Annotated in this window: 51 protein-coding genes (2 of these 51 only partly in view); 39 read left to right on the top strand and 12 right to left on the bottom strand. The window is 70.8% G+C overall.

Features of this window, described 5'->3' with window-relative positions; all coding sequences use genetic code 11:
* From thrC to rho, 3 genes are all read left to right on the top strand, one after another.
* Nucleotides 1-266 carry the 3' end of a threonine synthase gene (gene thrC, locus BH708_RS05735; RefSeq protein ID WP_076807310.1) on the top strand. Its footprint begins 793 nt before the window's first position, so 266 of the gene's 1059 nt are visible here — the last part of the coding sequence; its start codon lies beyond the left edge, outside the window; it ends in the stop codon at nucleotides 264-266.
* On the top strand, nucleotides 263-1177 hold the full coding sequence (thrB, locus tag BH708_RS05730; protein ID WP_076807309.1) for a homoserine kinase: 915 nt from the start codon (nucleotides 263-265) through the stop codon (nucleotides 1175-1177). The genes thrC and thrB overlap by 4 nt, the downstream gene beginning before the upstream one ends.
* Before the next feature lie 316 nt (nucleotides 1178-1493).
* Complete coding sequence (rho, locus tag BH708_RS05725; protein WP_076807307.1) at nucleotides 1494-3656, top strand: transcription termination factor Rho; 2163 nt, start codon at nucleotides 1494-1496, stop codon at nucleotides 3654-3656.
* Between the two features lie 231 nt (nucleotides 3657-3887).
* On the opposite strand, the gene BH708_RS05720 is transcribed toward rho, so the two are convergent.
* Nucleotides 3888-4739, bottom strand: coding sequence for a phytanoyl-CoA dioxygenase family protein (locus tag BH708_RS05720; protein ID WP_076807306.1), 852 nt, complete (start codon nucleotides 4737-4739; stop codon nucleotides 3888-3890).
* A 76-nt stretch (nucleotides 4740-4815) separates the two neighbouring features.
* On the opposite strand from BH708_RS05720, the gene BH708_RS05715 reads away from it, so the two are divergent.
* Nucleotides 4816-5688 (top strand): AraC family transcriptional regulator, encoded by an 873-nt coding sequence (locus tag BH708_RS05715; protein WP_172805744.1) that lies wholly within the window; start codon nucleotides 4816-4818, stop codon nucleotides 5686-5688.
* Between the two features lie 41 nt (nucleotides 5689-5729).
* Here the strand turns inward: BH708_RS05715 and BH708_RS05710 are convergent, their stop codons facing one another.
* From BH708_RS05710 to BH708_RS05700, 3 genes are read right to left on the bottom strand one after another with little or no spacing between them, the layout of a single operon-like run.
* Entirely contained in the window at nucleotides 5730-6626 is an 897-nt protein-coding gene (locus tag BH708_RS05710; protein ID WP_083713315.1) for a carbohydrate ABC transporter permease, read from the bottom strand.
* Complete coding sequence (locus BH708_RS05705; RefSeq protein WP_076807302.1) at nucleotides 6623-7600, bottom strand: carbohydrate ABC transporter permease; 978 nt, start codon at nucleotides 7598-7600, stop codon at nucleotides 6623-6625. Before BH708_RS05705 ends, BH708_RS05710 begins: the two co-directional genes overlap by 4 nt.
* Nucleotides 7597-8847: an ABC transporter substrate-binding protein gene (locus BH708_RS05700; protein ID WP_076807300.1), complete on the bottom strand. Its 1251-nt coding sequence runs from the start codon at nucleotides 8845-8847 to the stop codon at nucleotides 7597-7599. The genes BH708_RS05705 and BH708_RS05700 overlap by 4 nt, the downstream gene beginning before the upstream one ends.
* Nucleotides 8848-9136: 289 nt before the next feature.
* Between BH708_RS05700 and BH708_RS05695 the strand changes: the two genes are divergently transcribed.
* From BH708_RS05695 to BH708_RS05615, 17 genes are all read left to right on the top strand, one after another.
* Nucleotides 9137-11149, top strand: coding sequence for an aldo/keto reductase (locus BH708_RS05695; RefSeq protein WP_076807298.1), 2013 nt, complete (start codon nucleotides 9137-9139; stop codon nucleotides 11147-11149).
* The gene (locus BH708_RS05690) at nucleotides 11146-12129 is read left to right on the top strand and encodes a LacI family DNA-binding transcriptional regulator (RefSeq protein WP_076807296.1); all 984 of its coding nucleotides are present in this window, start codon (nucleotides 11146-11148) and stop codon (nucleotides 12127-12129) included. Before BH708_RS05695 ends, BH708_RS05690 begins: the two co-directional genes overlap by 4 nt.
* A 129-nt stretch (nucleotides 12130-12258) precedes the next feature.
* Nucleotides 12259-12471: a 50S ribosomal protein L31 gene (gene rpmE, locus BH708_RS05685; RefSeq protein ID WP_076807294.1), complete on the top strand. Its 213-nt coding sequence runs from the start codon at nucleotides 12259-12261 to the stop codon at nucleotides 12469-12471.
* A gap of 197 nt (nucleotides 12472-12668) precedes the next feature.
* A complete protein-coding gene (gene prfA, locus BH708_RS05680; RefSeq protein ID WP_076807292.1) occupies nucleotides 12669-13802 on the top strand; it encodes a peptide chain release factor 1 in 1134 nt (377 codons plus the stop codon).
* Nucleotides 13799-14719 (top strand): peptide chain release factor N(5)-glutamine methyltransferase, encoded by a 921-nt coding sequence (prmC, locus tag BH708_RS05675; protein ID WP_076807291.1) that lies wholly within the window; start codon nucleotides 13799-13801, stop codon nucleotides 14717-14719. The genes prfA and prmC overlap by 4 nt, the downstream gene beginning before the upstream one ends.
* On the top strand, nucleotides 14716-15807 hold the full coding sequence (locus BH708_RS05670) for an L-threonylcarbamoyladenylate synthase (RefSeq protein ID WP_076807289.1): 1092 nt from the start codon (nucleotides 14716-14718) through the stop codon (nucleotides 15805-15807). Before prmC ends, BH708_RS05670 begins: the two co-directional genes overlap by 4 nt.
* The gene (locus BH708_RS05665) at nucleotides 15804-16928 is read left to right on the top strand and encodes a glycosyltransferase family 4 protein (protein WP_076807287.1); all 1125 of its coding nucleotides are present in this window, start codon (nucleotides 15804-15806) and stop codon (nucleotides 16926-16928) included. Before BH708_RS05670 ends, BH708_RS05665 begins: the two co-directional genes overlap by 4 nt.
* Complete coding sequence (locus BH708_RS05660; protein ID WP_076807285.1) at nucleotides 16912-17403, top strand: hypothetical protein; 492 nt, start codon at nucleotides 16912-16914, stop codon at nucleotides 17401-17403. Before BH708_RS05665 ends, BH708_RS05660 begins: the two co-directional genes overlap by 17 nt.
* Nucleotides 17404-17631: 228 nt before the next feature.
* Complete coding sequence (atpB, locus tag BH708_RS05655; protein ID WP_371330007.1) at nucleotides 17632-18414, top strand: F0F1 ATP synthase subunit A; 783 nt, start codon at nucleotides 17632-17634, stop codon at nucleotides 18412-18414.
* Between the two features lie 71 nt (nucleotides 18415-18485).
* Nucleotides 18486-18725, top strand: a complete 240-nt coding sequence (gene atpE / locus BH708_RS05650; RefSeq protein WP_076807282.1) for an ATP synthase F0 subunit C — start codon at nucleotides 18486-18488, stop codon at nucleotides 18723-18725.
* Between the two features lie 10 nt (nucleotides 18726-18735).
* Nucleotides 18736-19275: a F0F1 ATP synthase subunit B gene (locus BH708_RS05645; protein ID WP_076807281.1), complete on the top strand. Its 540-nt coding sequence runs from the start codon at nucleotides 18736-18738 to the stop codon at nucleotides 19273-19275.
* Nucleotides 19276-19284: 9 nt separating this feature from the next.
* Complete coding sequence (locus BH708_RS05640; RefSeq protein WP_076807279.1) at nucleotides 19285-20100, top strand: F0F1 ATP synthase subunit delta; 816 nt, start codon at nucleotides 19285-19287, stop codon at nucleotides 20098-20100.
* A gap of 83 nt (nucleotides 20101-20183) precedes the next feature.
* A complete protein-coding gene (gene atpA / locus BH708_RS05635; protein ID WP_076807277.1) occupies nucleotides 20184-21806 on the top strand; it encodes a F0F1 ATP synthase subunit alpha in 1623 nt (540 codons plus the stop codon).
* A 72-nt stretch (nucleotides 21807-21878) separates the two neighbouring features.
* A complete protein-coding gene (locus tag BH708_RS05630; protein WP_076807275.1) occupies nucleotides 21879-22790 on the top strand; it encodes a F0F1 ATP synthase subunit gamma in 912 nt (303 codons plus the stop codon).
* A 52-nt stretch (nucleotides 22791-22842) separates the two neighbouring features.
* On the top strand, nucleotides 22843-24297 hold the full coding sequence (atpD, locus tag BH708_RS05625) for a F0F1 ATP synthase subunit beta (RefSeq protein WP_076807273.1): 1455 nt from the start codon (nucleotides 22843-22845) through the stop codon (nucleotides 24295-24297).
* Nucleotides 24294-24566, top strand: a complete 273-nt coding sequence (locus BH708_RS05620; RefSeq protein WP_076807272.1) for a F0F1 ATP synthase subunit epsilon — start codon at nucleotides 24294-24296, stop codon at nucleotides 24564-24566. Before atpD ends, BH708_RS05620 begins: the two co-directional genes overlap by 4 nt.
* A gap of 18 nt (nucleotides 24567-24584) precedes the next feature.
* A complete protein-coding gene (locus BH708_RS05615) occupies nucleotides 24585-25025 on the top strand; it encodes a DUF2550 domain-containing protein (protein ID WP_076807270.1) in 441 nt (146 codons plus the stop codon).
* Between the two features lie 21 nt (nucleotides 25026-25046).
* Here BH708_RS05615 and BH708_RS05610 read toward each other — a convergent pair whose 3' ends face one another.
* Nucleotides 25047-26282, bottom strand: coding sequence for an N-acetylglucosamine-6-phosphate deacetylase (locus tag BH708_RS05610; RefSeq protein WP_076807269.1), 1236 nt, complete (start codon nucleotides 26280-26282; stop codon nucleotides 25047-25049).
* 20 nt (nucleotides 26283-26302) lie between these two features.
* Entirely contained in the window at nucleotides 26303-27010 is a 708-nt protein-coding gene (gene nucS / locus BH708_RS05605; RefSeq protein ID WP_076807267.1) for an endonuclease NucS, read from the bottom strand.
* A gap of 174 nt (nucleotides 27011-27184) precedes the next feature.
* On the opposite strand from nucS, the gene BH708_RS20105 reads away from it, so the two are divergent.
* The 3 genes from BH708_RS20105 (at nucleotide 27185) to BH708_RS05590 (ending at nucleotide 30402) form a co-directional block, all read left to right on the top strand.
* Entirely contained in the window at nucleotides 27185-28315 is a 1131-nt protein-coding gene (locus tag BH708_RS20105; protein WP_076807265.1) for a hypothetical protein, read from the top strand.
* Nucleotides 28312-29400, top strand: coding sequence for a hypothetical protein (locus BH708_RS05595; protein ID WP_076807264.1), 1089 nt, complete (start codon nucleotides 28312-28314; stop codon nucleotides 29398-29400). Before BH708_RS20105 ends, BH708_RS05595 begins: the two co-directional genes overlap by 4 nt.
* Nucleotides 29401-29496: 96 nt before the next feature.
* Nucleotides 29497-30402, top strand: a complete 906-nt coding sequence (locus BH708_RS05590; protein ID WP_076807262.1) for a co-chaperone YbbN — start codon at nucleotides 29497-29499, stop codon at nucleotides 30400-30402.
* Nucleotides 30403-30495: 93 nt separating this feature from the next.
* Here BH708_RS05590 and glgB read toward each other — a convergent pair whose 3' ends face one another.
* The 3 genes from glgB to glgX form a co-directional block, all read right to left on the bottom strand.
* Entirely contained in the window at nucleotides 30496-32664 is a 2169-nt protein-coding gene (gene glgB, locus BH708_RS05585; RefSeq protein ID WP_076810854.1) for a 1,4-alpha-glucan branching protein GlgB, read from the bottom strand.
* Nucleotides 32665-32803: 139 nt separating this feature from the next.
* Nucleotides 32804-34843 (bottom strand): alpha-1,4-glucan--maltose-1-phosphate maltosyltransferase, encoded by a 2040-nt coding sequence (locus BH708_RS05580; RefSeq protein ID WP_076807260.1) that lies wholly within the window; start codon nucleotides 34841-34843, stop codon nucleotides 32804-32806.
* Nucleotides 34844-34894: 51 nt separating this feature from the next.
* Nucleotides 34895-37138 (bottom strand): glycogen debranching protein GlgX, encoded by a 2244-nt coding sequence (glgX, locus tag BH708_RS05575; protein ID WP_076807258.1) that lies wholly within the window; start codon nucleotides 37136-37138, stop codon nucleotides 34895-34897.
* Nucleotides 37139-37391: 253 nt separating this feature from the next.
* On the opposite strand from glgX, the gene BH708_RS05570 reads away from it, so the two are divergent.
* The 11 genes from BH708_RS05570 (at nucleotide 37392) to BH708_RS05520 (ending at nucleotide 50860) form a co-directional block, all read left to right on the top strand.
* Nucleotides 37392-38567: an AAA family ATPase gene (locus BH708_RS05570; RefSeq protein WP_076807256.1), complete on the top strand. Its 1176-nt coding sequence runs from the start codon at nucleotides 37392-37394 to the stop codon at nucleotides 38565-38567.
* Between the two features lie 26 nt (nucleotides 38568-38593).
* Nucleotides 38594-39490, top strand: coding sequence for a DUF58 domain-containing protein (locus BH708_RS05565; RefSeq protein WP_076807254.1), 897 nt, complete (start codon nucleotides 38594-38596; stop codon nucleotides 39488-39490).
* Nucleotides 39477-39986, top strand: coding sequence for a hypothetical protein (locus tag BH708_RS05560; protein ID WP_076807253.1), 510 nt, complete (start codon nucleotides 39477-39479; stop codon nucleotides 39984-39986). The genes BH708_RS05565 and BH708_RS05560 overlap by 14 nt, the downstream gene beginning before the upstream one ends.
* The gene (locus BH708_RS05555; protein WP_253705484.1) at nucleotides 39983-40999 is read left to right on the top strand and encodes a VWA domain-containing protein; all 1017 of its coding nucleotides are present in this window, start codon (nucleotides 39983-39985) and stop codon (nucleotides 40997-40999) included. The genes BH708_RS05560 and BH708_RS05555 overlap by 4 nt, the downstream gene beginning before the upstream one ends.
* Nucleotides 40999-41994 (top strand): VWA domain-containing protein, encoded by a 996-nt coding sequence (locus BH708_RS05550; RefSeq protein WP_076807250.1) that lies wholly within the window; start codon nucleotides 40999-41001, stop codon nucleotides 41992-41994. Before BH708_RS05555 ends, BH708_RS05550 begins: the two co-directional genes overlap by 1 nt.
* Nucleotides 41991-42926 (top strand): hypothetical protein, encoded by a 936-nt coding sequence (locus tag BH708_RS05545; RefSeq protein WP_076807248.1) that lies wholly within the window; start codon nucleotides 41991-41993, stop codon nucleotides 42924-42926. Before BH708_RS05550 ends, BH708_RS05545 begins: the two co-directional genes overlap by 4 nt.
* Nucleotides 42927-42945: 19 nt before the next feature.
* Nucleotides 42946-44235, top strand: a complete 1290-nt coding sequence (locus BH708_RS05540; RefSeq protein WP_253705483.1) for a cysteine desulfurase family protein — start codon at nucleotides 42946-42948, stop codon at nucleotides 44233-44235.
* Nucleotides 44236-44292: 57 nt separating this feature from the next.
* Nucleotides 44293-45483, top strand: a complete 1191-nt coding sequence (gene mnmA / locus BH708_RS05535) for a tRNA 2-thiouridine(34) synthase MnmA (protein WP_076807246.1) — start codon at nucleotides 44293-44295, stop codon at nucleotides 45481-45483.
* Nucleotides 45480-46604 (top strand): hypothetical protein, encoded by a 1125-nt coding sequence (locus BH708_RS05530; protein WP_076807245.1) that lies wholly within the window; start codon nucleotides 45480-45482, stop codon nucleotides 46602-46604. Before mnmA ends, BH708_RS05530 begins: the two co-directional genes overlap by 4 nt.
* A 240-nt stretch (nucleotides 46605-46844) precedes the next feature.
* Nucleotides 46845-49502: a helix-hairpin-helix domain-containing protein gene (locus BH708_RS05525; RefSeq protein WP_157235768.1), complete on the top strand. Its 2658-nt coding sequence runs from the start codon at nucleotides 46845-46847 to the stop codon at nucleotides 49500-49502.
* Between the two features lie 122 nt (nucleotides 49503-49624).
* On the top strand, nucleotides 49625-50860 hold the full coding sequence (locus BH708_RS05520) for a hypothetical protein (protein WP_216639503.1): 1236 nt from the start codon (nucleotides 49625-49627) through the stop codon (nucleotides 50858-50860).
* On the opposite strand, the gene BH708_RS05515 is transcribed toward BH708_RS05520, so the two are convergent.
* The gene (locus BH708_RS05515; protein WP_083713311.1) at nucleotides 50861-53122 is read right to left on the bottom strand and encodes an ATP-dependent DNA helicase RecQ; all 2262 of its coding nucleotides are present in this window, start codon (nucleotides 53120-53122) and stop codon (nucleotides 50861-50863) included.
* A gap of 91 nt (nucleotides 53123-53213) precedes the next feature.
* Complete coding sequence (locus tag BH708_RS05510) at nucleotides 53214-53426, bottom strand: hypothetical protein (RefSeq protein ID WP_076807243.1); 213 nt, start codon at nucleotides 53424-53426, stop codon at nucleotides 53214-53216.
* A gap of 74 nt (nucleotides 53427-53500) precedes the next feature.
* Between BH708_RS05510 and BH708_RS05505 the strand changes: the two genes are divergently transcribed.
* On the top strand, nucleotides 53501-54358 hold the full coding sequence (locus BH708_RS05505; protein ID WP_076807242.1) for a GNAT family N-acetyltransferase: 858 nt from the start codon (nucleotides 53501-53503) through the stop codon (nucleotides 54356-54358).
* Here BH708_RS05505 and BH708_RS19540 read toward each other — a convergent pair.
* A complete protein-coding gene (locus BH708_RS19540; protein ID WP_172805743.1) occupies nucleotides 54336-54950 on the bottom strand; it encodes a cob(I)yrinic acid a,c-diamide adenosyltransferase in 615 nt (204 codons plus the stop codon). The genes BH708_RS05505 and BH708_RS19540 overlap by 23 nt on opposite strands.
* A gap of 130 nt (nucleotides 54951-55080) precedes the next feature.
* Here BH708_RS19540 and BH708_RS05495 point away from each other — a divergent pair, with 130 nt between their 5' ends.
* From BH708_RS05495 to gatA, 3 genes are all read left to right on the top strand, one after another.
* Complete coding sequence (locus BH708_RS05495; RefSeq protein WP_076807240.1) at nucleotides 55081-56802, top strand: BCCT family transporter; 1722 nt, start codon at nucleotides 55081-55083, stop codon at nucleotides 56800-56802.
* Between the two features lie 159 nt (nucleotides 56803-56961).
* Nucleotides 56962-57258 (top strand): Asp-tRNA(Asn)/Glu-tRNA(Gln) amidotransferase subunit GatC, encoded by a 297-nt coding sequence (gene gatC, locus BH708_RS05490; RefSeq protein ID WP_076807238.1) that lies wholly within the window; start codon nucleotides 56962-56964, stop codon nucleotides 57256-57258.
* Between the two features lie 5 nt (nucleotides 57259-57263).
* Nucleotides 57264-57671: the beginning of an Asp-tRNA(Asn)/Glu-tRNA(Gln) amidotransferase subunit GatA gene (gene gatA / locus BH708_RS05485; protein WP_076807236.1), read on the top strand. 1119 nt of this gene lie beyond the right edge of the window; the window shows 408 of its 1527 coding nt (coding positions 1-408); the start codon lies at nucleotides 57264-57266; the stop codon falls past the right edge of the window.

The raw sequence follows: 57671 nt of genomic DNA, 5'->3' as shown, positions 1-57671 counted from the left end.
ACGCGGTCACCGATCAGCAGATCCTCGACGCACAGCAGCTGCTGGCCGCCGAGGTCGGGATCTTCGTCGAGCCCGCCTCGGCCGCCGGGGTGGCCGGGCTGCTCCAGCAGTCCGAGCGCGGCGAGGTCCCGGCCGGGGCCACGATCGCGATCACCGTCACCGGGAACGGCCTCAAGGACATCGACACCGCCCTGTCCCAGCGCGATCTCACCCCCACGGTGATCCCGGTCGACATCGCCGCGGCCGCAGAGGCCATCGGCCTGTGAGGATCCAGCACACGCGAGTCTCCGTGCGCGTCCCGGCGACCTCGGCGAACCTCGGCCCCGGCTACGACACGCTCGGACTCGCCCTCGAACTGTGCGACGACCTGGAGCTCGAGGCCACCACCGGCGGCATCGAGGTGCGCGCCGAGGGCGAAGGCGCCGCGTCGGTCCCGACGGGGGAGGAGCACCTGGTGGTGCGAGCCCTGCGCCGAGGCCTCGACCACGCCGGGGCGCCGCAGGTCGGGGTGCGCCTGCGCGCGGTGAACCGGATCCCGCACGGCCGCGGGCTCGGCTCCAGCGCTGCCGCGACCGTCGCCGGCCTGCTGCTGGCCCGGGGGCTGCTCTCCGAACCGGGGGCGCTCGACGACGCCGATGTGCTGCAGTTGGCCTGCGAGTTCGAGGGCCATCCCGACAATGCGGCCCCCGCGCTGCTGGGCGGCGTCGCGCTGTCCTGGATGAGCGCGGGCCAGGCGCATGCCGTTCCGCTCTCCCACGCCCCGGCGTCGCTCGACCCGCTGGTGCTGCTGCCGGCGACCACCCTGTCCACGGAGCGCGCGCGAGACCTGCTGCCCGACGAGGTCCCGCACGCGGATGCCGTGTTCAACGCGTCCCGTGCCGCGCTGCTCGTGCATGCGCTGGCCTCGGACCCCGAGCTGTTGATGGAGGCGACCGAGGACCGCCTGCATCAGGAGCAGCGTGCCGCGGGCATGCCGCAGAGCGTGGAGCTGCTGCGGGTGCTGCGCCAGGAGGGCCACCCCGCGGTGATCTCGGGGGCCGGTCCCTCGGTGCTCGTGCTGGCCGGTCGGCGAGCCGAGATCGCGCCCCTGGTGCGTCGCGTGGTCGCCGATCCCGCGACGTGGCGGATCGCGCAGGTGCCGCTGCGAGAGACCAGCAGTGCCCCTGTGGTAGGTTGAGAGCGCGTCCAGGCGGCATCGTCCGATGGCGAGCACTGCGGCAGTTCGTGTGTGCAGCGCTCCGTGTCCCGATGCATCTCCCTGATCAGCGTCTCGCATGACCCTGCGCTCCGCGCACGCCGTGCCGAGCAGGCCCGTGCAGCGACGCCGACGCACCCCGAAGCACACCAGCAGGTCGACCACCGGTGCCCTGCACCGTGACGACACCTCTGCTCGGATGAGCCGTTGCTGCACCCGGACCCTGTCCCCTTGCCCGGCAGCGGCACCCAGACCAGAACAGAACCGGCTCGGACCGGTTCGACAGGAAGGAACCCGGGTGAACGACACCACCTCCGGCGCGGATCTCGCGGCCAAGAAGCTCCCCGAGCTGCAGGCCATTGCGGCCGGGCTCGGCATCAAGGGCGCCCGTCGTCTGCGCAAGGGCGAGCTGATCGAGGCGATCCGCGGGGGCGGGACGCCGTCGGCGGCCGCGTCCGGCGCCGCGCAGAAGAACACAGCCCCGAGGCAGAGCAGCGCCCCGGCGTCCTCCGGCTCGACGCAGCAGAACACGTCCCCGACCTTGAGCAGCGCCCCGGCTGTCGACCCCGCTCCGCAGCAGGACCCGGCGCAGTCCGCGCCGACGTCGGCGACCGCGGATTCCGCCCTGCGGTCCGATGCCGAGGGGAGCTCCCCCGGGGGACGCTCCCGCTCGCGCCGTGACCAGGGCAGCCGTGACCAAGGCAGCCGTGACCAGGGCGGGGACAACGCCCCGGAGCTCGGCCTCGAGCTGCCCGACCGCAGCGGCGGTCGCCGTGAGGACCAGAATCGCGCGCGGAACGCCCGCGGAGAGTCGAATCGTGACGATCTCCGACGAGATGACTCCCGTCGGGACGATTCCGGCCGGGACGACTCGCGCCAGGAGGATTCCCGCCGCGACGATTCCGATCGCCAGGACGACGACCGCAACGACCGCCGCGGCGATCAGCAGGGCGGCAACCAGCGGGGCGGCAGCCAGCGGGGTGGCAACCAGCGCCGCCGCCTGGAGGACATCGAACTGCCCGACCGTTCGGGCGAGAACGACGACGACAACGACCGCTCGGGCGACCGCGACGACGACCGTCGGGGCCGCAATCGCAACCGCAACCGGTCCCGCGACCGCAAGCGCCGTGGACGCGGCGGCCAGAACGACCAGGGGGGCAATCAGGGCGGCAACCAGGGCGGCAACCAGGGTGGCAACCAAGGCAATCGGAGCGACCAGCAGGACGATTCCGAGCTGCGCGAGGGCGACGAGCTGATGGCGATCGCCGGCATCCTGGACATCCGTGACAACAGCGCGTATGTCCGCACCACCGGTTACCTGCCCGGCGCCAGCGACGTCTTCGTGACCATGAACCAGGTCAAGCGCCACGGCCTACGCAAGGGCGACGCCATCACCGGTCAGGTCAAGGCGCCCCGCGAGGGCGAGGAGCATCGCGTCGAGCAGCCGCAGCACCACGGCGGCGGTCGCAACCGCCGCGGCAAGGGTGGCGGAGGCAACCAGGGCAAGTACGCCGCACTGGTGCAGGTCGACTCCGTCAACGGCCTGCCCGTGGATCGGGCCCGCTCGCGCGTCGACTTCGGCAAGCTCACCCCGCTGTACCCCGACGAGCGCCTGCGCCTGGAGACCGCTCCGAACGCCGTCGCCCCCCGGGTGATCGACCTCGTCTCCCCGATCGGCAAGGGCCAGCGCGGACTGATCGTCTCGCCCCCGAAGGCCGGCAAGACGATCATCATGCAGCAGATCGCCAATGCGATCACCACGAACAACCCCGAGGTCCACCTCATGGTGGTGCTGGTCGATGAGCGTCCCGAAGAGGTCACCGACATGCAGCGCACGGTCAAGGGCGAGGTCATCGCCTCGACCTTCGACCGCCCGGCCTCCGATCACACGATCGTCGCCGAGCTCGCGATCGAGCGCGCCAAGCGCCTGGTGGAGATGGGGCGCGACGTGGTCGTGCTGCTGGACTCCCTGACCCGCCTCTCGCGCGCCTACAACCTCGCCGCACCGGCCTCCGGCCGCATCCTCTCCGGTGGTGTGGACGCCTCGGCGCTGTACCCGCCCAAGCGGTTCTTCGGCGCCGCCCGGAACATCGAGCACGGCGGCTCGCTGACCATCCTCGCCTCCGCCCTGGTCGAGACCGGCTCGAAGATGGACGAGGTCATCTTCGAGGAGTTCAAGGGCACCGGCAACATGGAGCTGCGGCTGGCGCGCAGCCTCGCGGAGAAGCGCATCTTCCCGGCCGTGGACGTCAACGCCTCGAGCACCCGCCGCGAGGAGGAGCTCATGGGCAAGGACGAGCTGGCGATCATGTGGAAGCTCCGTCGTGTGCTCGGCTCGCTCGAGCAGCAGCAGGCGCTCGAGCTCCTGCTGGAGCGCACCAAGAAGAGCCAGTCGAACTCCGAGTTCCTGATGACGGTCCTGAAGAACGCCCCGAGCGTGGGCGGTCGCAGCAGCGACTGACGCGGGCGTCCCGGAACCGGCATGGGGCGCTCCCACCGCGGTGGGAGCGCCCCAGCGGGTCCGCGACGTCGAACCACGACGCGGGGTCGGGGAATCCGGTCCTTCACCCGGTCCCGCTGCGTCGGTGGCGACGTCCTGCCTCGAGGTGCTCGGGACCTCCGGTCCGACCTCTCGATCACCATGTCCTTCCGGGGCCGCCGTGGACTCCGGGGCTCGCCACGTCAGATCAGCTCAGAGGCCGTCCGAGTCCGTCCAATGGTCCTGCCAGCGCCAGTCGATGGGATCGGTGCTGCGCTGGTAACGGATATCTGTCGACAGGCGCATGACGCCGTTCGGGTCGACGTTGTCCAAGGCGGCATGGACGATGTGTGCCGAGTGCACGACGACGTCGCCGGCGCGGTAGTCGGTGATGAGCCATCGGGCATCGTGGTCGTCGGCGAGGCCCGGGAGATCCGCGGTGATGGAGCGTGCGGGGCGGGGGAGGCGGTCTCGTGCTTCATCGGCGAGCACCTGGTGGTGGCTTCCTTCGAGGTATGCCAGTCCACCTCGCGAGATCGGGCAGTCGCCGAGCGGGATCCAGATCGACAGCACGCGATCCGTTCCTTCGCGGAGGTAGACGAGATCGTAGTGCGCCTGGGTGGCGGTGCCGATCCCGAACTCCCCCGGGCGGGTGTGTCGGATGATCTTCCGGCGGTGGAGGTGCACCTCGTCGCCGAGCAGCCAGGAGAAGAACCCCCGGATCTCGGGCTGGGCGCAGAATCTCCGATATTCGTCCGAGGGGACGATCTGCGAGAACAACTGATGTCGCAGCATCGCGCGGTCGACGTCCCCCGCGCCCTGGAGGCCCTCGACGGGATCGGAGCCGGGGCGGACCAGACCGGTGCTGGACATCTGGGCGAAGTAATAACGGCGGAAGGCGAGCACGTGGTCCGGGGAGAGCTGCCGGGGGAGGAAGAGGTAGCCGTCCCGTCGAAGGCGCTCCCACAGGGCGTCACGGTCGCGGCGCTGGGCATCCGGCACGGGCTCGAGACCGCCCAGCCGTCGAGAGGTCTCATCGAGAACGTACCCGTTCGAGGTCACCATGGGCCCAGTCTCTCGGCCGTCGTCGGCGGATCGCTCGGACTTCCCGGAGCTGATCGTTAGGATTATCGTGCATGGCATGTCTGCGACCAGACCACCGGAATGGGCGCATTATGTGCCGCCGGCGCATGCCCTGCGTGACTCCGGGCTGTGCTGCGTGGGTGCCGGAGAGCAGTCGGGGCAGCTGCCCGCCGTCAGACGCCGAGGACTGTCGCAGCATGCGCTGGTCCTGATCACCTCGGGGTCCGGGAGGTACGTCGATGCGTATGGAGCGCGTGAGGTCTCGGCACCCGCCTGGATCTGGCTGACCGCCGGTCAGTGGCATGAATACGGCCCTGGTCGCGACGGATGGACCGAGCACTGGGTCCTGTTCGACGGCATCGGCACGCGGGCGTATCGGTCGCATCTGCCGCGGGCGCGAGGTGGCGTCCAGCACCTCTCCCAGGACTCACCGCTCGAGGTGGACCCGATCTTCGACGCGCTGCACGAGGCGACCTCCACCGCGGGACGACGCGGACAGCTCATGGCAGCCTGTCTGGTCCACCGGCTCATCGGTGTCGTCGTCGGCGCGACGGCCCCCGTCGCTGAGGACCAGACCGTGATGGACGCCGTGAGTGCCAGCGCGACGGAGAACCTCACGGTCCCTGAACGAGCGGCCCGTGCCGGACTCACGCTCGCCCAGCTGAGGACCCACGTGCGGCGATCGACCGGGCTCACCCCGCACGAACTCGTCCTGTCCGTCCGGCTCTCGCGCGCTCAGCATCTGCTCGCACGAACTGATCTGTCGATCAGCCGCATCGCCACGGACGTCGGATTCGATGACCCGTCCTACTTCACGAGGCTGTTCGTGCGCCGCGTCGGTGTCGCCCCGAGCACCTTCCGCGTCCAGCAGCAGCGCCGCACAGCGGGAGCGAGCGATCTCGGCACGTCGGCCGGGGACGTCGAGCCGTAGGTGATCAGGAGCCGGACCAGCTCGGCACCGGTGCCGAGCGCTCATCCCTTGATCGCCCCCGCGGCGATGTTGGAGATGAAGTGCCGAGCACCGATGATGAAGACGCCGATCAGCGGCACCACGCTGATCAGGGCTCCGGCCATCACCATCCCGTAGTCGGTCAGGTAGATCGAGTTGAGGTTCTGCAGCGCGGTCTGGAGGGTCTGGCGCTCGGGATCGACCAGGACGATCAGCGGCCAGATGTAGTCGTTCCATGCGGTGATAAACGTGAAGATGCCGAGGAAGGCGAGCCCACCGCGCAGCAGGGGCACGCCCACCCGCCAGTAGGTGGTGAAGAAACCGGCGCCGTCGATCCGCGCGGAGTCGATCAGCTCGTCGGGGATCGAGCCCGCCGCCATCTGCCGCAGCAGGAAGATGCCGAAGGCATTGGCCGCGCCGGGGACGATCAGCGCTTGCAGCGTCCCGACCCAGCCCAGGGCGGACATCAGGATGAAGCTCGGCACCAGGGAGAGGCTCCCGGGGACCAGCATCGTGGCGATCAACAGGATGAACAGCCCCTTCTTACCGGGGAAGTCGAATTTTGCGAACGCGAAGGCCGCCAGCGAGTCGAAGAACATCACCAACACTGCGCAGGCGGTGGAGACGATGATCGTGTTCAGCAGTGATTGCATCAGATCGACGCTCTGGATCACATGACGGACGTTCTCGACGAAGTTGTCACCGATGGTGAGCTTGGGCGGGTAACCGAAGATCTCCGCCGTGGTCGAGGTCGACATCACGACGAGCCAGTAGAACGGGAAGACCGACAGCAGCACGCCCACGATGACGCACAGATGGGTGACCAGCCGTGCTACCCGGCCGCGGGCGACGTGGCGTCGGTCGCCCCGGACGGCGGGATCGTCGGCGGTGGTGCGGGGGACAGGGGTGAGGGTGCTCATCGGCGGGCCTCCTTGGCCGCGGTGCGTCGACGCGGGGTGCGCTCGCTGCGCCCGGAGACCAGACGCCAGTTGATGACCGCGAAGACCGCCGCGATGAGGAACAGCGCCCAGGCGATCGCCGACCCGTACCCGAAGTCGAACTCGGTGAAGGCCTGGTTGTACTGGTAGAGCACGATCGTCATCCCGGCTTCGCCGACTCCGCCGCTGTCGCCGAGCAGCACCTGTGGTTCGGTGAACAGGCTCAGGCCGCCGATGGTCGACATGATGACGGTGAACAGGATGATGGGCCGAAGCATCGGCACCGTGATCCGGAAGAACACCTGGACGATGTTGGCGCCGTCCACCTTCGCGGCGTCGTACAGGTCGGTGGGGATCGACTGCAGACCGGCGAGGTAGATGATCGCGTTGTACCCGGTGAAGCGCCAGATCACCATCACGGCGATGGTGACCTTGATGCCCCAGCTGCTCGAGAGCCAGGGGACCGTGTCGAGCCCCAGCGCGGTCAGCGCCGAGTTGATCAGCCCGAAGGTGTCGGAGAAGACGGAGCCGAAGACGATCGCCATCGCGACCATGGAGGTGACGTTGGGCAGGAAGAACGCCACGCGATAGAAGCCGGTGAAGCGGATGTTCTGGTGCAGCAGGAACGCGATGACCAGAGCCAAGAAGAGCATCGGGACGGTCGAGAGGAACCAGATGATGAAGGTGTTCCCGACCGCGTTCCAGAAGCGGCTGTCCGTGAGCAGGTACTGGTACTGGGCCAGCCCCACGAAGGACATCTCCCCCATCCCGTCCCAGTCGGTGAACGACAGCACGATCGAGAACACGATGGGGAACAGGCCGAAGATCGCGAACAGCACGTAGAACGGGGAGATGGCCAGGTACAGCGGGAACGTCTCGCGCCGTCGGCGGCGACGTCTCGCCTCCGGCGCCGAGGGAGCCCGCGTGGCCGGGCGGGGCGGGGCGCTGGTGCTCATTGGTCGGCTCCTCGTTTGGCCAGGACCTTCTCGGCCTGGGTGAGAGCGTCGCGCCAGGCGAGCTCGGGATCCTTGCCGCCGGTCTCAACGTTGGTGAGCTCGCGGGAGAAGGCGCCGGAGATATAGGTCTCCAAGGTGCTGATGAAGGACGTGGGCACGGTCTCGGCCGCTGTGGAGAAGAACTCCAGGGGGTCCTGCCCCCCGTAGAAGTCCCCCTCGTAGGTGAGCAGCTCGAAGGAACCGGGTGTGGAGGGGAACAGCTGCACGTCCTCGTACGCGACGGCCTGGTTCTTCGCGGAGGAGATCCAGGTGGTGAACCTCATCGCGGCCTCGGGGTCCTTGCAGGTGTGCGGCAGGGCGATGAAGGAGCCGCCGTTGTTGCCGGCGCGCACCGGCTGCGCGGCGATCCGCCAGCTGCCCGCGGTCTCCGGCGCGGATTCCTCGAGGATCTGGGTCCACCAGGCCGCTCCGATGTTCCCGGCGGTGAGGCCGCTGGACCACGCGGCATTGCGGTCGGTCTCCCGGTCCGCAGGGATGCGCGCGGTGATCCCCTGCTCGATCGCCGCGACCGCGAGGTTCCAGGCGTGGCGCACGGTGCTGTCGGGCCGGAGGTAGAGCGGGACGTCGTTCTCGTCGAAGTAGCGCTCGGGGCTGGAGTCCAGCACGGCGGTGTAGATGTTGTCGGCGTCATTGACCAGGAAGGATTCGGCGGAGCTCTTGAGCTCCGCGCCGAGCGCGATCCAGTCCTCCCAGGTGCTGGTCGCGGTGGCCACGTCCTCGGGGGAGCTCGGCAGCCCGGCCTGTTCGAAGATGTCGTGGCGGTAGAAGAAGCCGGTCGGCCCTATGTCCACCGGGAAGAAGCAGAATCGACCCTTCGGCGTCATACCGAGATCCCATTTCCACGGGTAGTAATCAGATCTCACGCTGTCCGCGCCGAGCTCGGAGAGATCCAGGAAGAGGTCCTCGTTGGTGAAGTAGAGGGCGTTGTTGGAGTTGATGTAGGTGATGTCGGGTATGTAGGCGTTGCCTGCCAGGGAGGTGCGTAGCTTCGTGTCGAAGCTCGTGCCGATGACGTCTGCTCGAAGGTGCTTGTCGGTCCCGGGGATCTGCTGGTTCGCCCGCTCGAGGAGCTGGGGCGCCGCCGAACGATTCCAGTACCACATGACCAGCTCCTCCGGGTCCTCGGAGATGGTGGGGTCGGCGCCGCATCCGGCGAGGGCCAGGGGCAGCGCTCCGGCGATGGCCATCAGGGACCGGCGTGACGGACGTGCTCGCGGTGGAGCAGGTCGTGTCGATCGGTGGAGAACCTCGATGCTCATTCGCACCCTCCTCGTCGAGTGGTGATAGCGTTCGTGAACGTTCACGGGTGACGCAGATCATAACAGCGGGACCGTGTGACGCCAATGGCCACCCTCCATGGACGTCGAGCCGGATTGCTCGGCGAGGCGCTTGTGGGGTGCGGCCGATCGGGATACCGTGGTGCCCCCGTGAACGTTCACGGCCCTGACTCGCACGATCTCGAAGGACGTCGTCTCCATGAGCACCACCGCCTCCCCGTTCCGCTGGGCAGTCCTCGGCCCCGGCTCCATCGCGCGCCGCTTCGCCACCCAGCTGCCGGACTCCCAGCACGGCGTCCTCGTCGCCGTCGGCAGCTCCTCGGCCGAACGGGCGCGGGCCTTCGCCGATCAGTTCCCCCTCGCACAGCCGGCGCTGCTGGGCTCCTACAAGGAGGTCCTCGCCTCGGACGAGGTCGACGCGGTCTACGTCTCCACCGTCCACACCGGCCACGCGCGGTTGGCCGCGGCCGCTCTCGAGGCCGGCAAGCACGTGCTGTGCGAGAAGCCGCTGACGCCGAACGCCGGCACCACGATGGCGCTGACGGACCTCGCCGCCCGCAGCGGGAGCGTGCTGCTCGAGGCCTACATGTACCGCTTCCACCCGCAGACCGTGACCGTGCTCGACCTGGTCGCCGAGGGAGCGATCGGCGAGGTCACCCATGTCGACGCCTCCTTCGCCTTCGACACCGGGTCTCGCGAGGGGCGCCTGTTCGACCCCGCCACCGCCGGGGGCGGGATCCTCGACGTCGGCTGCTACCCGATGTCCTTCGCACGCTTCGTCGCCGGGGCAGCTCGGGGTGAGGCCTTCGCGGAGCCGACCTCCCTGCACGGCAGCGGGACGATCGGGGAGACCGGCGTCGACGAATGGGCGAGCGCCGAGCTCGACCTGCCCGGGAACATCACCGCGACCCTGCGCACCGGCGTGCGTCTGGCGGATCCCCAGAGCGCCACGATCACCGGATCGCGCGGCGTGATCCGTCTGTCCGACCCCTGGGGCCTGTCCGACGAGCAGCTCATCGAGCTCGACGTGGTCGGCGAGCGGCCGCAGCGGATCGAGATCCCCGCCGCCTCGCCCTACGCCCTGGAGGCCGACGCCCTCGCTCGCGCCGCCCGCGGAAGCGGGGTCGTCCCAGAGCTGACCGGTGAGAACTCGCTCGGGCAGGCCCGCGCCCTGGACCTCTGGCGCGAGCAGATCGGCCTGAGGTTCCCCTTCGAGCGCGATGACGCCGGCATCCCCACCCTCACCGGTCGCCCGCTCGCCGCCGGCAGCGTGCAGTCCGGCCCGGCCATGGCGTACGGGACCCTCGCGGGCCTGGACAAGAAGGTCTCGCGCCTGGTGATGGGCTGCGACAACCAGATGAACCTGGCTCATGCCTCGGCCATGTTCGACGCCTTCTACGAGATCGGCGGCACCACCTTCGACACCGCATACATCTACGGCGGCGGGTACACCGAGAAGCTGTTCGGGCAGTGGGTGCGCAATCGCGGAGTGCGCGAGGACGTCGTCGTGATCACCAAGGGCGCGCACACCCCCCACTGCGACCCCGAGTCGATCACCCGTCAGCTCGAGGAGTCCCTCGAGCGGCAGGGGACCGACTACGCGGACCTGTACATGATGCACCGCGACAACCCCGAGATCCCGGTCGGCGAGTTCGTCGACGTCATGGACGAGCATCTGCGCGCCGGTCGGATCCGCGCCTACGGCGGTTCGAACTGGACGCCCCAGCGCGTGGACGAGGCCAACGCCTACGCCCGCGCGAACGGCCGCACGGGCTTCACCATCCTGTCCAACCACTTCGGCCTGGCCGAAGCGCTGGACGTGCCCTGGGCCGGCTGCGTCCACGCCACCGATCCCGAGTCCAAGGCCTGGCTCGAGGAACGCGGCATCGCGCTGCTTCCCTGGTCCTCGCAGGCCCGCGGCTTCTTCACCGGCCGTGCGCACCCCGAAGACCGCTCGGATGCGGAGCTCGTGCGCTGCTACTACAGCGAGGAGAACTTCGAGCGGCTCGAACGCGCCCGCACCCTGGGAGCGGAGCGCGGGGTCCCCGCCACGGCGATCGCCCTGGCCTTCGTCCTGGCCCAGAAGTTCCCGACCTTCGCCCTGTTCGGCCCCCGCAGCATCGCCGAGATGCGCTCGTCCACCCTGGGGCTGGGCGTCGACCTCACCGAGAGCGATCTGGCCTGGCTCGACCTGCGCAGCGAGACGCGATGAGCGTGCCCGGGCGGCGGCCGACGATCATCGACGTCGCCGAGCGCGCCGGAGTCTCCCGGCAGACGGTCTCCCGCGCGCTGAACGACATGTCGGGCATCAGCGCCTCCACCCGAGAGGCCGTGCTGGCCGCGGTCGAGGAGCTGAACTACCGCCCCTCCCGTTTCGGGCGCGGACTCGTCGAGCAGGGGCCGATCACCCTCGGCCTGGTCGTCATGGACCTGTCCAACTCGTACTTCGCGGAGCTCGGGGCGGCCGTGGTGCGTGCCTGTGCGCCCTACGGCTGGAACGTGGTGCTCGCCGAGGCGGACAATGCTCCGCGTCCCGATCGGGTCACCGAGGAGCTCGCGCGCCGGGTCGATGCGCTCGTCGGATATGACGTACTGACCGGGGGCATCCGGGGCGGGGCCGGGATGCCGGTGGTCCAACTGGGAGATCTCCCGAGCTCGGGCGAGAAGATCGGGATCGTGGAGCTGTCCACCTCGACGGCGATCGCGGACCTCACCGCCCACCTGCGCGCCGTCGGCGTCACCCGGCCCGCCGTCGTGGATCTGGTCGGTGCCGTTCCCAGCTCGCGGGCCCGGGCCCTGACCGCGGCGCTCGCCCCGCTCACGGCCGACGGCGAGGTGCCCATCCAGCAGGTGGATGTGCACGAGGGGCACCGCGCCGCGCTCGAGAGCGTTCTCGCCACCGGCGCCGATGCGCTGGTGGCCTTCAACGACGAGCTCGCCGTGCGGCTGCTGCGGATGCTGCGCGCCCTGGACGTCGCCGTGCCCGAGCAGGTGCGCCTGGTCGGTGTCGACGGTCTGGAGATCGGCTCCCTGGTCACCCCGGAGTTGACCACGCTCAGCATCGACATCGAGGAGGTCGCCCGGCAGACCGTGGAGATGGTGGCCGGGATGCTGGACGGCTCCGTCCCCCTCACCGGACCCTCGGCGCATCGCGTGGTGCACTACGAGCTCGAGGTGCGCGCCTCGACCTGAGCGGGGTGACGGTGCGCACGACGTCCGCCGAGATCTCGCGGGGCGGGGCCGGACGTGGCAGACTATGACGTCGGTTCTGGTTCACGGCGCTCGCCGGGCGCCGACCCAGCGACCCCGAGAAGGAGAGACATGAAGGCTGAGATCCACCCCCAGTACGTCGAGACCCAGGTGTCCTGCACCTGTGGCAACTCGTTCACCACTCGCAGCACGAAGGGCGACGGCGTCATCCGCGCCGAGGTCTGCTCCGCGTGCCACCCGTTCTACACCGGCAAGCAGAAGATCCTCGACACCGGCGGTCGCGTGGCCCGCTTCGAGGCCCGCTACGGCAAGAAGAAGGCCTGATCGACGTGCTCCCGGGGTAGGGAGCACGAGCGGTAGGAGACCAGGAAGAACGGACAAGGCCTGAGCCTGACCGTCCAGAGCTGGTGATCGGGTCGCGAGGCCCTGGCCCGATCGACCCAGGCTCCGACGCCGGTGCGCGCCCCAGGGCGTGCACCGGCGTCGTCTCGTGCGGGGCCGGAGTCGAGCGGAGGACCGGGATGGAAGCACGCGGCGAGGATCGTCTCGCACCGCTGCGGCGCGAGCATGCCCGTCTGCAGGACTCGATGGCCGATCCCGCGCTCCATGACGACCCCGCGCGGGCCCGCCGCGTCGGTCGGCGGTACGCCGAGCTCGACACCGTGCTCGCCGCCGCAGCGCGGGTCGAGGCCACCCGCGCCGATCTCGAGACCGCCCGCGAGCTCGCCGAGCTGGGGGAGGGGGACGCGGAGCTCGCCGCCGAGGCCGAGCTGCTCTCCGAGCGCTGGGAGGCCGAGCATCACCATCTCGAGGACCTCCTGGCCCCGCGCGATCCCGACGACGCCCGTGATGTGATCCTCGAGATCAAGGCCGGCGCCGGCGGTGAGGAGTCCGCCCTGTTCGCCGACGAGATGCTGCGCATGTACCGCTCCTACGCGGAGCACAGGGGATGGCGGGTCGAGGTGCTCACCTCCGCCGAGACCGAGCTGGGCGGCCTCAAGGACGTCACCGTCGCCATCAGCGGCAGCCCCTCCGCGGCCCCGGCCGACGGCGTCTACGCCCATCTCAAGCACGAGGCCGGGGTGCACCGCGTCCAGCGGGTGCCGGTCACCGAGTCCGCGGGCCGCATCCACACCTCCGCCGTCGGCGTCCTCGTGCTGCCCGAGGCCGATGAGGCCGACGAGGGTGAGCTGCTGGCCGAGGCGATGGCCCCCGCGAACCTGCGCATCGACGTGTTCCGCTCCAGCGGCCCAGGCGGCCAGAGCGTGAACACCACCGACTCCGCGGTGCGCATCACCCATCTTCCCACCGGGGTCGTCGTCTCCTGTCAGGACCAGAAGAGCCAGCTGCAGAACCGGGAGCAGGCCCTGCGGATCCTGCGCACGCGCCTGCTGGACGCCCGGCGCCTCGAACAGGAGCAGGCCTCCTCCGCGACCCGCCGCTCGCAGGTGCGCACGGTCGACCGCAGCGAGCGCATCCGCACCTACAACTTCCCCGAATCCCGTGTGGCGGACCACCGCACCGGCTACAAGGCCGGAAACCTCTCCCAGGTCCTGGCCGGGGACCTCGAGGGCCTCATCGCCTCCGCCCGGGACGCCGAGCGGGCCGCCCGCCTGGCAGAGGCCCAGCAGGCCGTCTCGGAGGACACCCCGTGAGCGGCGCCGCGACCCGCGTGGCCCTGCGGGAGGCCCTCGCCGAGACGACCCAGCGTCTCGGCCGAGCCGGCGTGGCCTCGCCCAGCGTCGATGCCAGGGCGCTGATCGCCGAGGCCGCCGGCACCGAACGCCCGCTGGTCCTGCTCGATGACCTCCCGGCGGGCTTCGCGGCGCAGCTCGAGCAGCTCACTGCGCGTCGTGAGCGCCGCGAACCCCTCCAGCTCATCCTCGGCCGTGCGCCCTTCCGCCGCCTGATGCTGCGGGTGCGCGAGGGCGTGTTCATCCCTCGGCCGGAGACCGAACTGGCCGTGGATCTGATGCAGGCACATGCCTCGGGTCCGCTGGAGAACCTCGTGGACCTGTGCACGGGCGGCGGCGCCCTCGCTGCCTCCGCCCTCGACGAGATCCCCACGGCCCGGGTGCTCGCCGTCGAGATCGATCCTCGCGCCGCGGAACTCGCCGCGGAGAACCTCGAGGCGGCCGGTCCCGGCCGAGGCCGCGTCCTGCGCGCCGACCTCACCGGCGATCCCGGCAGCCCCGAGCTGGCCGAGCTCGCCGCGACGGCCCCGGTCGACGCGATCCTGTCCAACCCGCCCTACATCCCGCCCGAGGCCGTGCCCCGGGACGCCGAGGTGCTCGAGCACGACCCCCATCACGCCCTGTTCGGCGGTGGCGAGGACGGGCTCGAGGTGCCGCGCGCCGTGATCGACTGGGCCGCCCGCCTGCTGCGGCCCGGGGGCGTGCTGATCATGGAGCACGCCGACGTCCAGGGCCCTGCGGCCCAGGACGCCGCCACCCGCGCAGGTGGATTCGACACTGTGCGCACCGCCGGTGATCTGACCGGCCGTGACCGCTTCCTGGTGGCCCGTCGCGCCGCCGGGGACCCGACCCCTGGAAGTGAGAGACTGACCCGGTGAGCGTCCACGACACCCAGAACCCCGAATCCCGCGAGGCCGCCCTCACGGCGGCGACGCAGGCCGTCCGCGACGGCAAGCTCATCGTGCTGCCGACCGACACCGTCTACGGAATCGGGGCCGACGCCTTCACGTCGGACGCGGTCGCGGACCTGCTCGAGGCCAAGGGGCGCGGCCGCGACGTCCCGCCGCCCGTGCTGATCGGCGACCACGCCGTGCTGCTCGCGCTCGCTCTGGACGTCCCCGAGTACGTCGAGCGTCTCGCCGAGGAGTTCTGGCCCGGTCCGCTGACCCTGATCCTGAACGCCCAGCCGTCCCTGACCTGGGACCTGGGGGAGACCCGCGGCACCGTCGCTCTGCGCATGCCCGATGACGAGATCGCCCTGGACCTGCTGCGCCGCACAGGGCCCCTCGCCGTCTCCAGCGCGAACCGGCACGGGAAGTCCGCCGCGCTGACGGTGCTCGACGCCGCCACCCAGCTCGGCGACGCGGTCGAGGAATACCTCGACGGCGGCACCGCCCGCCTCGGCACCAGCTCCACCATCATCGACACCACCGTCGAGCCCGCGGAGATCGTCCGCGAAGGTTCGCTGAGCGCGGAGGACATCGTCGCGGTCGTCGGCGACATCTTCACCGCCCCGGAGCCCGAGGAGCACGAGGAGACGAAGGACGCCGGGGGGACCGGCGGGGACGCGACGTCCGACGGAGCCGAGGAGCCCGAGGTCGACGGAGCGCGGCCCGAGGGGGATGCCGGGGCCGTCCAGGATGCGGGGGAGCCCGACGAGGGCACCACACCCGAGGGCGGGACCATCGCACCGTCCGGCGACACCGCGGGGACGTCCGAGGACACCACGGAGGTGCTCGGCGGGACCCCGGCAGCCGCCCCCGACGCCGCTCACGGGGACGGCGCGGCGAGGACCGACCCCACCGCATCGGCCGCGGATGCTCCTGAGGCGCACCCCGGCGTGCTGGACCTCCCGTCCGAGCCGGATCTCGTCGAGCTCTCCACCACCCCCACCGAGGACGTCACCCCTGACCCCGCTCCGTCCACGGAGGAGGACGAGCCCGGACGGGGGAGCACCGCCGGGTGAGGATCTATCTCTTCATCCTCCTGGTCGCCGCGGCCGTGACGTACCTGATCACTCCCGCGGTGCGCTTGCTGGCCCGGCGCGCCGGAGCGATGACCGCCGTGCGGGAGCGCGACGTGCACGATGCGGTGACCCCGCGCCTGGGCGGTCTGGCCATGCTCGCCGGGGTGGTCGTGGCGATGCTGATCGCGAGCAACGTGCCGTTCCTCGAGGGGCTCTTCCGCGACACCCGCCAGCCCTGGGCGATCCTCGTGGCCGCAGCGCTGGTGTGCCTGCTCGGGGCGGCCGACGACAAGTGGGATCTGGACTGGTGGGCCAAGCTCGCCGGGCAGGTGCTGGCCGCCATGCTGCTCGCGTGGCAAGGGGTCAGCCTGGTCTCGCTGCCGATCGGCGGCGTCACGATCCTCTCGGAGCGCTCCGCGCTGATCCTCACCGTGCTGGTGGTGGTCGTCAGCATGAACGCCGTGAACTTCGTCGACGGGCTCGACGGGCTCGCCGCCGGGGTGATGGCCATCGGCGGGTCCGCCTTCTTCCTGTACGCCTACATGCTCACCCGCACCGTCTCCACGACCGACTACTCCTCTCTGGCCGCCCTGCTGACAGCGGTGCTGATCGGTGCGTGCGTGGGGTTCCTGCCGCACAACATGACGCGCGCCCGGATCTTCATGGGCGATTCCGGGTCGATGCTGCTGGGTCTGCTGCTCGCCGCCTCCACCATCGCGGTCACCGGCCAGGTCGACCCCGCCCGCCTCTCGGGCGCGGACATCTTCGGCCAGTTCCTGCCGATCCTGCTGCCCATCGGCGTGATGGTGATCCCCTTCCTCGACTTCGCACTCGCCGTGGTGCGGCGGATCGGCTCGGGCAAGTCGCCCTTCCACGCCGACAAGGCCCATCTCCACCACCGCCTGCTCCGACTGGGCCATTCCAAGCGCACCGCGGTGCTGATCATGTACACCTGGACCGTCGTGGTCTCCGTGGGGCTGCTGCTGCCGATCATGGTGAGCACCCGCGCCGTCGTGATCTTCTGGGTGTGCGGGCTCCTGTTCGCCCTCCTGCTGACCTTCGACCCGCTGAGATGGCGCCCCGGTCGCCATCGGAAGGACTCCGATGTCCCCTCGACCTGAACGTGCCGCCCCGCAGAGCCCGGAGCGGCCGCGGCGCCGCCCCGTCGGCGACCGAGCGATGCAGCGGGCCACGCTGATGGCCCTCGGCGTCGGGATCGTGCTCGACGTCCTCGTGATCGTGCTCGCGGCGCTGATCGGGGAGCCCCCGGCGCTCGGCGGCGCGCTGATCGGCGGTGGTCTCACCCTCGTGATCGTGCTGCCGACGGTCGCCGTCGCCTTCGCCGGCAAGCACCTGAGCCCGGTGTCGATGGCGGCGACGGTGCTGGGCAGCTGGGCCGTCAAGATGCTCATTGTGATCCTCGTCCTGATCGCGGTGCGGGACCTGGAGGCGGTGTCGACCCGATGGATCGGCCTCGCATTGCTGGTGGGCGCGGTCTCGGCCGTGTTGGTGGAGGCCGTGCTGCTGGCGCGGTCCCGTCAGCCCCTCGAGGTGGAGCCCCCTGAGGACCCCTCGGAGCACCCGTCGGGATCATGACTCTCTGTTATGCTTTCCCAGGTGCTCGACCGCTGATCACGGTGCAATACCGCAGGGGATACGACCACTGATCGACCACCCGGAACGCCCTGGCGTCGTCCATCGCCGTACGCACGGTGGCCGCCCCGGCAATGGTCGCGATCGAGTTGACGGCTACGGTCGGCGCTGCTGCGCTCGGCCACACGACCACGGGAGATCGAGCTGAACACCGCAGACCTCAGCCCCACGCTGCACGCCGAGGGCGAATCGCTCTTCCACATCCCGACGCTGGCGGAGTTCTTCCCGCCCCCGATCCTGTTCGCCGGCACGCCGTTCGAGTTCAACCGCGTCCAGCTGGTCCGTCTCGTCGTCCTCGCCGTCGTGCTGATCGTGATGTGCGTGATCGCCTCCCGCGCCAAGCTCGTGCCCGGCAAGGCGCAGAGCATCGTCGAGATGATCATCGAGTTCGTGCACACCACGATCATCCAGAACACCCTCGGCATCCGCGAGGGCCGGCGCTTCGCCCCCTTCCTGGTCACCTTGTTCTTCCTCATCCTCACGATGAATCTCGCGGGAGTGGTCCCCGGCCTCAACCTCGCCGGCACCTCCGTCATCGGGCTCCCGCTGCTGGCGGCCCTGTGGACCTTCGCGGTGTACGTCATCTTCGGCGTGAAGAAGCACGGCTTCCTCGGCTACATCAAGCACGAGACCATGCCCCCCGGGGTCCCCAAGCCCATCTACATCCTGCTGGTCCCGATCGAGTTCTTGCAGGTCGTCCTGATCCGCTGGGCCTCGCTGACCATCCGACTCCTGGCCAACATGGTGGCCGGCCACATCATGATGGTCGTCTTCATCGGCATCACCCAGGGGCTCCTGCTGTCCGGCACCTGGCTGATCGCGGTCTCGCCCTTCTCCGGAGCGCTCGCCATCGGCATCTACGGCTTCGAGATCTTCGTCGCCGGCCTGCAGGCCTTCATCTTCACGATGCTCGCCGCGGCCTACATCCAGATGGCCACCTCCGACGAGCACTGAGCCCCGCACCACACCTCCCGCAAGACCCTGTCTGCCGTCCGCCCGGTCGGCACAACGAAAGGAAACACCCCGTGGACCCGATGATCCTCTCTGAACTCAACGGCAACGTCGCGTCGATCGGCTACGGCCTCGCCGCGATCGGTCCGGGCATCGGCATCGGCATCATCGTCGGCAAGACCGCCGAGGCCACCGCTCGCCAGCCCGAGCTGCGCGGCGCCCTGCAGTCGACCATGTTCATCGGCATCGCCTTCACCGAGATCCTGACGCTGCTCGCCATCGTCACCGGCCTCATCTTCGGCGGAACGGCCTGAGGCACCCCTGATGCTCAACGCCGAAGCAGAAGTCCCAGGCTACAAACTCCTGCTGCCTGAGACGTCGGAGATCGTCTGGACGCTGATCTTCCTCGTCATCTTCGCCGTCGTCTTCATGAGGTTCGTCCTGCCGCGGCTGAACGCCGTGCTGGAGGAGCGCTCCGAGAAGATCGAGGGGGGCCTGAAGAAGGCCGAGGAGGTCCAGCAGCAGGCCGACGACCTCCGCGCCACCCAGGAGCAGGAGCTCGCCGCCGCCCGCCAGGAGGCCGCCGGCATCCGCGAGAAGGCCCGCCAGGACGGTGCCCGCATCGTCGAGGAGGCCAGGGCCCGTGCCGAGTCCGAGTCCGAGCGCGTCCTCGTGGCCGGTCGCCAGCAGCTGTCCGCAGAGCGCCAGACGGCGTCCGCCCAGCTGCACCACGAGGTCGGTTCGCTCGCCAGCGACCTGGCTTCCAAGATCGTCGGCGAGTCCCTCACCGACGACGAGCGCTCCCGCCGTGTGATCGACCGGTTCCTGGACGACCTCGAGTCGAGCCAGACCGCCACCCGATAAGGACCAGTGATGCGAGGAACTTCCTCCACCTCGTTCGCCGAGGTCGCCCAGCAGGCCCGCTCCGTCTTCTCCACGGAGGGGCTCCCGCTGGAAGCGACCGCGGACGAACTGTTCGCGATCGCGGACGCGATCGACTCCAGCAATCAGCTCGTGCGCCTGCTCAGCGACTCCGGTCGTGACGCCGAGATGAAGGAGACGGCCGTCCGGACGCTGCTGACCGGCAAGGTCGGCGACGCCGCCCTCGGCCTGGCCCTCGAGGTCGTGCGCCGCCGGTGGTCCGAGCAGGAGGACATCCTCGATGCGCTCGAACAGCTGGGTGTGCTCGCCCTGCTGGAGCAGTCGGAGCGCGGGGGGTCCCTCGCGCAGGTCGAGGAGGAGCTGTTCCAGTTCTCCCGCCTGATCGACGACAGCCCCGAGCTGTCCTCGAGGTTCGACGATGCGCGCCAGGATCCCGCCTCCCGCGGCACCGTGGTCCGCTCCCTGCTCGGAGGTCGGGCCCACGCCCTCACCTCCACGCTCGCGGTCCGAGCGGTCTCGCGTCGCACGGACGCCAAGCCCGCGCGCCGCGTGCGCGAGTTCGCGGAGTTCGCCTCGGAGCAGCGCCGTCGGCTCCTGGCGGTCGTCGAGAGCTCCCGGCCGCTCGACGAGGCGCAGCAGTCCCGCCTCGGCGCCGTGCTCGCGGGCATCTACGGCCGCGAGGTCCAGATGGCCCTCGAGGTCGACCCGGATGTCGTGGGCGGCTTGAAGATCCACGTCGGGGACGACCTCTACGACGCAACCGTCCTCGCGCGCCTGGCGAAGGCCCGCGACCACCTGGTGTCCTGACGGCCCCGGCCGCGGCACCCGCCCCCAGCACCACACATCACCGCCCGCAGCGACGGGACCACGAGAGGAAGCGAAGCACCGCGATGGCTGAGCTCACGATCCGCCCGGAGGACATCCGGCACGCCCTGGACACCGCCGTGTCCACCTACCAGGCAGAGACCACCGACCGCGAGGAGATCGGCCGCGTCACCGAGTCGGCCGACGGCATCGCCCGCGTCGAGGGCCTGCCCAACGTTATGGCCAACGAGCTGGTCCGCTTCGAGGGCGGCGAGCTGGGCCTGGCGCTGAACCTCGAACTGCGCGAGATCGGCGTCGTGGTTCTCGGCGAGTTCGGGGGCATCGAGGAGGGCCAGGAGGTCCGCCGCACCGGCGAGGTGCTCTCCGTCCCGGTCGGCGACGGCTACCTGGGCCGCGTGGTCGATCCCACCGGCGCCGCCATCGACGGCCTCGGGGCGATCGAGACCGTCGACCGCCGCGCTCTCGAGCTCCAGGCCCCCAGCGTCATGCAGCGCAAGAGCGTCAAGGAGCCGCTGCAGACCGGCATCAAGGCCATCGACGCGATGACCCCGATCGGCCGCGGCCAGCGCCAGCTGATCATCGGTGACCGCCAGACCGGCAAGACCACCCTCGCGCTCGACACCATCTTGAACCAGAAGGCCAACTGGGCCAGCGGCGACCCGAGCAAGCAGGTGCGCTGCATCTACGTGGCGGTCGGCCAGAAGGGGTCGACCATCGCCTCGGTGCGCTCGACCCTCGAGGCCGAGGGCGCGCTCGAGTACACCACCATCGTCGCCGCCCCGGCCTCGGACCCCGCCGGCTTCAAGTACATCGCGCCCTACGCGGGCTCGGCCATCGGCCAGCACTGGATGTACGAGGGCAAGCACGTCCTGATCGTCTTCGACGACCTGTCCAAGCAGGCCGAGGCGTACCGCGCGGTGTCGCTGCTGCTGCGCCGCCCGCCGGGCCGCGAGGCCTACCCCGGTGACGTCTTCTACCTGCACTCCCGCCTGCTCGAGCGCTGCGCGAAGCTCTCGGACGAGATGGGCGGCGGTTCGATGACCGGCCTGCCGATCATCGAGACCAAGGCCAACGACGTCTCGGCCTACATCCCGACCAACGTCATCTCGATCACCGATGGCCAGTGCTTCCTGCAGTCGGACCTGTTCAACGCGAACCAGCGTCCCGCGGTCGACGTCGGCGTCTCGGTCTCCCGCGTGGGCGGCTCGGCGCAGACGAAGGCCATGAAGTCCGTCTCGGGCACGCTGAAGATCGACCTCGCGCAGTACCGCGACCTCGAGGCCTTCGCGATGTTCGCCTCCGACCTGGACTCCGCGTCCAAGCAGCAGCTCAACCGCGGCGCCCGTCTGATGGAGCTGCTCAAGCAGGGCCAGTCCTCTCCCTTCCCGATGGAGGAGGAGGTCGTCTCGATCTGGGGCGGCACGAAGGGCAAGTTCGACGACATCGAGGTCGAGGACGTGCGCGACTTCGAGGAGCACCTCCTGGAGCACCTGCGCCACAACGGCGGTGTGCTCGAGGCGATCCGCACCTCGGGCAAGTTCGAGTCGGCCACCGAGGAGGAGCTGAGCGCGATCCTCGACGAGGTCAAGAAGGACTTCCTCGCCGGTAAGGGCAAGACGGCCATCAACGACGTCGCCGAGAGCCTGGAGGACGAGGAGATCGACCAGGAGACCATCGTTCGCGGCTGATCCGAACACCGTGCCCGCACCCCGCGGGCGGGCACGGCGGACGCCGGTTTCACGCCACGTACGAGGAGAGACATGGGAGCACAGCAGAGGATCTACAAGCAGCGGATCGGTTCCGCCCAGGGCATGAAGAAGATCTTCAAGGCCAAGGAGATGGTGGCGGCCTCGCGCATCTCCAAGGCGCACGCGCGCGTGCTCGCCACGACGCCGTACGCCGAGGCGATCACGCAGGCGATCGGCTCGGTCGCCACCCACACGCAGGATGCGGAGCACCCCTTCCTGCAGCAGGACCGTGCACAGTCCGGGCGGGCGGGGATCCTGCTGATCACCGCGGACCGCGGCATGACCGGTTCCTATTCGCACAATGCGATCCGCACGGCCGAGGAGCTGGCCAACACGCTGCGGGAGGAGGGCAAGACGCCGGTGCTGTACGTCGTCGGCCGCAAGGGCGAGACCTACTTCAGCTTCCGCAACCGCCCGCCACACCGGGCCTGGGCTCCGTACCACGAGTCCCAGCTCGGCGCCCTCGGCCAGGAGATCGGCCACAGCCTCTCGGCGGACCTGCTCAGCGAGGACCCGGAGGTCCACCTCGACGAGCTCTACCTCGTCGGGACCCGTTTCCTCACCCGGTTCCGGCAGGAGGCCCGGGCGAGCCGCCTGGTGCCGATGGAGCTGATGGACTCCGAGGGCGTGGACGCGTCGGCGTTCCCGCTGTACGAGTTCACCCCGGACCCGGCCGCGGTGCTGGAGGAGCTGATCCCCCGGTACGTCGAGTCCCGGATCGTCAACCTGCTCATGCAGTCGATGGCCTCGGAGCACGCCGCCACCCAGCGCGCCATGAAGACCGCGACCGACAACGCCCAGACCCAGATCGACAAGTTCACCCGCCTGGCGAACGCCGCCCGACAGGCGGAGATCACGCAGGAGATCTCGGAGATCGTCGGCGGTGCCGGCGCCCTGTCCGGATCCGGCCGCACCGAACGCTGAGACCTCGCCCCGCGCTTCGCCGCGCCGGCCCGACCCCTTGGAGAGAACGCACATGACCACCACAGCTCCCGCCCCTGCTACCGCGACCGGCCGTATTGCGCGCGTGACCGGCGCCGTCGTCGACATCGAGTTCCCGCCCGGGAACATCCCGGCGATGTACAACGCCCTGACCGCGACGGTCGAGATGAGTGGAGGACTCGGCACGACGGTCCTCACCCTCGAGACCGCCCAGCACCTCGGTGACGGGATGGTCCGCGCGATCGCGCTGAAGCCGACCGACGGGCTGATCCGCGGCCAGGACGTGACCGACACCGGCGCCCCGATCTCGGTGCCCGTCGGCGACGCCACCCTCGGCACCGTCTTCGACACCGTCGGCAATGCGCTGAACCTCCCCGAGGGCGAGACCCTCGAGGTCTCCGAGCGCTGGCCCATCCATCGCAAGGCGCCGAACTTCGACCAGCTGGAGTCCAAGACCCAGATGTTCGAGACCGGCATCAAGTCGATCGACCTGCTGACCCCGTACGTGCAGGGCGGCAAGATCGGTCTGTTCGGCGGCGCCGGCGTCGGCAAGACGGTGCTCATCCAGGAGATGATCTACCGCGTGGCCAACAACCACGACGGCGTGTCGGTGTTCGCAGGGGTCGGCGAGCGCACCCGTGAGGGCTGGGACCTCATCGAGGAGATGACCGAGTCCGGCGTCATCGAGAAGACCGCGCTGGTCTTCGGTCAGATGGACGAGCCGCCGGGCACCCGCCTGCGTGTGGCGCTGTCGGCGCTGACGATGGCGGAGTACTTCCGCGACGTGCAGGGCCAGGACGTGCTGCTGTTCATCGACAACATCTTCCGCTTCACCCAGGCGGGCCAGGAGGTCTCCACGCTGCTGGGCCGCATGCCCTCCGCCGTGGGCTACCAGCCCAACCTGGCGGACGAGATGGGCGTGCTCCAGGAGCGGATCACCTCCACCCGCGGCCACTCGATCACCTCGATGCAGGCGATCTACGTCCCGGCCGACGACTACACCGACCCGGCGCCGGCGACCACCTTCGCCCACCTCGACGCCACCACGGAGCTCTCCCGTGAGATCGCCTCGCGCGGTCTGTACCCGGCGATCGATCCGCTGACCTCGACCTCGCGGATCCTGGACCCGCAGTACGTGGGTCAGGAGCACTACGACACCGCGGTGCGCGTGAAGCAGATCCTGCAGCGCAACAAGGAGCTGCAGGACATCATCGCGATGCTCGGCGTCGACGAGCTCTCCGAGGAGGACAAGGTCACGGTCGCCCGCGCGCGTCGCATCCAGCAGTTCCTCTCGCAGAACACCCACCTCGCCAAGCAGTTCACCGGCGTCGACGGCTCGGACGTCCCGCTGCGCGACACCATCGAGGGCTTCAAGGGCATCTGCGACGGCGAGTTCGACCACATCACCGAGCAGGCGTTCTTCAACGTCGGCGGGATCGACATGGTGATGGAGAACCATCACCGCATCCAGAAGGAGCTGGGGGCGTGAGCACCCTCGAGGTCACCTTCGTCACCAGCGACCGGACCGTCTGGACCGGGCAGGCGGCGCAGGTCGTCGTGCCGGCCGCGGACGGCTCGATGGGTATCCTGCCGCGGATGCAGCCGACCCTCGCCGTGCTCGGAGACGGGCCGGTGCGGATCATCTCCGAGGACGGCTCGGTCGCCGAGCGGACCGTCCACGGCGGTTTCGTCTCCGTCGATTCCAATCAGGTGACCATCGGGGTCGACGACGCCGAGCTGCTCGACGCGGATCGCTGAGCCGAGTACGGTCCGTCCATGGCCCACCTGAACATCCCGATCCTCGTCCTGGGGATCGGGATGTTCGTTCTCGTCCTGGCGCTGGTGGTGGTGGGCCGCCAGGTGGTGCTGGCACGCCAGCGCGGCGCCTTCGAGTGCTCGCTCCAGCGCCGCGGCCTGGTGGGCGGCTCGAGCTGGCAGCACGGGCAGATGCGCTTCGGCACCGACCGGCTGCGCTGGTTCCGCGCGTTCTCGCTGCGGCTGCGTCCCGAGGTGATCATCCGCCGGTCCCAGATCCTCGACGTCGCCCGACGTCGGCTGCCCGCCCGGATCGAGGGCGAGGAGGATTCCTATCTCGTGGAGTTCTCCCTGCGCGGTGACCGCACCATCCTGGCGACGGTCGACCTGGTCTCCGGGGCCGCGCTGAATTCCTGGATCGAGGCGGCGCCGACCGGCCTGGTCATGGGGGACGCCGACTGAGCCCCGGAGCTCGCGGCCGTCTCAGGGCTCGACGACCCGGCCGCCCCGCAGCACCGTGACGGGGCGAAGCTGATCATCCACGAGCACTGCGTCACCACGACACCCGGGGGCGAGCGACCCGACCCGATCCTGCATCCCCAGGACCGCGGCGGGCACCGCGGAGGCCGCGCGCACCGCCCGGACCAGATCGACCCCGGCCTCACGCACGGCATGGCGCACCACGTCGAGCAGATGGGCCGTTCCCCCGGCGATCGAGGTGCCGCCGGTCAGAGTGGCGACGCCCGCCTCGACGGTGACGTCCAGCGCTCCCAGCCGGTACTGTCCGTCCGGCATCCCGGCGGCGGCCATCGCGTCCGTCACCAGCACCACGGAGTCCTCCGCGGCGACGGAGAAGACGTGCGCCACGGTCCGGGCGTCCAGGTGCACCCCGTCGGCGATCACCTCGACCACGAGCCGTCCTCGGGCGGCGGCGTCGAGCGCGGCGAAGGCGGGGCCCGGGTCGCGGTGGTGGATCGGACGCATCCCGTTGAACAGGTGCGTAGCGGTGGGGCGCGGGGAGCGGCCGTGCTCCCGGCGCAGCAGGGTGCGCGCCTGGTCGACGGCCTCGGTCATCTGGGTGCTCGAGCCGTCGGTGTGGCCGAGAGAGGGGACGGCCCCGACCTCGGCGAGGGCCCGGAGGACGTCCTCGGCGCCGTCCGCCTCGGGGGCGACGGTCATGGTCCCCAGCGCCCCACCGGCGAGCAGGGCGAGCTCCCGCACCAGGTCCCCGTCCCCGCCGATGATGTGCTCCGGGTTCTGGGCGCCGCGGCGAGCCGCCGAGATGAAGGGCCCTTCGAGGTGGATCGCGGCGATCTCGTCGGTGTCGTGGAGCCGCGCGAGGTCCCCCACGCGCTGCCGCAGCGTCTCGACGTCCGCCGTGACCAGGGAGGCGACCAGCGAGGTGGTGCCGTGGCGGCGATGCTCGTGCACCGCGGTGAGCATCTCCTGGGCGGTGGAGGAGTCCGGGAAGGAGACTCCGCCGCCCCCGTGGCAGTGGAGGTCCACCAGCCCCGGCAGGATCAGCCCGTCGTGCGTGAGAGTCTTCGCGGCCGCGTGGGACGGCGCCGCCGCAGCGGTCCCGGACCAGATCACGTGCCCGCCGGCGATGAGCACCAGGGCTCCCGGCACCACCCCCTGCTCGAGCACCGCGGTCCCGTGCAGCGCGAGGTCGACGGGCAGTGGGGCGGGGGAGTGGTCCGAGGTCGCGGCGGCGGGCATGGGAGCTCCTGGCGAAGGGATCAGAACAGGCGGGAGTCGACGTCGTCGATCCCGCGCAGGGCGTCGTAGTCCAGCGTCACGCAGTCGATGCCGCGATCACCCGCGAGCACCCGGGCCTGCGGCTTGATGGCCTGGGCCGCGAAGATCCCGCGCACCGGGGCGAGCAGGGGGTCGCGATTGAGCAGCTCGAGGTAGCGGGTGAGCTGTTCGACGCCGTCGATCTCCCCGCGCCGCTTGATCTCGACGGCCACGGAGCCGCCGTCGGCGTCGCGGGCCAGGATGTCGACCGGGCCGATCGCGGTGCCGTACTCACGGCGCACCAGCGACCAGCCGTCGCCCAGGGTCTCGATGTTCTGGGCGAGCAGGGCCTGCAGATGCGCCTCGATGCCGTCCTTCTGCAGCCCGGGGTCGACGCCGAGCTCATGGCTGGTGTCCTCGATGGTCTCGTGGACCCGCACCCGCAGGCGGTCGCCGGACTTGTCGTGGACCACGTCCCACTGCTCGATCCACGCGCCCTCGGGATCCTCGGCCGCCTCGTCGGCGCTGCGGGTCGAGGTGCGCAGCGTGCACGGCGGACTCATCCAGTTCAGGGGCTTGTAACTGCCGCCGTCGGAGTGGATCAGCACGCTGCCGTCGGCCTTGACGATCAGCAGGCGCGGAGCCAGCGGGAGATGAGCGGTGAGCCGACCGGTGTAGTCGACGGAACAACGGGCAACGACGAGACGCACCCGGCCAGGGTACGGCACCGAGGGGTCCCGGGGCCGTTCATGAGATGAGGATGAGAATCCCTTCACCTGGGTGCACATGGTCACGCGCCCCTGTCGCGTGATGAGGCCCCGCCCTATCGTGGGGAGGTCACCCGCTCGGGCCCGTGCGGGGCCCTCCGACCGAAAGAACCCATCGTGAAACGACTCCTCGCCGTGCTCCTGGTCCTGATCGGACTGATCGGACTGGTGCTGGGCCGCCTCGGCGAGACCACCTGGGCCCCGGCCGCCGAGACCACCGCGACGGTCGAGCTCGATGATCCTGGTCCTGCCGTGGTCATCGACCCGGGCGTGCTGTACGTCGGCGGCATGGAGGGCGAGGTGACCATCGAGGGCGCCTCGGACGTCTCGCTGATCACCGCCGACAACAGCGACATCGAGGCCTACCTCGAGGACGCCCGGTACACCCGCATCACCGGGGCGAGCGACTGGACCACGCTGAGCACGAAGGAGATCCACCCCGACGGGGCGACCGAGCTGAACGATCCCACCGGCTCCGACCTGTGGCGCACCGTCGAGACGAAGCCGTCGCCCTACACGTTCGACATCGAGGACTTCGCCGCCGGGGAGACCGGGGAGAACAAGCAGGTCTACCGTGCCCTGCTGATCGTCACCGACGGCACCGAGCCCGGTGCCGAGTCCGTCTCGATCACCTGGCCCGTGGACGATGAGAACGCATGGGTGCCCTACGCCTACGCCGGGGGTGCGGCGATCGCCGTCATCGGCCTGGTGCTGCTCGTGGTCTCCATCGGAGGTCGCCGCCGCGACGAGGGCGAGGAGGGGGAGCTGCTCGAGACCGAGGACGAGGACGTCGCCGCCGGGGACGCCGCCGCCGGGCAGGTCGCCGCCGGGGAGGTCGAGGGCGAGGCCCCCTCCGCCGCGGTCGCCGACCCCTCCGATCTCGACGAGGACGCCGCCGGTCCCGGGGAGGTCGATCCTGTCAGCGACGACGAGGGCACGGCCGTCGCCGCGGACTCCGCCGATGTCGCGGAGACCGCTGATGACGCGGACGCCGATGACGACGCAGGAGCCGCTGACGAGCACCTCGACGAGCCCGAGACCGAGATCCTCGCTCCCGCCGCCGAGGACGACACCGAGACCCTCGACGCGATCGAGGACGAGCCCACCGGTGCGGGCGTGACGGCCGAGGAGGCGGAGAATCCCGACGACGAGACGCGGAGCGTCGAGGACTCGGCCACAGCCCAGGACCCGGAGGACGGCGAGACGCCGACCGACGGGAGCGGCCCCCACCGCGAGGAGGGGCGATGAGCACCCGGAGACTGCCCCGCACCGCGTGGAAGGACCACCAGATGACCAGCCGACCCGTCGCCCGCCGCGGCCTCCTGATCGGTGCGGGATCCCTGCTCGCCGGCGGCGTCCTCGCCGCCTGCGGCTCCGATCCCGAGCCGCCTCCGGCGCCTCCGAAGGGCCCGGAGGCCGCCGAACCGACCCCGGTGAACACCACCGAGCAGCTGACCACCGTCGTCAGCGAGGTCAACGCCGACGTGGCGGAAGCCGACAAGGCCCTGGCGTCGGAGGAGCTCGCGCCGCGGGTGTCCGGCTCCGCGGTGCACTTCCGCAAGGCCGCCTACGCGATGATCGAGAAGGTCGACGCGTGGAGGGACTACCTCGACGCCCCCGGGCCTGAACTGGCCGTTCCCCTCACCACGGTCACGGCCGGGTTCCCGCGCTCCTCGATCGCGCTGGTGCAGGATCCGGAGCAGGAGGGGGTGCGCCACTTCGTCGCCCTGCAGCAGGTCGATGCCCAGTCGCCCTACACCTCGTGGGGGTGGGCGCGGCAGCTGGGCGGCATCGAGATGCCGAGCGTGTCCGATGCGCGGGTGGGCGCCGAGAACGTCGCGGCCGACACCGATGACCTGCTGATGACCCCTGCGAAGGCCCTGGAGCTGTACGCGAAGGTCCTCACCGACGGGGACAAGGCCGACCCGGACGACGTGATCGCCGACGATCCCTTCAAGACCACGCGCCACGAACAGATCCAGGGTGAGCGCAAGGATCTGAACGCCGGCGTGGAGAAGGACGAGGCCGCGACCATCCGCGAGACCTACGCCGTCCACGACAAGGAGTTCGTGGGTCTGCGCACCGACGACGGCGGAGCGATCGTGATGGGGACGTTGAAGTCGACGCGCACGGTGACCGTCAAGGACGGCGCGACCATGCGCTACACGGAGGACAACCAGTACACCGAGGTGGCCGGCACCCGGGAGTTCACCGACGAGTACATCCGCACCTACGGCACCCACGTCGCGCTGTACATCCCGGCGCACGGCGCCGACGCCGCCATCCAGCCGATCGGCGCGAGCCTGACCACCCTCACGGTCACCGGGGAGTGACCTCGGTCGGCGCCCTCGACCGCCGAGGAGGGCCCGCACCATCGTCGCGGACTCCCTAGACTGTCCGCGTCCCGACCTCGTCGAAGGAGTTCACCTGTGACCGATCCGTACGGCATCATCGATCTCGCCGCTCTCAAGCAGCCCGCCGACGCCGGGCCCGGGGGCGGGCAGTCCGCCGGTGCGGGCGCGACCTCCGCGCACGAGGTGGCCGTCACCGAGCAGGGTCTCGAGCAGCTGGTCGCCGACTCGCAGACGGTCCCGACGCTGATGCTCGTGACCAGCTCGCGCGTCCCGGACAGCGAGCAGTTCCTAGCCTCTCTGCGCCGTGCCGTCGATGCCCAGGGCGGCGCCGTCCGCCTGGCGGTCGTCGACGCCGACACCCAGCAGCGCGTGGCCGCGGCCCTTCGCGTCCAGCAGCTGCCCACCCTGCTGCTGCTGATCCTCGGCCAGATCCAGCCCATCGTGCAGTCGGTGCTGCCCGACGCGGAGGTCGACAACCTGATGACGCAGGTTCTCGAGCTCGCGAAACAGCAGGGCATGGAGGTCTCCGCGGTCGAGGGCGAGCAGGAGGCGCCGGCCGAGGAGCCGCTGCCCCCGCTGATCGCCGAGGCCTACGAGGCGATCGAGAAGGGCGATCTCGACGGAGCGGTCGCGGCCTACGAGAAGCAGCTCCGCGAGTCCCCGGCGGACGCCGAGGCGAAGTCCGGACTGGCCGCGGTCTCCCTCATGCAGCGCACCCAGGACATGGACGCGGACACTGTCCGTCAGGACGCCGCGCAGCGCCCGGCGGATCTGGACGCCCAGCTGAGGGTCGCCGATCTCGACATGCTCGGCGGTCACGTCGACGACGCCTTCACCCGGCTGCTCGATCACCTGCGCGGCGCCGACCAGGAGACGAAGGACGCGATCCGCGCCCGGCTGCTGGACCTGTTCGAGGTGGCGGGGCCCGGGGACCCGCGCGTCGCCGCCGCCCGCAAGCGCCTGGCGAACCTTCTGTTCTGAGGTCTCCGGGCCGGGTGGGCGGCGGTGCGGCGCCGTGCCGTGGGCGGCGCCCTGCACCCCGCACGCGGTGCGCGGCCTGACTGGGCGGGGCGTTCAGCCCTCCCGCACGCGCGCGGGCGCCAGGACCAGCGCCCCCAACGGCGGCACCGACAGCCGTACCGAGTGTCCCCTCCCGTGCAGGGGCAGCGCCTCGGCATGGACCCGCCCGAGATTCCCGATCCCGCTGCCGCCGTAGACCGGGGCATCGGTGTTCAGCAGCTCCAACCACGTCCCGCCCTCGGGCAGCGGCACCCGGTAGTCGTGCCACGCCTCCGGCGAGAAGTTCAGGACGAGGACCACCGGCTCCCCGTCGTCGTCGCGGCGCACGAAGGAGATCGTGTTGTGGCCGGCGTCGTCGCCGAGCAGCCACTCGAAACCGCCCGGGTCCTGGTCCCGCTCGTACAGCGCGGGCAGCTCGACCTGCAGGGCGTTGAGGTCCTTGACCAGCTGCTGGGCGCCGCGGTGCAGCGGGTACTCCAACAGCCACCACGGCAGCCCGGCCTGCTCGGACCACTCCGTGCCCTGGGCGAACTCGGTGCCCATGAAGATCAGTTGCTTGCCTGGATGGGTCCATTGCAGGGCCAGGTACGTGCGCAGCGACGCCGCCTGCTGCCAGTCGTCACCCGGAGCCTTGCGCAGCAACGACCCCTTGCCATGGACCACCTCGTCATGGCTGATCGGCAGCACGAAGTTCTCGGAGTACTGGTAGACCATCGAGAAGGTCAGCTCGCCGTGGTGGTACTGGCGGTTGATCGGATCCTGGCCGAGGTACTCCAGGGTGTCGTGCATCCAACCCATGTTCCACTTGAAGCCGAAGCCGAGCCCGCCGGTGTCGGTGCTGCGGGTGACGCCGGGGAACGACGTGGACTCCTCGGCGATCATCGCGATGCCGGGGGCCCGTTTGTACGCGGTGGCCGTGGTCTCCTGGAGGAAAGCGATGTTCTCGAGGTCCTCGCGGCCGCCGTGGCGGTTGGGCACCCACTCGCCGTCCTCGCGCGAGTAGTCGAGATAGAGCATCGAGGCGACGGCGTCGACCCGCAGTCCGTCGACGTGGAACTCCTCGAGCCAGTAGCACGCGTTGGCGACCAGGAAGTTGCGCACCTCGTGCCGGCCGGTGTCGAACACGAGGGTGCCCCAGTCCGGGTGCTCCCCGCGCCGTGGATCAGCGTGCTCGTACAGCGGCGTGCCGTCGAAGCGGGCCAGCGCCCATTCGTCCTTGGGGAAGTGGGCGGGGACCCAGTCCATGAGCACCCCGATCCCGGCTCCGTGCAGGGTGTCGATCAGGTGGCGCAAGTCGTCGGGGGAGCCCAGGCGCGAGGTCGGAGCGTAGTAGCCGGTGACCTGGTAGCCCCAGGAGCCGCCGAAGGGGTGCTCCGCCAGCGGCATGAACTCCACATGGGTGAAGCCCATCTCGGTGATGTAGTCGACCAGCTCGGTGGCCAGCTCCCGGTACCCGAGGCCGGGCCGCCAGCTGGGCAGGTGCAGCTCGTAGACGGACATCCGTGAGCTGACCGCATCGTGGGAGGCGCGCTGGGCGAGCCAGTGCTCGTCGGTCCACTCGAAGTCGCTGGTGGTCACCACCGAGCCGGTCGCCGGGGGAACCTCGGCCCGCCGCGCCATCGGATCGGCCCGGTCGCTCCAGGCGCCGTCGGCCCCCAGGACGCGGAACTTGTAGGTCTCGCCGTCGCCGATGCCGGGGACGAAGATCTCCCACACGCCGGAGGAGCCGAGGCTGCGCAGCGCATGGCCGCGCCCATCCCAGCCGTTGAACGCGCCGACGACCTGGACGGCGCGGGCGTTGGGGGGCCACACCGCGAAGGAGGTGCCCGCGACGTCGTCGAGGGTGCGCACATGGGCGCCGAGCGCCCGCCACAGCTCCTCGTGCCGGCCCTCGTGGATGAGGTGGAGGTCGAGCTCCCCGACGGTGGGCAGGAAGCGGTACGGCTCCTCCAGCTCAACGGGGGACCCGCCCTCGTCCCAGGTGACGCGCACCGTGTAGGAGTCCAGCGTGGGCGCCGCCAGGGCGGCTGCCCAGATCCCGTCGTACTCGTGCTCGAGGGCGTGGGAGCTGCCGTCGGGCAGGACCACCTCGACGGCCCGCGCGAAGGGCTTCAGGGTGCGCACGGTGACGGCGCCCTCGTACTCGTGGGCCCCGAGCACGGAGTGGGGATCGTGATAGCTGCCGGTCGCGGTGGAACCGAGCTCGTGCACGCCCAGGGGCATGACCGTCGGCCCGGTCGAGCTGCCGGTGGTGGAGCTGCCGGACGACGACCTGCCGGAGGACGGGCTCGCGGACGTCGCGCTCCCGTCGGCCGGGTTCCCGAGGGCCGGGGATGCGATGGGATCGATGTCGTCTGCCATGTCAGCTCTCCTCGGGATGGATGATCCGCAGCACGTGGGCGGGTCGGTCGGTCGCGCTGAGGATGACGTAGGGCTCGCTGCCCCAGGTGAACCGCTCGCCGGTCAGCAGGTCCTCGACCTCGAAGGCGGTGTGCGTCTCCGCGTCCAGGCCGAGGGCGGGAAGGTCCAGGTGGACCGTGGTCCAGGCGTCCCGGTCGTGCGCGGTCACGGAGATGACCAGCACCGTGTCCGGAGCGCCGGTGCCGCTGGCGGTGGCGTCGAGGTGCTTGGAGAAGGCCAGCACCTGCTCGTCATCGGTCTCGTGGAATCGGATCGTGGTCAGCGTCTGCAGCGCCGGGTGCGCGCGCCGGATCCGGTTGAGGTCGCCCAGCAGCGGCTCGAGGCTGGTGCCGGCGGTGAGGGCACCGGTGAAATCGCGCGGCTTGTACTCGTACTTCTCGTTGTCGATCTGCTCCTGCGCCCCGGGCCGGGGGACGTCCTCGACGAGCTCGTACCCGGTGTAGATGCCCCAGGTGGGCACGAGCGTGGCCGCGAGGATCGCGCGCAGCACGAAGGCCCGTCGGCCCCCGGAGGTCATGAACGGGGTGAGGATGTCATGGGTGGTCGGCCAGAAGCTGGGCCGCATGTAGGGGGCGGCCTCCACCAGCTCCTCGAGGTACTCCCGCAGCTCCGCCGCGCTCTCGCGCCAGGTGAAGTAGGTGTAGCTCTGGTGGTAGCCGACCTTGCCCAGAGTGTGCATCATCGTGGGACGGGTGAACGCCTCGGCGAGGAAGACGACCTCGGGGTGCTTCCGGTCGAACTCGGCCAGCAGCTCCTCCCAGAACCGCACCGGTTTGGTGTGGGGGTTGTCGATGCGGAACAGGGTCACCCCGTGGGCGACCCAGTGCTCGAGCAGGTCCCGGATCGCCGCGTACAGGCCCTCGTAGTCGGACTCGAAGCTGAGGGGGTAGATGTCCTGGTACTTCTTCGGCGGGTTCTCGGCGTAGGCGATGGTGCCGTCGGCACGGACCGTGAACCATTCGGGGTGCTCGGTGACCCAGGGGTGGTCGGGGGAGCATTGCAGGGCGACGTCGAGCGCCACCTCCAGATCCAGCTCGCGGGCCCGGGTCACGAAGGCGTCGAAGTCCTCCATCGTGCCCAGGTCGGGATGGATCGCGTCGTGACCGCCCTCGGGCGATCCGATCGCGTAGGGGGAGCCGGGATCGCCCGGCTGCGGGTCCAGGGTGTTGTTGCGGCCCTTGCGGAACGTGGTGCCGATCGGGTGGATCGGCGTCAGGTACGCCACGTCGAAGCCCATGTCCGCGATGCGGTCCAGCGACCTGGCGGCGGTGCGGAGGGTGCCGGAGACCCAGCCCTGCTGGGGATCGAAGCGCGCTCCCTCCGAGCGCGGGAAGAATTCGTACCAGGAGCCGTACAGGGCTCGGCGGCGGTGCACGACCAGCCGGTACGGGCCCGAGACCGTGACGCCCTCGCGCAGGGGGCGCAGGGCGAGCAGCGCGCGCAGATCCGCGGCCAGGGCGGGGGCGACCCGGGCGGCGGCAGGGAGCCCGGGGGCGCGCAGCGAATCCAGCGCCGCCTGCACCACGGGCCCGTCGGTGCGGGGGCGGCTCCCGTCCTCGATCTCGGCCAGCACGCGGGCCAGCACCTTCGCTCCCTCGGCGCACACCAGGTCGACGTCGATCCCTGCGGGGATCTTCACCTCGGCGGTGCGGGCCCAGGTGTCGTAGGGGGCGGAGAACGCCTCGATCCGGAAGGACCAGTGGCCGGTCCTCCCGGGTCGCACCGTCGCAGCCCAGAGGTCGAGGCCCGGATTCGTCGACGTCAGCGGCACCCGCTGCTCCCCGCCCTCGGGATCGGCGAGCACGGCCTGGACACCCATCGCGTCGTGCCCTTCACGGAAGGCGTTGGCGCCGATGGTGATCGTCTCGCCCTCGACGCAGGAGGCCGGGAAGCGGCCGCCGTCGACGACGGGGCGGACGTCCATGATCGGGATGCGGCCCACGCCGCCCTCCAGCCCGGTGCGGTCAGTGGTCGGGGACATGGCCTCTCCTGCCTGACACCTCGGTGTCTGCGACGGTCGCGGTGACGCTCCTCACGATAGCCCGTGACGGGCCCCTCCCGGGACGCCGGCCGCGATCGCGATCACCACCACGCTGCCGGCCGTCACGGGGAGCTCCCGATCGGGAAGCGGCCCGCCGGGCAGGTCGTCCTGGCGTTCCAGCGCGGTATCGAGCAGGTACCGCGCCGCACCCTGGGGCCAGGGCGTCGCGGGCAGACGCACGCGCACGGTCGAGGAGGCGCCGGAGACGATCACCAGCAGGTGCTCGGAGCCCTCGCGGCCGGTGACGGCCGGGCGCAGCATCGCCAGCACGTGCCGGGAGGGGTCCATCCAGGCCGAGTGGTCGAGCTCGGCGCCATCGGCCCCGAACCAGGCGACCGCCCCGGCGTCGAGGTCCTCCGGATCGGCCGGCCGCAGGAAGTCGGGTGCACGCAGCTGGGGATGCTCGCCGCGCAGATTCAGCAGGCGCTTGACCATCTCGCGGAGGTCACGGGCGCGGCCCGCCGGCGACCAGTCGATCCACGAGATCTCGTTGTCCTGGCAGTAGGCGTTGTTGTTGCCCTGCTGGGTGCGGGCGATCTCGTCGCCGGCGGTGAGCATCGGCGTGCCGGAGGCCAGCAGCAGCGTGGCGAGCAGACCTCGCGCGGTGCGACGACGCGCGGCCTCGATCTCTGCCCCACCCTCGGTGCCCGGGGTGATCTCCCCCTCGTGGCCATGGTTCCAGGAGCGGTTGTCGGTGGTGCCGTCGCGGTTGTCCTCGCCGTTGGCGTGGTTGCGCTTGGTCTCGTACACGGTCAGGTCCCGCAGGGTGAACCCGTCGTGCGCGGTGACGTAGTTGATCGATGCCCAGGGGGAGCGCAGGCTGCGGCCCGCCGGCAGCGAGTCAGGATCCTGCTCGGTCAGCAGGTCGCTGGATCCGGCCAGGCGGGTGGCGAGATCGCGGATACCGCCGACGGCGGACTCGCCGGAGCGCTCGCGGTGAGCCCGGTCCGAGAGCCAGAAGCTGCGCACGTCGTCGCGGAAGACGTCGTTCCACTCCGCGAAGGGGACCGGGAAGCTGCCCGTCCGCCATCCGTCGGGGCCCACGTCCCAGGGCTCGGCGATCAGTTTGACCCCGCGCAGCACCGGGTCGGTGGCGATCGCGCGCAGCAGGGGGTGATCGGGGCGGAAGCCTCGGTCGTCGCGCCCCAGCGTCACGGCGAGGTCGAAGCGGAACCCGTCGATGTGGACCTCCTGGACCCAGTAGCGCAAGGAGGCGAGGATCAGGTCCATCACGTGCACGGAGCGCGGGTCCAGGGTTCCGCCCGTCCCGGTCACGTCCAGGAAGGTCCCGTGATCGGTCCAGTAGTACTCGAGGTTGTCCAGGCCCCGCAGCGACAGGGCGGGCCCGTCGGCGCCGCCCTCGGCGGTGTGGTTGTAGACGACGTCGAGGATGACCTCGAGGCCGGCCGCGTGGAGGCTGCGGACCATGGTCTTGACCTCGTCGAGCACCGCCTGCGCGCCGGCGTGCCGGGCTGCGGCGGTGGCGAGCGACGGTTCCGGGGCGAAGTACGACATCGTCGAGTAGCCCCAGTAGTTGGTCAGTCCCATCCGGGTCAGGTGCGGCTCGTCCATCGCGGCCTGGACCGGCAGCAGCTGGACGGTGGTGACGCCGAGGTCCCGCAGAGACCCGGTGACGGCCGGATGGCCCAGGCCCGCGTACGTGCCCCGCTGGGCCTCGGGCACCTGCGGATGCGTCCGGGTGAAGCCCTTGACGTGCGCCTCGTAGAGCACGGTGGCGTCCCAGTCGACCAGCGGGCGCAGGTCGTCCTGCCAGTCGAAGGTGTCCGCGACGACGACGGACCACACGGCGTCCTCGCCGTTGTCCACCTCTCGCGGTCCAGTGTGCTCCTGACGGCGGTCGAGCATCGCGTCGACCTCGAAGGGGAAGAAGCTGCTCAGCAGCGACGAGGAGCGCGAGACACCGCGTCCCCAGGGATCCTGCAGCAGGCTGCGCGGGTGGGAGAACTGCCCGGCGGCGGGGTCCCACGGCCCTCCGGCGCGCAGACCGTACAGAGTGCCGGGGACCATCGAGGTGACGTGGTCCCAGTGCAGGCCGCCGTCGACGTGTCGCAGGCGCCGACGCTGCTCGGTGGCGCCCTGACGGATGCACAGGTCGACCCAGTCGGCGCGCGGGGCGGCCACCGCGAATGTTCCGCGTCCCAGCTCGTCCACGGACAGACCGGGTGAGGTCGGCGCGACAGGCGGCGTGGCGCGGTGGTGAGGGTCCGATGGCATCTGCGCATTCTCCCACCGCCTCGCACACGTCTCACGCCCCGCGCGCCGGGGCCTCCGATCGCCCCGCAGGGTCCGGTGCCGTTAGGATCGGTCCGGTGCCGTCACGCTCCGCCGCCCGGGGATCGACCGGCACCGCCACGGTCACGCGGCCGGCCTCGGCCTCCGGCCGTCCTGGGGGGAGGGGCCGCAGCGGGATGATGGTCCAGCTCGCACGAACAGAACGACGAACCGCACGACGGGGGAGCCGCAGCGCATGAGCATTCCACCCAATCAGCAGTCCGGGGCGCCGAGCGCACCGCAGGGACCTCCGGGCGCGCCCGCCGTGCAGGGGCCTCCGGGGACGCCCGCCGCGCCGGGGCAGCCGGGAGCTCCTGTTGCGCAGAAGCCGGCCCACGGACAGGGTGGCGCGCAGCGCCGGCCCGGAGAATTCGCCCCGACGTCGAGCGCGATCTCCCCGAGTGACCTCGAGCGCACCGGGTCGATCATCGGGACCATCTCGCAGGTGTTCCAGTCCCGCGTGGTCGGCCAGGAGAACCTGCGGCTGACGCTGGTCGCGGCGCTCGCCGCCGGGGGCCACGTGCTGCTGGAGTCCGTGCCAGGCCTGGCCAAGACGACCGCCGCGAGCGCGCTGGCATCCTCGATCACCGGCTCCTTCGCCCGGATCCAGTGCACCCCGGACCTGATGCCGAACGACATCCTCGGCACCCAGATCTTCAACTACGGCTCCGGCACGTTCACCACGCAGCTGGGGCCGGTGCACGCCAACGTCGTCCTGCTGGACGAGATCAACCGCTCCAGCGCGAAGACCCAGTCCGCCATGCTCGAGGCGATGCAGGAGCGGCAGACCTCGATCGGCGGGGAGGTGTACCGCCTGCCCGAGCCGTTCATGGTGCTGGCCACCCAGAACCCGATCGAGGAGGAGGGCACCTACGTCCTGCCCGAGGCGCAGATGGATCGCTTCCTGATGAAGGAGATCCTCACCTACCCGCGCCCCGGCGAGGAGCACGAGATCCTCGACCGCTCCACCGCGGGCAGCCTCACCGGTCCCCGCCAGGCCGTGGCGAACGTGTCCCTCGAAGACGTCCGCTTCCTGCAGGAGATGGTCGACTCGGTCTACGTCGACCCGGCCGTGAAGCGGTACATCATCGACCTGGTGTTCACCACCCGCGGATCCGGTCCGCGCCCGGTGCCGAACCTGACGCAGTCCGTGCGGGTCGGCGCGAGCCCTCGCGGCTCCCTCGCCCTGATGCGGGTGGGCCAGGCCCACGCCCTGCTGCAGGGCCGCGACTACGTCACGCCCGATGACGTCCGGGCGATGCGCTACGGAGTGCTGCGCCACCGTCTGGTGCTCACCTTCGACGCCTTGGCCAGCGGGATCAAGCCCGAGCAGATCATCGATGCGGTGTTCCACGCCGTCCCGATGCCCTGAGCGCCGCGGATCACGGAGAGCACGGCATGGCGACCTCCCTGCTGACCCGGGTCAAGGCTCGGGTCGACCTGCACACCTCGAGCCGGGCGCGCGGCCTGATCCAGGGCCGCGGCCGCTCGCTGTTCAAGGGCGCCGGCGAGGACTTCGACGACCTGAAGTACTACCAGCCCGGGGACAAGATCTCCGAGATCGACTGGAAGGCCACCGCCCGCTCCGGCGAGCCCCTGATCCGCCGGTTCAACGAGGAGCGGGTGCGTCACCTGTCCATCGTCGCGGACACCTCCTCCGCGATGGCGGCGACCGCCGCCGACGGCACCTCCAAGCGGGAGGCGATGATCCTCGCGGCCGGCATGGTCTGCTTCCTCGCCCAGAAGAACGGCGATCTGGTGGGGCTGGTCGCGGGCAGCGACGGCCGTCCCGTCCAGCTGCCCTCGCGGTCGAGCGACGGGCATCTGGAGCTGCTGCTGCGCAGCGTCCAGCAGGCCACCACCACGGCGGCGCCGGCCGCGGACAGCTCGTGGCTGCTCGAGCGCGCCTTCCGCGTCACCTCCCGCTCGACGCTGATGACGATCATCACCGACGAGGCGCATCCGGGCGTCGAGGACTTCGCCCTGCTGCGCCGGCTGACCACCCGGCACGACGTCCTCGTGATCCGCATCGCCGATGCCGACCCGCTGCAGCGCGGCGAGCTCGACCACGACGTGGTGGATGTGGACGCGCCGCGGGAGGTGGGGGCGATGGCCCGCTCCTCGAAGCGAGTGGCCCGGGACGTCGCGGCCTATCAGCGGGCGCGCCGCGACGGGATCACCGAGATGCTGGACCGCCTCCATGTCAGCCACATGATCACCAGCGGCGAGACCACCGTGGTCGAGGACATGATCGCCATGCTGCGGTCGAGGGAGTACCGCCATGCTCGTGCCTGAGGTGACGGCTGCGGCCGCCCTGCTGGCCGAGCCCGCCCCACCGCAGATCATCGCCCCGCCCCAGTACTCGGTGGCCTGGGTGATCCTCGCCGTCCTCTGCCTGCTGGTGATCACCGCCCTGATCGTGGGGACGCTGAAGATCACCCGCGCGATCGAGAAGCGGATCGCCTTCCGGGCCCGCCCCAGCGACGTCGACGCCCTCAAGGCCGAGTTCCTGCGCGCCGTCAACGACATCGCCGACCGTCACGAGGCCGGGGACCTTCCGGCCCGCGAGGGCCACCATGAGCTCACCGGCGTCATGCGCCGCTTCGTGCGCCGCACCACCGGGCACGACGTGACCAGTCAGGACACGGCCACGCTCACCGCCGATCCGCGCACCCGCGACGTCGGGACGCTGATCGCCGATCTATACGAACCCGATTTCGCGCCGGCCTCGAGCGCCGTCCTGACGGACTCCGTGCGCCGGGCGAGGGAGGTGATCCGAGGATGGTCATGACGTTCTGGTGGGTCACGGCGCTGCTGCTGCTCGCAGCGCTCGCCGTCTGGGCGATCACGTTCTGGAACCGTCGGGCGATGCGCAAGGCCCCGGTGATCGTGGCCAACTCGCAGTATCTCGATTCCATCCCCAGCTTCGTGCGCGCCCAGCGGGTGGCGAAGGTGGTCCGGGTGCTCCAGGTCGGCATCGCCGTGCTGGGCGTCCTCGCCGCCTCCATCCTCTCCGGCCGGATCTCGAGCGAGCGGATCGAGACCCCGGACTTCGCCTCCCGGGACATCGTGCTGTGCCTGGACGTGTCCGGGTCGATGTACGAGTACGACACCGAGATCCTGTCCACCTTCGCCGAGATGGTCGACTCCTTCGAGGGCGAACGGGTGGCCCTGTCGATCTTCAACTCGACCAGCCGCACCGTGTTCCCCCTGACCAACGACTACGACCTGGTCAAGCGGGAGCTGGAGCAGGGCGCCGAGGCGATCGACTTCGACGAGTTCGGGTACCGCCTGGGCAACCGCGACTACTCCGACGAGAAGGTGCGCCAGTACGTCAACTTCGTCGAGGGCACCCGGGGCATCCCGGATCAGGCCTCGGTGGTGCCGGACGGCCTGGCCTCCTGCGCCCAGGAGTTCGACCAGGCGGAGGAGGACCGCTCGCGTTCGATCATCTTCGCCACGGACAACGAGGTCAACGGCGAGCCGATCTTCACGCTGCAGGAGGCCACCGAGGCGGTCGCCGACCGGAAGATCGACCTCTACACCTTCTACCCGGGAGCCTACGAGTGCGGCCCCCAGTGCTTCGAGGAGTTGCAGGCGGCCACCGAGGACCAGGACGGGGAGCTGTACGAGTCCTCGGACCCCGACGCGATCCCCTCGATCATCAACGAGATCCAGAAGACCCAGGCCAAGGAGATGGGGGCTGAACCGACCGTGGTGCGCACCGACCATCCGACCTTCGGCTTCGTGCTGACGTTCCTGTCGCTGGTGGGCATCCTGGTGCTGGGCTGGAGGGCACGCTGATGCGCCTGGAGTACCTCATGCCCCTGTGGGCGATCATCCCGCTGTTCGGCGCGATGCTGATCGTCTGCGCCGTGCTGCTGATCCGTCGGCCCCGACAGCGGGTGGCGTGGCTGCGCCGCGCCCTGATGGTGGTGCTGCTGCTGATGGTCGCCCTGCGCCCCGTGACCCCGCTGGACGGCGAGCAGACCGAGCGGATGAACGCGAACGTCTTCTTCGTGGTGGATCGCACCGGGTCGATGAACGCCGAGGACTATGCGGGCGATCAGCCGCGCCTGGACGGCGTGAAGGCCGACATGACCCGCATCATGGACATGACCGAAGGATCGCGCTACTCGATCATCGCCTTCGACTCCACGGCCACCCAGCAGCTGCCGCTGACCACGGACGCGGGCGCCGCCACAGCCTGGATCGACACCCTCACCACCGAGCCCACCGCCTACTCGCAGGGCTCGAACGTGGACCGTCCGCTCCAGTCCCTGCTGGTCGAGCTCTCCGCCACCCAGCGTGAGGACCCGGACTCGCAGATCCTGGTGTACTTCCTCTCCGACGGGGAGAACACCGACGAGAAGGAGTCGGAGTCCTTCAGCCAGGCCGCCGCCTTCATCGACGGCGGAGCGGTGCTCGGATACGGCACCGCCGAGGGCGGCCCGATGAAGGCCAACGGCGGACCGCAGGACGGCGAATACATCACCGGCCCGGACGGGACGCGGGGCATCTCCTCGATCGACGAGGAGCAGCTGCAGACGATCGCCTCCGACCTGGGGGTGCCGTACATCCACCGCGACGATCCCGAGGCCGAGATCGAGGGCACCATGGAGGGGATCACCCTGCGGCCGGTCCCCATCGAATCGGCCCGCGACGTGACGAGCTTCCGGGACTGGTACTGGATCGCTTCGATCCCGCTGGCGGCACTGCTGATCTGGGAGCTGGGGGAGATGACCTACCGGTTGCCGCGGAAGCTGGACCGCCACGACATCTCAGGAGCGTCCCGATGAGCACACCGCTGAGCGAGAGGCCCCGCGCCGAGGACCCGGGGTCGACCTCGTCGATCCCTCCCGCCCTGGCGCAGGAGGGCACGGGCAGCCCGAAGAACTTCGGACTGAACGTGCGCCGGCTGCGGCGGACCCGGATCATCGTGTTCGCGGTGCTCGCGATCCCGATCCTGCTGCTGGCCCTGCTCGCGGTGAGGTTCCTGTCGATGCCGATCTCCCAGGCCACGCACCTCAGCGCCTACGAGGCCGAGGACTACCCCACGGCGATCGAGCGTTTGGCCCCGGTGCAGGTCGTGAACTGGTTCGAGCCGTACCTGCCGCACCTGTCCGAGGGCACCGCCCTGCTGCAGCAGGGGAAGGACGCGGCTGCCGAGGAGGAGCTGCGCACGGCGCTGGACGAGTGGAACAGCCACAGCGATCTCAACGCCCCGCTGCACGCGCAGTGCAAGATCATCAACAATCTCGCGATCTCGATCGAGCGCCAGGCCGACCAGATCGAGGATCCGCAGCAGCGCGCCGATCGGCTCTACGAGGCCGAGGAGATGCTGGCCGTCTGCGGCGGCGGTGGTGGCGGCGGCGAGGGCGGCCAGGGCGGCGGCTCCGGCAACGAGGACTCCGGGACCACCGAGGACAACGGCGATCGGGTGGAGGAGAAGCGCCGCGAGGCCGACGAGGAGGCCGGCAACGACCCGGACGAGCGCGGCGAGCAGGGCCAGAACGAGGGTGACGAGGAGGGTGGATCCCCCCAGGACCCCGGTGACCCGTCCCGCGAGGACCCCGAGGGCGAGGGGGACCCGGAGGAGGCCCCGACCGAGGGTGACAGCGAGCAGCAGTCCAAGGAGGACGAGCTGGAGGAGCGCAACAAGGATGCCCAGGGCGGTGAGGGCGAGGAGCAGAACGAGGGCTCCGAGCAGGATCCGGCGAAGCCGTGGTGAGCGGCGGGCGACCGAGGAGATGAGCGGGACGACGAGGGAGGGGATCGATGGCATGATCACGGACATGATGAGCACCGACGGGACGGGCGCCGATGGCCCGGAGCAGGAGCGCGCCTACCTGGACCACGCCGCGACCACGGTGATGCGCCCGGCCGCCCGGGAGGCCTTCCTCGAGGCCTCGACGGTGCGGGGCAACCCCTCGGCGGTGCACGCCTCGGGACGACGTGCCCGCGCGGTGCTCGATGACGCGCTGGAGACGATCGCCGAGCTGCTCGACGTCCCGCGCAGCTGGCTGATCATGACGTCCGGGGGCACCGAGGCGGACAATCTGGCGATCCGCTCGGTCGCCCTCGGCGCGGCAGCGGTCGATCCGCGCCGCACGGCGGTGGCGGTCGCCGCGACCGATCATCCTGCGGTCCTCGCCACCGCCCGCTCCCTGGCTTCGGCCGCGCCGAGGATCGAGGCGCGCGTGCTGCCGGTCGACGCCCGGGGCCGGCTGCTCCCGGAGTCGACCGCCCAGCTGCTGTCCGACGGGGCGGTGAGCGTCGTCAGCGCGGCGCTGGTGAACAACGAGACCGGAGCCCGCCAGGACCTGGCCGCGCTCGGCGCGATCGCCAGGCCCCACGGCACGCTGGTGCACACCGACGCGGTCCAGGGTGTGGGTCACGCGGACCGGCCCTCCTGGGACGATATCGATCTCATGTCGCTGTCCGGTCACAAGATCGGGGCGCCGGTCGGAGTGGGGGCCCTGGTGGCGAAGCCGGAGGTGCCCTTCGGGGTGGCCAGCACCGGCGGTGGCCAGCAGCGCGGCGTGCGCTCGGGGACGCTGGATCTCGCCCATGCGGCCGCCTTCGCCGCAGCACTGCGCGAGACCCTTGCCGAGCGGGATCAGGAGACCGAGCGGGTGGGGGCGCTCGCGCGGCGGCTGCGCGCCGGGATCGCCGAGATCGATCCCGGAGCCCGCTTCACCCTGCCGGAGGATGCCGCGCAGTCTGGCCACATCGTGCACGTCGTGTTCCCGGGGGCGGATGCGGACTCACTGCTGTTCCTGCTGGACGAGCGCGGCGTGGACTCCTCGGCCGGATCGGCCTGCTCGGCCGGCGTCACCCAGGCCAGCCCCGTGCTCGCGGCGATGGGCATCCCCGATGAGCTCGCGCGCGGTGCCCTGCGACTGTCGCTGGGTTGGACCAGCACCGAGAGCGACGTCGAGCATCTGCTGCGGGCCCTGCCGGAGTCCCTGACGAAGGCACGGGCCGTCGGGGCCCTGTTCGGCGGGGACCGGGGCGCATCTCACGTCGTGGGCGCCTGACCGGGCCCGGCACCGTCCGTACACTCGATGGGTGCGGACGACGGAGGAGGCCGACGGATGAAGGTGCTGGCAGCGATGAGCGGCGGGGTCGATTCCGCCGTGGCCGCGGCGCGCGCGGCCGAGGCCGGGCACGACGTCGTCGGCGTCCACATGGCGCTGTCGAAGAACCGTGACCAGACCCGCAGCGGCTCCCGGGGCTGCTGCACCGTCGAGGACGCCTCCGACGCCCGCCGGGCGGCGGAGAAGATCGGCATCCCGTACTACGTCTGGGACCTCTCGGACGACTTCCACGACCTGGTCGTCGAGGACTTCCTGTCCGAGTACGCGGCCGGCCGCACCCCCAACCCCTGCGTGCGCTGCAACGAGCGGATCAAGTTCGCCTCCCTCCTGGAGCGCGCCACCGTGCTCGGCTTCGACGCCGTGTGCACCGGTCACTACGCCTCGATCCGCGCCGACGGCCCCGGCGGCGCCCCGTCCCTGCACCGCTCCCGCAACCAGGCCAAGGACCAGTCCTACGTCCTGGCCGTGATGGGTCCGGATGCCGTGGGCCGCTCGGTGTTCCCGCTGGGGGAGTACGAGACCAAGGACGAGGTGCGCGCCGAGGCCCGCTCGCGCGGGCTGGGGGTTTCGACCAAGCCCGACAGCTACGACATCTGCTTCGTGGCCGACGGCGACACCCGCGGCTTCCTCGAGCGCAACCTCGGCCAGTCACCCGGAGAGATCCGGGACCCGGACGGCACCGTTCTCGGGACCCACCGCGGCACCCACGGTTTCACCATCGGCCAGCGCAAGGGTCTGGGCCTGGAACAGCCCGCCCCCGACGGCGCCCCGCGGTACGTCGTCGACATCGACCCCTCCTCCCGGCAGGTCGTCGTCGGCGCCGCCGAGCTGCTCTCGACCCGCGAGCTGATCGCGACCGACGTCATCGCCTTCGAGCCGCTCACGCCGGGCCGCGAGGTCCGCGCCCAGATCCGCGCCCACGGCGAGGCGATCCCCGCTCGGGTCCTCGAGGTCCCCGCCCCGACCGGCGCGAGCGTTCCCGCGACGACGCCACGGACCGGGCCGGGCGCCGCCGAGCCGGCAGCCCCTGCCGTTCCCTGCACCGACCCCGATCTCCCGTCCACCCCCTCGGGGAGTCTCCGCGTGAGCCTCGAGACCCCGATCCGTGGCGTCGCGCCCGGTCAGACCCTCGTCCTGTACGACGGCGACCGCGTGATCGCCGCCTCCACCCTGGAGCGCCGCGCATGAGCACCCTGGTCACCCTCACCGGCGACGGCACGTTCCGCGCGCCCACCGCGGCGCAGGCGGCGCGCCTCGAGCTCCCGGACGATCCGCACCTCGCCGCGCTGATGCGCCTGCGGGCCCTGCTCGGCGATGATCTCGAGGAGCAGATCGCGACGCGTCTGTACCTGCCCTCCGCCCTCGGCATCGACGAGACCGACCACATTCTGCCGGCCACCCTCGCACTGCTCGCCGAGACCACCGGTGACCTGGTCAGCTATGGGTGGCGGCTCGGTCCGGGCGTCGGCCGCGCCTGGCATCACGCCCGTGAGCTGCGCGGGCGCACCCTCGATGCGGCCCGCATCGCCCTGCTCGGCTACGAGGGACCGCTGATGACGACCGCGCTCGGCCCGGCCACCCTCTCCGCCGCCACCTTCCTGGGCACCGGGGAGCGCACCCTGGGTGATCCCGGTGCCGTGCGCGACCTGCCGATGCTGTTGGCCGAGGGATTGATCGACCACCTCGATGAGCTGCGGGAGCGGGTCCCCGGATCCCGGCCCCACCTGTTGCTGCGCGAGGACGCCGTGGCTGGTGTCCACGAGGGCCGGATCCCCACCCCGTCGGGGAGGCGCCGCTATCCGGCGCTGGGAGCGCCCGAGATCGGGATGCTGTGGCGCAGCCTCACGGCGGCTTTGACGGACGCCGGGCTGGACGCCGACTCGGTGACCGTCGGGGTGGGCGCGGACGTGCGTCTGCTGCGGGCCGCGAGAGAGGCCGGAATCCGCCGGATGGCGATCGGTCCGCGCCGGATGCCGACGCTGCAGACGCCGGAGGGCCGCGCCCTGTGGGAGGCCATCGCCCAGGCGCACGACGAGGGATGCCATGTCGAGCTCGTGGTGGATCCGCGCGCCGGCGGGAGGCTCGCCCCCGAGCTGGAGACGATGCTGGAGATCTGGAACCGTCTGGGCCACAGCGATGCCGATGCGGCGGGCTGCACCCTGCTGGCCCACACGGGGTCCGCGCACGCGGTCCACGCCGGCCGGGTCGACCCCTCGGCCCAGCCCGACCGCTCCACCCTGCTGGACGAGGGCGCCCTCGAGGCGCTGCTGCGCGCGGCCCCGACCTGGGCCGAGCGCGTCGCGCGCTGACCGGCCCAGAACCCGCTGCGGAGGCCTGCCCGCCGGTGGCCTGCTCCGCCCGCCGCTGCTGGCCTGCTCGGCCCGCCGCTGCTGGCCTGCTCGGCCCGCCGCCGCTGGCCTGCCTGCCCGCTGCTGGCCTGCTCCGCCCGCCGAGCTCTGCGTTGCTGGTGCCAAGATCCGTGGTGGCAACATCTGCGCAGAGTTCGGCCGGTGATTCCCCCTCCCGGATCGGTGCGACACAATGTCCTGGTGAGTCAGGATGAGCAGGAGACGCAGCCCACCGCCCCGCCGACCGACAACGATGCCGTCGCCGCGCAGCAGCGCATCGCCGCGCTGACGGCGCAGATCGAGCAGGCCATCGAGGATTACTACATCCACGATGCCCCGACCTTGGCGGATGCCGAGTACGACGCCCTGGAGCACGAGCTGCAGGCGCTCGAGGCACAGCACCCGCAGCTGGCCCGGGCCGATTCGCCCACGCAGACGGTCCACGGCGCGGTCGATGCCGAGCTCGTACCGATCGATCATGCGGAGCGGATGCTCAGCCTCGACAACGTGTTCGCGGTCCAGGAGCTGCGTGAATGGTGCGCGCATGCCGTGGGCGAGCTCGGCCAGGACGTGCGCTGGCTCACCGAGCTGAAGATCGACGGTCTGGCGATCAACCTCCGCTATGAGCACGGGGAGCTGGTCACCGCTGCCACGCGGGGAGACGGCCGCACCGGGGAGGACGTGACCGTCAACGCCTTGCAGATCAGCGGCATCCCGCGGTCCCTGGCCGGGAGCGGTCATCCCGCCCTGGTCGAGGTGCGGGGGGAGGTGTTCATGCCGACCGCGGACTTCGCCCGGCTCAACGAGCTCCAGGTGGAGCTGCGCGAGCGAGCGGTCGCCGAGAGTCGCTCCCGGTGGGAGTCCCGGCAGGCGTCGGGCCGGCGGCCGTTCGACGAGGAGAAGGAGCATCTCGCCGCGACCCGCCGCTTCCCCACCTTCGCCAATCCCCGCAACACGGCCGCGGGAGGCCTGCGCCAGCAGCTCGAGAAGAAGACGGGGCTCGAGCGGGAGGCCGGGGAGGTGCGGCTCACGTCATTGCGCCTGACCGTGCACGGCATCGGGGCGTGGCCGGACCCGCCCGTCGCCTCCCAGAGCGAGGTGTACGACCTGCTGGCCTCATGGGGCCTGCCGACCAGCCAGTACATGCAGGTCGTCGACTCCGCCGACGACGTGGTGCGGTACGTCGAGGACTACGGTGAGCGCCGCCATGACCTCGAGCACGAGATCGACGGGATCGTCATCAAGGCGGACTCCTTCGCACAGCAGCGGGCCCTGGGGGCGACCTCGCGCGCTCCGCGGTGGGCGACGGCCTTCAAGTTCCCGCCCGAGGAGGTCACCACGAAACTGGTGGACATCCAGGTCCAGGTGGGACGCACCGGGCGGGTGACGCCCTTCGGGGTGATGGAGCCGGTGAAGGTCGCCGGCTCCACCGTCGAGAAGGCGACGCTGCACAACCAGTTCGACGTCGAGCGCAAGGGTGTGCTGATCGGCGACACGATCGTTCTGCGCAAGGCCGGGGACGTGATCCCGGAGATCCTCGGCCCGGTGGAGTCGCTCCGTGACGGCAGCGAGCGACCGTTCGTGATGCCCACGCTGTGCCCGGCCTGCGGCACCACCATCCGCCCCGAGAAGGAGGGGGAGAAGGACTGGCGCTGCCCCAACCAGAAGGACTGCCCGGCGCAGGTCACCGGGCGCGTCGAGCATGCGGCCTCCCGGGGCGGCTTCGACATCGAAGCGCTCGGCGAGGAGTCCGCGATCGCCCTGACCGACCCCGACAAGCGCCGGGGCGAGGCGCTCGCCGCCCTGAGCACCGGGCACAGCATTCATCTGCCGATCCGCGAGGCCTCCGATGCGGACCTCGAGAACTTCGTGGTGCTCAAGAACGGCCGGGTCACCCAGGGGGCCGACGGGGTCCCGCTGCTGCGCATCACCACGGCGGAGGATCCCCTGCTGCCCGGTCTGCAGGATCCCGTGGTCACCACGGGCAATGATCTGTTCGACCTCACGGCAGAGGGGCTGCGCGAGGTGGTGGTCTGGCAGAGCGAGCGCCGCGACGGCGAGCCGACGGGGGACTGGCGCATCCAGCCGGCGTTCTGGTCCCGGCCGCAGTTCAAGCACTACAAACGCGAGGGCGCATGGAAGCAGCAGAAGACCCCCGCCGTGCTGAAGACCACCGAGACGCTCCTGTCGGAGTTGGAGAAGGCGAAGTCCCAGCCGCTGTGGCGGGTGCTGGTGGCCCTGTCGATCCGTCACGTCGGGCCGACGGCCGCCCGTTCGCTCGCCACCGCCTACGGATCCCTGGACGCGATCCGGGAGGCGGGCGTCGAGCAGCTTGCCGACACCGACGGGGTCGGCCCGGTCATCGCCGAGGCCGTCACCGACTGGTTCGCGGTCGATTGGCACCGCGAGCTCGTCGACGGCTGGGCCGCTTCCGGGGTCCGGATGGTCGACGACGTCGAGGAAGGTTTCGTCAGGACCCTCGAGGGGCTGACGGTCGTGGTCACCGGTGGCCTGGAGGGCTTCAGCCGCGACGGAGCCAAGGAAGCCGTCATCTCCCGCGGCGGCAAGTCCTCCGGCTCGGTCTCCAAGAAGACGGACTTCGTGGTGGTCGGTGAGAACGCCGGCTCGAAGGAGACCAAGGCCCGCGATCTCGGGCTGAGGATCCTCGATGAAGCCGGCTTCGTGGCCCTGCTCGAGGGCGGGCCCGAGGCCGTGGCGGAGCCGGGCGCGGATCCCGAGAGCGACGGCGCGACGGAAGACGCCGCCGCGACGGAGGACGGCCCTGCTGCAGAGGACGGCCCCGCGACGGAGGACGCCCTCGCCGCGGAGGACGGCCCCGGACCCGACGCCGAGAAGTAGCGCTCCGGGAACAGGTGGCCTCCTCCGTTCGGGCAGGGTCCGCGAAAAGCTCTCGACAGCTCCGCCCTGCGGTGCCACGGTGGTGCGCCTCACCTCGAACCCCTCAGGAAGGCTGCTCGGCCATGAGTGCCACCACCCCGAACGCCCAGGCCTCGGACCCTGACCGAATCCTCGCGGGAGGGATCGACCGTCGCACAGTCCTGCGCGGAGCCGGTCTGCTCGGTGCCGTCACCGCCGGCGGCGCGATGCTGCCCGCTTCCCCGGCCCGCGCCGCGGGTGCGCCCGACACGATCTCTCCGAACTCCTTCACCCTCACCGCGGACTACACCACCGGCGCGGACCACGTGGAGGCGCTGCTGGAGCAGGCCGGCGGGGCGAGCGTCAGCGAGGTCATGGACACCGCGAACCACGACCGGACCCCGGTGGACGGCGTCGTCGACGGACAGCTCCACGGCTTCCGCTTCGACTCCGGCGACGAGGACGACCCAGATGTCGCCCCTCAGGGCATCACCACCAGCCGCGACGCCGTCGGGACCGCGCAGGACGGCCGGTACGACGGCCGCCAGCTGATCGCGGTGAGCTTCTACAACTCGTCCCCGGAAGGCTCCCGGATCAACCTCATCGACTGGGACGCCGACCATGCGAACTCCTACCGGCGAATCCTCCTGGTCGAGCCCACCGGCACCGCCGAGGAACCCAGCTTCCGCGACGTCACCATCCACGTCGGCGGCATCGCCTGGTACGGGGATCTGCTCTATGTCGCGGACACGGCGCAGGGCATGCGCGTGTTCGACATGAGTCGGATCCTCACCACCGACACCGGCGGGGACAAGGAGCAGATCGGCCGTGTCGGCGACACCTTCTACGCCCACCACTACCGCTACGCCCTCCCGCAGGTCGGCACGATCGCGACCCGCGAGGGAGCCAAGGAGCTGGTCTGGTCGACCATCTCGCTGGACCGCTCCAGCAGATCCCTCGTCATGACCGAGTACCGCTGCCCGGACTGCGAGGACTACCCCAACGGCACCACCCGCGCCGTGCGCTTCCCCTTCGCCCCGGACAGCACCCGCTTCCCGGGCACCGTGACCGCCACCGAGGCGCTCGAGGTCCCGCTGCACCATCTCAACGGGGTCGCCTCCTCCGGCGGCACCTGGTGGTTCAACCAGTCCAATTCGACGCAGAGGACCCTGCACGCCTGGTCCGGGACCGGCGAGATGGCCTCCCACCCCTGGGTGAACTGGGGCGAGTCGATCAGCTACTGGCCGGAGGAGGACGGTCCCGACCTGCTGTGGAGCCTGCGGGAGGAGACCGGCGACAGGCCGGTCTTCGCGGTCGGCTCCGAGGACTACGGCCCGTGATCAGCTGACCAGCGCCAGGGACAGCGGCAGGACGGGGCCCGACCCCGCGCGGCGCAGCAGGCGCCCGGCCAGGGTCATCGTCCAGCGGGTGTCGATCTCGTCGTCGACCAACAGGATCGGGGCACCCTCCAGGGTCGAGATCTGCTCGGTCAGCTCCGGGGTGACCACGAACCGGTCCCACAGCGCCGCGACGCGGAAGGCGCTGTTGCGGGCCCCGGACAGCGGGGCGGCGTCGGCCGACAGCGGCAGATCCCCGAGGTCCTGCATCCTCCCGAGGCGCGCGATCCCGGCGGCGAGCTCGCGCACCAGCAGCGGGCGGGTGGTCGACCTGACCGCCAGCACCGCCGCGGGGCGCCGGTCCCAGTCCCAGTCGGCGAGCACCTCGACCACGCGCTGCGCGATCGCCGGGGTGAGCGGGGCATCGACCCGGTGGCCCTGCTCATCGACGCGGAGCAGCTCCCGCAGCGGCACCGCCCATCCCAGGTCCGACATGCGCGCCAGCGCCCGGCCCTCCTCGACGCGTTCGGCGGGGGCGATGTTCCCGCGCAGCGGCGCACCGGACTCAGCGGTCAGCCCCAGGCGGTCCAGGCCCTGCGGCCACTGCTTGCGAGGATCCACCGGTACCCCGACCCGGTCCAGCAGGCGGGAGACGGCCACCTGGGACGCGTCCGACTCCGCCCCGCCGGTGCCCGCGTCGTGCGGGGAGGCGCCGAGCGAGGCGGCGTCGGGGGCCGGGTACCAGGCCGCGGTGCACACGTCGCAGCGCCCGCAGGGGGCGGCCGTGTCGTCATCGAGCTGCCGGGCCAGGAACAGCATCCGGCACTGCTGCGGATCCCCGGGCTCCAGGCGTTCGTAGTCGAGCATCGCCTGCTGCTCCTCGCGACGGGCCCTGGCGACGTTCTCGTAGCGCGGCGCGTCATAGGCCCAGGGCCCGCCCGTGGCGATCCAGCCACCGCGCACCGCCTGGACCGCGCCTTCGACCGCGAGCACCTTCAGCAGCAGCTCGAGCGCGCTGCGCTTCACGTCCACCCGGGCCTCCAGCGCCGGGGTGGAGACGGGAGCCGCGGCCGCGCCGAGCTCGGCGAGCACCGCATCGGCGTCGGCCTGGGCGGGCATCGAGGCGGTCGCGAAGTACTCCCAGATGGCCCGGTCCTCGCGTCCCGGCAGCAGCAGCACATCGGCGGTATCGGTCGCCCGACCGGCGCGGCCGACCTGCTGGTAGTAGGCCACCGGAGAGCTCGGCGCTCCCAGGTGCACGACGTAGCCGAGGTCGGGCTTGTCGAAGCCCATGCCCAGCGCACTGGTGGCGGCCAGGGCCTTGACCTCGTTGTCCTTCAGGGCCTGCTCGAGCTCGGCCCGCTCCTCGGGATCCGTGCGGCCGGTGTAGGCGCGCACCCGGCGGCCGGGACGATCCAGCAGGTCCGCCAGGTCCTCCGCCGCGGAGACCGTGAGGGTGTAGATGATCCCCGAGCCCGGCAGCTGATCGAGGTGCCGGACCAGGTACTCCAGGCGTGCGCGGTCATCGGGCAGGGTGAGGCAGCCCAGGCGCAGCGAATCCCGGGTGAGCGAGCCTCGCAGGGTCAGCACCGGCGCCGCACCCTCGCTCTGGGCGTTCAGCTGCTCGGCGACGTCGGCGACCACACGGGAGTTCGCCGTCGCGGTGGTCGCGAGCACGGGCACCAGGTCGCCGAGCTCGCCGACCAGATCGCGCAGGCGCCGGTAGTCGGGCCGGAAGTCGTGGCCCCAGTCGGAGATGCAGTGCGCCTCGTCGATCACCAGCAGTCCGCAGCGCTCGATCAGGCGGGGCAGCTGATCCGCCCGGAACCGCGGATTGACCAGTCGCTCGGGGGAGACCAGCAGGACGTCGAGCTCGTCGTCGTCCAGCGCCTGCTCGATATCGGTCCACTGGGTCGGATTCGCCGAGCTGATCGCCTCCGCCCGGACGCCCGCCCGGCGAGCGGCCGCCACCTGGTCGCGCATCAGGGCGATGAGCGGGGAGATGATCAGCGCCGGGCCCGCGCCGCGACGCCGCTGCAGCAGCGCGGCCAGGAAGTACACGGCGGACTTGCCCCAGCCGGTGCGCTGGACCACGAGCACCCGCCGCCGCTGCTCGACCAGCGCCGAGACGGCCTCGAACTGGCCGTCGTGGAACTCGGCATCGGCGCGACCGGTCAGGGCGCGCAGCGCCTCCTGCGCCTCCTCGCGCAGGCTCGCAGCGGTCGAGGTCGCAGCCGGGGTGGGGGACGGAGCGCGGGAGTCCATGCCCCCAGTGTGGCAAGCGGGGACGACGTACGGGCACGAGGGGCGGCGTCGTGGACGGGCCCGGTCCCGGCCGATGACGCCATCGACACCGTCAGTCCTCGGTGGGCTCGGGATCCTCGCTCTCCAGGCGGCGCAGACGCTCCGAGGTGGACTCGTCGTCGCGCAGCGGGTCCTCCTTGGTGGCCAGGGCCCGGCGCATGCGCTGCTCGAGCTCCTGGGCCTCGCGGACCGTCGGGTCGTCCGACGGCTGGTCGTCGTCCTCGGGATCGTGCGCGTGGTAATCGACATGCGGGTCGACGGACATGGCGGGCCTTCTTCCTCGGGGAGTCCGCGGATGGTGGACGAATTCTACCGGGGTCGCTCGCTAGGATCGCAGCGATGAGCTCCCGCCCGCGCCGCAGCGCCACGAAGTCCTCGAAGACCGCGAAGAATCCCCGGGGTGCAACTGCCTCCCGCCCGCTCGGCGGCCACCACCTCACCGAGGCGCTGATCGCCGGCTGGAGACCGCTGCAGCGCCTGGACGTCGGCGGCTTCGCCCTGCTGCGGTCCCGCGGCATCACCCGCCGCGCCAACAGCGCCGTCGCCCTGGACGCACCCGCGTCCCCGGACGACCTGGCCGCGGCGATCGGCCGGGTCGAGGGCCTGTACGAGGTGGCCGGTGACGTCCCGACGTTCCGGGTGCTGGACTCCCAGGGGCCCGAGGGATTGGACGACGCTCTGTGCGAGCGCGGCTACCGGCGCGAGGGGGACAGCGAGCTGCTCACCACGAGCCTCGGGCCCGGGCGAGGGGACGTGCCGCACGGGGGCGCCGAGATCCGCACCGGCGCCCTGGACGAGGACTGGTTCGAGGCCGCCTGGCAGCTCGCCCCGCGCGAGGGCGAGCGGGCCCGGGAGACCCTGCACGACATCCTCGCGGGGACCCCGGCGGTGCAGGTGCTGCTGCGGGCCGAGGGTGAGCCCGTCGCCGTCGGGCGCGCGGCCCTCGTCCCCGCGGGCAAGGAGACCGCCGCTGTGCTGAACATGATCGCGGTGAGCCCCGCCCATCGCCGCGAGGGCCACGGTCGCGCCCTCTCCCGGACCCTGCTGGCCCTCGCGGTCGTCCAGGGCGCGCGCCGCGCCCTGCTCGAGGTCGAACGGGACAACGACGCCGCGCGAGCGATGTATCGACAGCTCGGGTTCGACCGCCTCGGCGACTACCACTACAGAACGCGGTCTAGTTCTGCGGTCGAGCGGTGACGGAGCCCAGCGGGTTCCACATCGTGTCCCCGAGCTCGCTGTTGTGCGTGCGGGCCAGGACGAAGATCAGCGACGAGGCGCTGTTGAGGTAGCGCGGCACGAGGACGTTGGTCGACTCGGGGAACTCGGCCATGGCCGCCAGGGTGGCACGCTCGGCCCTGCGCACGGCCACCCGAGCCTGGTACAGCAGCGCCGCCGGGACGGTGCCGCCCGGCAGGATGTACCCCTCGATGGGCGTGAGCTGTGCGGAGTAGTGCTCATAGGCTCGATCGACCCACGTCAGATGCTGCTCGGTGATCCGCACGACATCAGGTTCGTCGGACTCGTCGAACGGCACGCTGAGGTCGGCGGCCAGATCGAAGAGGTCGTTCTGCACGCTCGTCAGCGTCCCGGCGATCTCGACCTCGAAGTCTCCGAACGCCAGGGCGGTGCCGACCGCGACGTTGGCTTCCTCGCAGGCGCCGAAGGCGGACAGCCGGCTGTCGTGCTTGGTCACCTCGCCCACGTCACCGAAGTCCGTGCGCCCCAGGGCGTGCGCACTGCGGTGGGACGAGGTGTCGTCGCCCCGTTGACTGTGCTGTGCGTCACTCACGAGAGTATCGTAACTCGTGAAGCTGGCCCGCGAGCCCGTCATCGGGCGCGGAGACCGGGCCCGTCTTCCCGTCGACCCCCGCCGGAGGGCCCCGGGGGCGTGGCTCGGGATCCGGGACAGGAGGTCCCAGATGGTGAACGACACCTCAGATCCGACAGTGCACGACTCCGACGCGGACAACCCCGAGAAGATCGCGAATCTCGATGTCCGGCGGGGGTTCGCCAGCATCGACAAGGTCGTCTTCGGATGCGCCTTCGGCGTCATCGCCGTCACCACGGTGGTGGGGATGGTGTTCCCTGATCAGGTGGGCAGCGTCACCGGCAGCGCGCTGGACTGGGTGACGAGCTCCTTGGGTTGGTTCTTCATCCTCGCAGCCAGTGGGTTCGTGGTGTTCTCCCTGGTCCTGGCCTTCGGCCGGTACGGCCGGATCCCGCTCTCGCAGAACGGCGAGAAGCCGGAGTTCTCCACCGTCTCCTGGGTGGCGATGATGTTCAGCGCCGGCATGGGGATCGGACTCATGTTCTTCGGCGTCTACGAGCCGGTGAGCCACTTGATGACCCCTCCGCCGTTCGTGGACGCGGAACCGGGCAGTGAACTCGCGGCGCAGCACGGGATGGCCTACACGTTCTTCCACTGGGGACTCCACCCCTGGGCCATGTATTCCGTGGTGGGCCTCGCGCTCGCCTACTCCACGTTCCGGCTCGGCCGCGGCAACCTCCTGAGCTCACCGTTCCAGGCCATCTTCGGCAAGCGTGCGATCGAGGAGAAGGGCTGGGGGAAGCCCATCGACATCCTCGCCATCATCTGCACGAAGTTCGGCTCGGCGACCTCGCTGGGCTTCGGTGCGCTGCAGGTGGCCGCCGGCATCGCGCTCCTGCGGACGGGCGACTTCCCCGAGCAGGGCAGCACGTCGCTCGCGATCATCGTGATCATGGTGCTCACCGTCGGCATCGTCCTGTCCGCGGCGAGCGGCGTCTCCCGGGGTATCAAGTGGTTGTCGAACACCAATATGGTCGTGGCGTTCGCGCTGGCCGTGTTCGTGTTCGTCCTCGGGCCGACGGTCTTCATCCTCGACCTCTTCCCCGATGCGATCGGCGCTTACCTCAGCAATCTGGTGCCGATGAGCTTCCACACCGCCGTGTTCGGCGGCGGCGACTGGCTGGCGCAGTGGACGATCTTCTACTGGGCCTGGTGGATCTCCTGGACGCCCTTCGTCGGCACGTTCATCGCCCGCATCTCCAAGGGCCGCACGATCCGGGAGTACGTGCTCGGGGTGCTGCTCGTGCCGACCCTGATCAGCGCCGTGTGGTTCGTGGTCTTCGGCGGCGCCGGCCTCCATCTGCAGTTCGCAGGGATCGACATCGCCGGAACCGGCAGCGAGGCGGCGGCTTTCTTCACGATGCTGCAGGAGTACCCCGTGCTGCCGATCACCGCTGGGGCGGTGATCTTCCTCACGTCGATCTTCTTCGTCTCCGGTGCTGATGCGGGCGCGCTCGTGCTCAGCACGCTGTCCTCCCGCGGGCGCCAGGAGCCATGGGAGCCGCTCGTGGTGCTGTGGGCGGTGCTGACCGGGGTGGTGGCCGCGATGCTTCTGCTGGTCGGAGGCCTGCAAGCCCTGCAGACCTTCACCATCCTCACGGCCACGCCCTTCGTGTTCGTCCTGATCGGTCTGTGCATCTCGTTGTACCTGGACCTGCGCAAGGACCCCTTGCGCACGCGCCGGATCGGCCCGGTGCGGACGCAGATGCCTCCGGCGCCGTCGTCCCCGCCGTTCATGGAGGCGACCGACGCCCGTCGTGAGGGCTCCGATCCCCCGCAGCGGAAGGACCCGCGGGGCGACGGTCGGACCTGACCCCGGTGGCCCCCATCCCGCCCGGTGCCGTGCCGACGATGCCCGGTACGGGCCTCGCGGTCCGGGGGGACGGGCCTGGTGCCGGGGAGCCGTCGGCCCGGTCGACGGCCCGTCGTGCCCGGCCGGATCGATCTCTGCAGAGCGTCTAGGATGACCCGCATGCCATCTATCGGACGAGATGACGTCGCACGCCTCGCCGACCTCGCACGGATCCAGCTCACCGAGGAGGAGACCGCCCGCTTCGCCGGCGAGTTCGACTCCATCATGGACGCTGTCGCCTCCGTCTCCGAGGTCGCCACCGAGGACGTTCCCGCGACGTCCCACCCCATTGCCATGACGAACGTGCTCCGCGAGGATGTCGTCGAGACCACTCTGACGCAGGAGCAGGCGCTCGCCGGCGCTCCCGACGCGCAGGACGGCCGTTTCGCGGTCCCGCAGATCCTGGGCGAGGAGTGAAGACCGTGAGCGCATCGACGAGAACCAGTGACATCATTCGGCACAGCGCCGCCACCCAGGCCGCCGCGCTCGAAGCCGGGGAGGTCTCCTCCGAGGAGCTCACCCGGGCCCACTTCGGCCGCATCGCCGCCGTGGACGGGGAGCTGAACGCCTTCCTCCATCTCAACCAGGACGAGGCCCTGACCACCGCGCGGGACGTGGACGCCCGCCGCGCCGCCGGCGAGGAGCTGCACGGCCTCGCCGGGGTGCCCATCGCCGTCAAGGACGTCGTGGTCACCGAGGGGCAGCCCACCACCGCGGGTTCCAAGATCCTGCAGGGCTGGATCCCGCCTTACGACGCGACCCTGGTCAGAGCTCTGCGCAAGGCCGGCCTGCCGATCCTCGGCAAGACGAACATGGACGAGTTCGCGATG

Origin of the sequence: Brachybacterium sp. P6-10-X1, assembly GCF_001969445.1 — a bacterium.
Classification (GTDB): domain Bacteria; phylum Actinomycetota; class Actinomycetes; order Actinomycetales; family Dermabacteraceae; genus Brachybacterium.
Note: the sequence above shows the minus strand (reverse complement) of the source record. Positions and strands in the feature narration are given on the sequence as shown.

Bases quoted from the DNA above. Each gene is read 5' to 3' on its own strand.
- BH708_RS05545 (WP_076807248.1), top strand. From the start codon at position 41,991: ATGAGCACACCGCTGAGCGAGAGGCCCCGCGCCGAGGACCCGGGGTCG.
- BH708_RS05505 (WP_076807242.1), top strand. From the start codon at position 53,501: ATGAGCTCCCGCCCGCGCCGCAGCGCCACGAAGTCCTCGAAGACCGCG.
- BH708_RS05530 (WP_076807245.1), top strand. From the start codon at position 45,480: ATGAGCACCCTGGTCACCCTCACCGGCGACGGCACGTTCCGCGCGCCC.
- BH708_RS05715 (WP_172805744.1), top strand. From the start codon at position 4,816: ATGTCTGCGACCAGACCACCGGAATGGGCGCATTATGTGCCGCCGGCG.
- BH708_RS05695 (WP_076807298.1), top strand. From the start codon at position 9,137: ATGAGCACCACCGCCTCCCCGTTCCGCTGGGCAGTCCTCGGCCCCGGC.
- BH708_RS05510 (WP_076807243.1), bottom strand. From the start codon at position 53,426: ATGTCCGTCGACCCGCATGTCGATTACCACGCGCACGATCCCGAGGAC.
- BH708_RS05555 (WP_253705484.1), top strand. From the start codon at position 39,983: ATGACGTTCTGGTGGGTCACGGCGCTGCTGCTGCTCGCAGCGCTCGCC.
- gatC (WP_076807238.1), top strand. From the start codon at position 56,962: ATGCCATCTATCGGACGAGATGACGTCGCACGCCTCGCCGACCTCGCA.
- BH708_RS05550 (WP_076807250.1), top strand. From the start codon at position 40,999: ATGCGCCTGGAGTACCTCATGCCCCTGTGGGCGATCATCCCGCTGTTC.
- BH708_RS05610 (WP_076807269.1), bottom strand. From the start codon at position 26,282: ATGCCCGCCGCCGCGACCTCGGACCACTCCCCCGCCCCACTGCCCGTC.
- BH708_RS05710 (WP_083713315.1), bottom strand. From the start codon at position 6,626: ATGAGCACCCTCACCCCTGTCCCCCGCACCACCGCCGACGATCCCGCC.
- BH708_RS05515 (WP_083713311.1), bottom strand. From the start codon at position 53,122: ATGGACTCCCGCGCTCCGTCCCCCACCCCGGCTGCGACCTCGACCGCT.
- BH708_RS05580 (WP_076807260.1), bottom strand. From the start codon at position 34,843: ATGTCCCCGACCACTGACCGCACCGGGCTGGAGGGCGGCGTGGGCCGC.
- BH708_RS05565 (WP_076807254.1), top strand. From the start codon at position 38,594: ATGGCGACCTCCCTGCTGACCCGGGTCAAGGCTCGGGTCGACCTGCAC.
- BH708_RS05540 (WP_253705483.1), top strand. From the start codon at position 42,946: ATGAGCGGGACGACGAGGGAGGGGATCGATGGCATGATCACGGACATG.
- glgB (WP_076810854.1), bottom strand. From the start codon at position 32,664: ATGCCCCTGGGCGTGCACGAGCTCGGTTCCACCGCGACCGGCAGCTAT.
- BH708_RS05570 (WP_076807256.1), top strand. From the start codon at position 37,392: ATGAGCATTCCACCCAATCAGCAGTCCGGGGCGCCGAGCGCACCGCAG.
- BH708_RS05720 (WP_076807306.1), bottom strand. From the start codon at position 4,739: ATGGTGACCTCGAACGGGTACGTTCTCGATGAGACCTCTCGACGGCTG.
- BH708_RS05495 (WP_076807240.1), top strand. From the start codon at position 55,081: ATGGTGAACGACACCTCAGATCCGACAGTGCACGACTCCGACGCGGAC.
- BH708_RS05640 (WP_076807279.1), top strand. From the start codon at position 19,285: ATGCGAGGAACTTCCTCCACCTCGTTCGCCGAGGTCGCCCAGCAGGCC.
- BH708_RS05595 (WP_076807264.1), top strand. From the start codon at position 28,312: ATGAGCACCCGGAGACTGCCCCGCACCGCGTGGAAGGACCACCAGATG.
- BH708_RS05630 (WP_076807275.1), top strand. From the start codon at position 21,879: ATGGGAGCACAGCAGAGGATCTACAAGCAGCGGATCGGTTCCGCCCAG.
- BH708_RS05560 (WP_076807253.1), top strand. From the start codon at position 39,477: ATGCTCGTGCCTGAGGTGACGGCTGCGGCCGCCCTGCTGGCCGAGCCC.
- BH708_RS05645 (WP_076807281.1), top strand. From the start codon at position 18,736: ATGCTCAACGCCGAAGCAGAAGTCCCAGGCTACAAACTCCTGCTGCCT.
- BH708_RS05660 (WP_076807285.1), top strand. From the start codon at position 16,912: ATGTCCCCTCGACCTGAACGTGCCGCCCCGCAGAGCCCGGAGCGGCCG.
- atpA (WP_076807277.1), top strand. From the start codon at position 20,184: ATGGCTGAGCTCACGATCCGCCCGGAGGACATCCGGCACGCCCTGGAC.
- rpmE (WP_076807294.1), top strand. From the start codon at position 12,259: ATGAAGGCTGAGATCCACCCCCAGTACGTCGAGACCCAGGTGTCCTGC.
- BH708_RS05705 (WP_076807302.1), bottom strand. From the start codon at position 7,600: ATGAGCACCAGCGCCCCGCCCCGCCCGGCCACGCGGGCTCCCTCGGCG.
- BH708_RS05700 (WP_076807300.1), bottom strand. From the start codon at position 8,847: ATGGCCATCGCCGGAGCGCTGCCCCTGGCCCTCGCCGGATGCGGCGCC.
- glgX (WP_076807258.1), bottom strand. From the start codon at position 37,138: ATGCCATCGGACCCTCACCACCGCGCCACGCCGCCTGTCGCGCCGACC.
- prfA (WP_076807292.1), top strand. From the start codon at position 12,669: ATGGAAGCACGCGGCGAGGATCGTCTCGCACCGCTGCGGCGCGAGCAT.
- BH708_RS05690 (WP_076807296.1), top strand. From the start codon at position 11,146: ATGAGCGTGCCCGGGCGGCGGCCGACGATCATCGACGTCGCCGAGCGC.
- mnmA (WP_076807246.1), top strand. From the start codon at position 44,293: ATGAAGGTGCTGGCAGCGATGAGCGGCGGGGTCGATTCCGCCGTGGCC.
- BH708_RS05615 (WP_076807270.1), top strand. From the start codon at position 24,585: ATGGCCCACCTGAACATCCCGATCCTCGTCCTGGGGATCGGGATGTTC.
- BH708_RS05520 (WP_216639503.1), top strand. From the start codon at position 49,625: ATGAGTGCCACCACCCCGAACGCCCAGGCCTCGGACCCTGACCGAATC.
- atpD (WP_076807273.1), top strand. From the start codon at position 22,843: ATGACCACCACAGCTCCCGCCCCTGCTACCGCGACCGGCCGTATTGCG.